Source organism: Streptomyces sp. NPDC088915 (genome assembly GCF_044749825.1).
GTDB lineage: Bacteria > Actinomycetota > Actinomycetes > Streptomycetales > Streptomycetaceae > Streptomyces.
Genome location: NZ_JBIVIR010000011.1, coordinates 167,383 through 223,301 on the forward strand (window position 1 = coordinate 167,383; position 55,919 = coordinate 223,301).

Here is a 55,919-nt window from a genome sequence, read left to right on the forward strand (position 1 = left end):
GTCGCCCCGGGACAGGTCGCCGCCGCCACCGCGGCGCCCGTCCGCCTCCTCCGGGACGCTCCGCCACGGTGAGCCCCCACTTCCGCCGGCCCCGTATCCCGGACAGCCACCGGGCCGGCGGAACCGACCGGCGCGTCCTCCGGACCCGCCCCCCGACCCCGCCCCGGCCGCGACCTGTCCGAGGCTGCCCTGCCTCGCGGCCGGGGCGGCATGTCGGAACCGGTGGGTCGGGGCGGGCGCCGTGGCCTCGCTTCACGTGCGTCCGGGACGACCGAGGCCGGCTTGCGTCCCGTGACGGACGCGGCGCACGCGGGTGGGAGGCCCGACGGCTTCCGCGCACCGGAAGCCGGGACGGTCCCGGCGTCCGGCGGAGGGCCTCAGGCGCGGGCGGCCGCGGCGGCGACGATCCAGTTGCGGAACTCGACGGCGTAGTGCCGCAGGTGGTGGTCCAGGACCTCTTCCGGGCAGGTGACGGGGAAGTAGACCGTCAGGTGCGCCGTGAAGCCGTCGGCGGTGTCGCCGAACTGGATCAGCGCCCGTCCGACGACGGTGCCGTCGGCCAGGAAGAGGTTCGAGGACATCTTGCGCGGGAACTCCGCCTCCGGGAGGAGTTCGTCCGCGTCCTCGGCCCAGTCCAGCGCGTCGGTGCCCCAGCCGCCCATGTAGAAGGAGGCGACGTGGGGGCCGATGTTCTCCACCACGCGCGCGCCGATCTCGTCCGTGCCCATCACGTAGTGCTCGGGGTGCGCCGCGAGAAGCGGCTTCTCGTCGCCGGCGAAGGCCCTGTCCATCCAGGCCAGGAACTCCCCCGAGGTCAGGCCCTGCGCCGCGAGCACGGTGGTGCCCCCCTTGAAGACGCCGCCGGAGGCGAGGGCGTTCTCGCGCAGGAAGGCGTTGCCCTCCTCGATGTCCGCGGCCAGGAGGTCGAGCATTCCCCGGCGGCCCAGCAGCGTACGGAAGCGGTCCACGGCGCGACGGGCGTAGAAGAGCTCGAAGTCGTCGATGCTCCCGGTGCCGGCGGGTCCGGACGCGAGCGTCACGGTGACGGGCCGGGAAGTCTGGTTGTCGGTCATGGTCGGACCTCCGATAGAATGTGAATGTGAATTCGCGTTCACATCATGAGGGTACGCCGATGGGTGCGCCGGTTGTCAAAGGATCCGGTGGAGAACGTCACGGATAGCATGCGAGGCATGAGCGAAGAGCCGGAGCGCCCGGCGGCCCACCGGGAGCCCCGACAGGCCCGTAGTGCCGCGACCCTGGCCCGTGTGCTGCGAGCGGCCGAGGAGATCGTCTCCGACTCCGGCCTGGAGGAGATGACGATCGCCGGTGTCGCACACCGCGCCGGCGTTGCCGTCGGGACGATCTACCGCCGCTTCGAGGACAAAGAACAGCTCGTCGGCGCCCTGACCGAACGAATGCTGGAACGCCGCGAAGAGTACGTGGCCGAGCGGCTGCGCGCGGCCGAGCCCTCGCTCTCCGGCGTCATGAACGCCTACGCGCACGCCCTGCTGCAGTCCTTCGCCGACAACAGCAGCCTCTTCCCCGAGCTGCTGCGCACGCGCGGGGCCGGGTCACTGGACCGCGGAGCCCGCACCATCACCGAACTCCACCGCCTCCTGCTCGAAGCGGCCCGCCCCTACACCGACCGGATCCGCCGCTCCGAGCCCCAGCAGGCACTCGACGCCGTGGCCCGCGCCCTCCTCGGCGCCTGTTTCCACAACTCCGTACGCCCCGATGCCGTCACCGACGAGGCGACCAGACGCAGGTACGCCGATGAACTCGGTGACATGGCGATCGCCTACCTGCTCACCCCCGACCGGCGCCGTGACGCCGAGGCTTCTCTGTGATCAAGCCGGGAGCGGGTGGGTGTCGCTGCTTGCGAGTCGCTCATAGGCACGGCGCACCGCCGGCACCAGGCGGGCGGCGGCCTCCGGGTCGGCGTGCTCGGCCCGGAGCCGCAGGATGTTTCCGCTGCGCCGGTCCGCGGGGACGTCCTCACCGCGAGCCGTGACGAGCGCGTGGAAGTGCGGATGGTTCTCGCCGAAGACCATCAGGTAGGTCGCGGGCGCGCCGGTCGCCTCGGTGATCGCGGCGACCAGGTCGCGCGCGCGGCGGCCGAACGAGGCCAGCTCGTCCTCGTCGAGCCCGGTGATGCGCTCGGCGTGCCGGCGGACCCGCAGGACGAACCAGCCGGGCACGTCGTAACCGGGGACCGTCTCTCCCGACCAGAGGGAGTCACGGAAGACGACGTTGGCGTCTTCGTTCTGTTCCAGGCCGCACATGAAGCAGTCGGCGTCGTCGTGGTGGCTGGAGGTGCTCAAGGATTCCCCTGTGGGTGGATACGGGCGGGCGGCCGGGTGGATTGACCGTTGTCGAAGGAGGGGTGGCGACGCGCCGAAGGGGTGCCGGCCCCGTCCCGGCACCCCTGGCCCGACGTCTCGGCCCCGTCCCGTGCTCAGACGGCTCCGGTGAGGACCAGCATCGGGTCGGGCAGGTCGCTCTTCAGGGCCCAGGACCGGTGGATCAGTTCCTCGACGCCCGCCCCGGAGCGGCGGGCGTCGAGCATGGCCTCGGGGTCGAAGGCGGGACCGACGGCGTCGGCGCTGTACTCCGGCCCGTTCATGTAGCCGGTGGCCTCGTCCGGGTCGGCGAAGTTGTCGATCTGCATCTCGACGAAACCGCCGTCCGGGTCCTGGTAGTACATCGACGTGGTGACGCCGTGGGCGATGCACACCGCAGGGGTGACGCCCCTGCCGCGCAGCAGCTCGTAGCGGGCGAGGAGGTCGTCGAGGTGGTCGAAGGTGTAGGCGACGTGGTGGGCCGCGGCCGTCGTGGGCGACCTGCGCTCCAGGGGGACCGGCGGGGTGAGCAGGGCGACGCGGTGGTGCTCCTCGTCGTAGGTGATGAAGCACAGGCGGTCGTTCTGGAACACCACGTGCCCGTCGAGAACGGCGCAGTACCAGTCCCGCATGCCGGTGGGGTTGCTGGTCTGGAACACGACATGGGCGAACTTCGGTGTGGCGGTCATCCGATCCTCCTCGATCGAATCCGCGGGCGTCGGCCGTGGTGGTCCTCACGGTCGGTGGTTCGGTCCTGTGCCCGCGCTTTCGGTGTTCGACGGTTCATGCGGGTGGCTGTGCACGGCCTCGTGCGTACGGGGCCGCCGGGACGTCAGGTCTGTGCGACGAAGCGCTGGCGCAGTTCGCCGATGCCCTCGATGGTGCTGACCAGCTCGTCCCCGGGGGCGAGCCAGCGCTGTGGGTCACGGCCCAGGCCGACGCCGGCCGGGGTGCCGGTGAACACGAGGTCGCCGGGCAGCAGGGGAATCACCGAGGACAGCCGGGCGAGCAGCTCGGACACGGAGAAGATCAGGTCGCTGGTGCGGCCCTTCTGGACCTCCTCGCCGTTCACGGTGCAGCGCAGTCCCAGGTCGTCGGGGTCGTCGAACGCGTCGGGCGTGACCAGCCAAGGCCCGGTGGGGGCGAAGCCCGGGAAGGACTTGCCGAGGCTGAACTGCGGCGACGGTCCTTCGAGTTGCGTGATGCGCTCGGAGATGTCCTGGCCCACGGTCAGTCCGGCGACGTGGTCCCAGGCGGTCTCCGCGGAGACGCGGTGCGCGCGGACGCCGATGACGACGACGAGTTCGATCTCCCAGTCGGTGTGGCCGCCGGGCGGGAGGACGACCTCGGTGACGGGGCCGGTGATGCTGGTGGCGAACTTGGTGAAGACCGGGGGCATGGTGTCGGGCAGGGCGAACCCGGACTCGGCCGCGTGGTCACGGTAGTTCAGGCCGGCGGCGACGATCTGCCGCGGGGCGGGCGCGGGGGCGCCCAGGAGGGCGGGATCCACGGGAACGCCCTCGGGCGGGCGGGCCTGCGCCGCCCACCGGCGGAACTCCTCCCACCGCTCGTAGACGGCCTGCGGGTCCGCGGCGAAGCGGCCGTCGCTGGCCTCCTCGACGTCGACGGCACGGCCGTCCACGATGAGGGCCAGGCGGCCGGAGAGGTTGGCAATGCGCACGGAGCTGCTCCTGTGTTCCTCGCGTGATGGGCTGTGACCGGCTCGGTGGCTCGGCCGGGGTGGTCTTCTGGTCGTCGGCGAGCCCTGCCGCCGTACACCCGTACAGCTCGTGGCCGAGGGCGGGCAGGGCGACCGGGTGACGGCCGTCGTCGACGGGATCGCACCGACCACCGGGTCCGCCGGCCCCGCGCGACGTCCGCTCGTCTCCCGCCGACTGCGACGCCGATCACACAGTAGGACGCTATATGTGATAACAGCAAGGAGGTGGACCGACGAATTTCCTCTGAACGGGTGGCCGGCCGGGCTCAGGCGTCCCCGCCGCCCCCCGGCGGCCCGGAGCCGGGGCGCGGTCGACGGGGCGGAGTGGTCCCGGGGAAAGCTCCGGGCGCCGGCCCGGATCCGGTGCGCTCCGCCGACGGCTTTCATGGGTGCCTCGATGCGGAACTCGGTCCACACGCGAGGAAAACGGGCCACGGATGCCGTGGAGGCGCCGACGGTGTCGGTGGGCTCACCCGGGGAGGCCGGCGACACCGGCACCGGGGAGGGGGCGGTGACTACCCGGAGCGGCGGAGGAGTTGCGGCCCCGTCGGGGCTCGCCGTGTCGTCCGCGATCAGCGCGCGGCCGACCGGCGCAGCAGCGGGGCGATCCGGTAGTCGACCAACTGGCGCATGACGAGTGCCGTACTGGTGCGCTCCACTCCGGGGATGTCGAGGATCCGGCTGGCCACGCGGTACAGGTCCTCGGCGTCGGTCGCGACCACGTGGACCAGCAGGTCGGTGTCCCCGGTCAGCCCGTGCACCTGAAGGACCTCGGGAATCGCCGCGAGTTCGTGCCCGACCTCGTCCAGCCTGCGCTGCGCGACCCGGGTCGTCACGAACGCGGTCAGCGGATAGCCGAGGGCCGCCGGGTCGACGCGCCGCTCGAAGGAGTCCACGGCACCCGTGCGGTCCAGTGCCGCCAGACGCGCCTGGACGGTGTTGCGGCTCAACCCGCTCGCCTCGGCCAGCGCCACCGTGGTGGCCCGGGGATGGGCCGTCAGCGCCAGGAGCAGGCGCGCGTCGGTGGGGTCGATCCGCTCGGAGCTGGGCACGGTGCGCACCTTCCGGGGCTGGGAGGAGGAGTGATTGGGCATTCTGCGTCATTTCCCTGCGAGTTCTTGTGCACCATCCTGACCTGGTGGTTTCCTCGACGCAACGATCCCGCCCCTGGCACCGCGCCGCCGACCGTGTCCGGTCGTGAGCCGGCCCGACGCGCCACGGAGCACGTCCGGCGCGCCCTCCGTGCCGCCGTGACACGTCCCAAGTCACAGCCGGCCGCACGTCCGCGCGCCGGGTGTGCCGATCGAGGAGACCGTTTCGCCATGACCACCGCACCAGCAGCCCCCCGGCGGCCCGCGGCCGACGACCTCGACGCGCTGCACGAGATCCAGGACCGCGTGCTGTGGCTGTCCAGCGCGATCGTGCACCACGCCAACCGCGTGCGCCCCAACCCGTCGGGACTCAAGGTCGGCGGCCACCAGGCGTCCTGTGCCTCGATGGTGTCCATCATGACGGCCCTGTGGTTCCGCCACCTGCGGCCCGAGGACAGGGTCTCGGTCAAGCCGCACGCCTCGCCGGTCCTGCACGCCGTCAACCACCTGATCGGTGAGCTGGACGCGTCCCACCTGTCCACCCTGCGCGCCTTCGGCGGCCTCCAGAGCTACCCGAGCCGCTCCAAGGACCCCGACCCGGTCGACTACTCCACCGGTTCGGTGGGCATCGGCGCCACGGCGACGATCTGGGGCGCCCTGGCCCGCCGCTACACGGACGGGAGCACCGACGGCGGCTTCACCGGCCGCCAGTACGCGCTGGTGGGAGACGCGGAGCTGGACGAGGGCGCGGTGTGGGAGGCGGTCCTCGACCCGCAGGTCGCCGAACTGGGCGAACTGGTCTGGATCGTCGACCTGAACCGGCAGTCCCTCGACCGCGTCGTGCCGAACATCGCCGCCGGCCGTCTGCACGGCATGTTCGCCGCGGCCGGATGGCAGGTGCTCACCCTCAAGTACGGCACGCTGCTCGAGAAGCTGTTCGCACGTCCCGGCGGGCACGTCCTGCGCGCCCGCATCGACGACATGCCCAACCCCGAGTACCAGCGGCTGCTGCGCTGCCCGGTCGACGAGTTGCGCGATCGGCTGCCCGGCTCCGGTCCCGAAGCCCCGGCGATCGTCCGACTGCTCGCGGAGGTCGACGACGCCACCCTCATGGAGTCGGTCCGCAACCTGGGCGGCCACGACCTGTCCGCCCTCGACGCCGCGCTGTCCGAGGTGGACGACCACAGGCCCACGGTGATCTTCGCGTACACCGTCAAGGGCCACGGCCTGCCCACGCAGGGCCACCCGCAGAACCACTCCTCGCTGCTGACGGAGGACCAGATGCGGCAGCTGGCGGAGGAGGTGGGCGCCGACCTCGACAACCCGTGGGAGGGCTTCGCCCCGGACTCGGCGGCGGCCCGCCTCTGCGCGCGGACCGGGGCGCGGCTGCGCCGGGACGCCGTCGCCGCGGCGGCGCCCCCCGCGGTCCCCACGGACATCGGCCGCACCCCGACGGGCGTCGCCACCACCCAGGCGGCCCTCGGCCGCACGCTGCTCGACCTGACCCGCAGCGCTCCCGAGGCGGCCGGCCGGGTGGTCACGGTCAGCCCCGACGTCAGCTCGTCGACCAACCTGGGCGGCTGGGTCAACAAGGTCGGCGTCTGGTCGCCCGTCGAGCGCGTGAACTGGTTCGCCGACGACGCGGAGACCATCCTGCACTGGCGGGAGCGCCCGACCGGCCAGCACATCGAACTGGGCATCGCCGAGACCAACCTCGTCGGTCTGCTCGGTGAGCTGGGCGCGACCTGGAGCCGGTGGGGGAAGCCGCTGCTGCCCATCGGCGTGGTGTACGACCCCTTCGTCAACCGCGCCCTGGAGCCCTGGTCCTTCGGCATGTACGCCGGCGGCCAGTCGATCCTGGTGGGCACTCCCTCCGGCGTCACCCTGGCGCCCGAGGGCGGCGCGCACCAGTCCGTCACCACCCCCTCCCTCGGCATCGAGCAACCCGGCTGCACGACCTGGGAGCCCGCCTTCGCCCTCGACACCGAGTGGACGCTCCTCGCCGCCCTGTCCCGCCTCGGCAGGCCCGACGGAGGCTCGGCCTACCTGCGGCTCTCCACCCGCCCCGTCGACCAGACCCTGGCCCGGGTCCCGACCGACCCGGCGGCCCGGGAACGCCGTCGCCGCCAGGTCGTGGCCGGTGCCTATCCGCTGCGCCGGCAGGACGGCGCCAAGGTCACCATCGCCGCCATGGGCGCCATGGTGACCGAGGCCCTGGCCGCCGCGGACCGCCTCCGGAACCTCGGCGTCCCGGCCGACGTGATCTGCGTGACCAGCCCCGGGCTGCTCTACAAGGCCCTGGACGCCCGCGCCGGCAACGACGACGCGCCCGACTGGATCCTGGACCAGGTCTTCCCCGCGGAGCGGGCCACGCCCCTGGTCACCGTCCTGGACGGGCACCCGCACACGCTGGCCTTCCTGTCCAACATCCACCGGGTGCCGATCCGCAGGCTGGGCGTCAGCCGTTTCGGCCAGTCCGGCTCCCTGGACGAGGTCTACCGCCACCACCGCATCGACACCGACAGCATCGTCGCCGCCGCACTCGATCTCACCCAGTGAAGCGAAGTGCCGTGCGGGGGTGGGCGTCGAAGCTCCGACGCCCACCCCCGCACGGCACGCGGTCACTTCTTCGAGGAAGCCCACACCAGGTCCTCGGCCTTCGGCACAGAGCCGTGGACCTGTCCCGACGACGCCATGGCCTCGATCCAGGGCGCCAGTGCCTCCGGCGTGACGGACGTGTCCCAGTCGGGCAGCGGAGCCGTCGAGGCCTCCTTGCGCGGCACCTCCAGCGCCGACGACAAGAAGGCCCGCACCTCCTTCTCGTGGGAGGACGCCCAACGGTCGGCGGAGTTCAGGGCCGCGACGAACGAGGAGATCTTCCGTGGATTCCCCTCCGCCCACGTGCGCTTCGCGATCCACACACCGGCGGTCGCGGGGGAGTCGATCGACAGGAACGGATCCCCGAGCGGACGGTGTCCGGCTGCCTCGACCGCACCCATGTACGGCTGAACGGTCGCGATGGCGTCGACCCCGCCGGAGCCGAGTTCACCGAGCATGCTGGAGAAGGGCATCTGGACGAAACGCACGTTCTCCGGGTCCACTCCCGCCCTCTTCAAGGACGTCAGCACCGCCAGGAACAGCGCGCCCGACAAGGAGGGCACCGCCACCTGCTTACCCCGCAGATCGGTCACGGAGCCGACCGCGCCCGCCTCGGCGGCGTAGATCTGGCCCTGCTGGTTCTCGTCGCGGTCGGTGTAGGAGCCGGCGATCACGGTGATGTCGTGCCCCTGCCAGGCAGAGGCGATGACGTCGGCCGGCGTGCCCCAGGCGATGTCGTACTCCCAGCCGAGAGAGGCGGCGAAGGACGCGATGCGCGTGCTCGGGTGCGAGGAGATCTCCACGTCGAGGCCCCGGTCGGCGAAGTCGCCGTTCCTCTCGGCCAGGAGGGGCAGGCTCGGCGGCGCCGCGTCGACGAGTGCCACGCGCACGGTGCCGTCCTCGGCCTGCCCGTCCTCGGGCGACGCCGAGCAGCCCGTGGCCGTGGCCGTGGCCGTGGTCAGCGCGAGGACGGTGAGCAGGGCGGTGACACCTCTCGGCCGGTGCACGGGACGGGTCGGAGCTGGGAAGGTCATGGCGCCATTCCTTGAGTGGGTGTACGGGAAGCGCCCGAAGGCGCTCGTGGATCCTTGCCGTGCTCCACGGCGAAGGCGTACCGGGCCCGGGGCGCACCGCGTCGTGCCGGGACCGGCACCGTTTCCCGACCGGGAAACGGTGCCGGTCGGGAAACGGTGCCGGGCGAGCGGGTCAGGCGGCGGCGGGGACGTACTCCGCGCCACCGACCCAGACGCGCCGGACGGCGCGGGTCGCGGTGATGTCGGCGAGCGGGTCGCCGTCGATCAGGACGAGGTCGGCGCGGTTCCCGACGCGGACGGCGCCGCGGTCACGCAGGCCGAACGCCTGGGCGGGCAGGCTCGTCGCGGCCCGCAGGGCCTCCCGGTTGGTGAGCCCCGCGCGGACCAGGAGCTCCAGCTCGTGGTGCAGGCTGGTGCCGTACGGCGGTTGCACCGGGATCCCCGGAGTGAGGTTCGCGTCCGTGCCCGCCAGGATCCGCGCCCCCGCGCGGCGCAGCGCGGCGACGCTGCCCTCGGCGGCCGCGTAGTCCATGCCGGGGATCCCGAGCTTCCCGAAGCCCTCCATCATGGTCAGGGTGGGCACCGCGACGGTGCCGGACGAGGCGTACCGCGCGGCCACCGACGCCGGCAGGGCGCTGTCCATCGGCACGTGGTGGATCATGTCGACGCCCGCGTCCAGCGCCCTCACCACCATGGCGGTGGTGGTCGCGTGGGCCATGACGAGCCTGCCGGCGGAGTGCGCGGCCGTCGTCACCGCCTTGACGGTCTCCGGCGAGAGCCCCGGCTCATCGATGATGATCTTGATGTAGTCCGAGCCCTCGGCGATCCGGGAGCGGACGAACTGCCCGGCCTGTTCGGGACCGGTCAGTACCGCGTCCGCGGGGAAGGTCGGGATCCGGCTCTGGGGGCTTCCGGGTGCCACCGCCGGCGCGCCCGCGCTGCGGATGTCGGTCAGGCCGGGCAGTCCGCGCAGCGAATCGACGAGCGAGGGCGGGAAGGAGGCCATGTCGAGGGCGGTGGTCACACCGGAACCGGTCAGCGCGTGCAGGGTGTTGACGTCCCGCAGATGGACGTGCGCGTCGGTCAGTCCCGGAAGCAGCACCGCGCCCCCGCAGTCGATCCGACGCGCGCCGAGGGGGCTGATGCCGATCCGTCCGTTGTCGATGACCACGGTGAGCGGGGAGGTCACCCGGTCGCCGTCGAAGATCCTGACGTTCGTCAGTGCGATCTTCTCGAGCCGGACGGTCTGTTCCCGTGCGTGTGCGGAGGCGGGTGCGGCCAGTGCCGACACCCCCGCGACGGCGACGCCGGCCGCCGCGGCCGTCTTGATGAAGTCACGCCGGTTCGTGTGATGGATGCACATCGTTGTGTCTCTCTGCCGAGCGGGTGCGGAAAGTGCGGCGTTCGTGCCCCGGCCTCCGCGGAAGGCCGACGGGGGTCTGTCGTCGGCACGGTGTTCCGGGGAGGTGCGACTGGCGCCGTGGCGTCCCGTTCGTGCGGGCACGGGCGAACAGTTCGGGGCGGCACCTGGCCGGAGGGGCCGGTACCGGGAAGACGGATCGACCGTAGCCGCTATATGTGATAACAACAACCCTCCGGCGTCGAATCGGGATCCCTTCCACTGCCGCCGGGGCACGGGCTCGACTTCGGTCCGACGCGGGCATTGACACACGCCCGCGACCGGCTCCACCATCACCCCCAGTTCCCTGCGGCGTGACCACGACGGGACGGAACTCCCCGGCGCTCCCGTGTCCTTGCCGCAGTACGTCCGTGACGTCCGGCGACGCGACGTCCCGCGTGCCGCACCGTCCCGGCACCACCGGACGACCTTCCGAGCGAAAACCCCTACGGCACCTCCTGCTCGCGGCGCGAACCCACGGTCACCGACGAACGCTCCCGTCCCGGCTCCGGGCGTCGAGGGACGGCCCCGCGATCACCCCCGGTCCTCCGCCACGCCCTCGTCGGCGTCGCCGTGGCCTCCCCACCCGCGCAGTCCCTCCTGAGGAGTACGGACATGAACCCCACCCCCGGCGAACCCCCGACCCGGACCCGCCCCGGCCCCGCGGTGGCCCTCGGGCTCGTCATCCTGTGCATCGAGGGGTACGACCTGTTCATCCTGGGCGCGGTCGGCCCCTCCCTGCTGTCCCACCCCGACTGGGACGTCACCAAGTCGACGCTGGGCCTGCTGGGCAGCCTCACGGCACTCGGCATGCCGCTCGGCTCCGTCGCCGCGGGGTGGGCCGGTGACCTCCACGGCCGCCGCCTGCCCATGGTGGTCAGCCTGGCCTGGCTCTCCCTGAGCATGCTGCTGAGCGCCGGGGCCGGCGACCTCGCCCTCTTCGGCGCGACCCGCTTCCTCACCGGCATGGGCATCGGCGCCCTGATCCCCCTCGTCACCGCGTACGTCAGCGAAGCGGCCGATCCCGCCCGGCACTCCCTCCAGGTGGGCACCGCCACGACGGGACTGGCCGTCGGCGGCATCGTCACCGGCGTCGTCGGCCGCACCCTGCTGCCCGAGGGGGACTTCCGCACGCTCTTCCTCTTCGGAGCGGTTCCCCTGGTGCTGATCCCCGTGGTGTGGCGCCTGGTGCCCGCCGTGGTGCGGGACCACCCGGCGCAGACCCCGCCGGAGGCCGGGACGGAGACCGCCGGGGCCGAGCCGGACGAGTCCGCCAACCGTCTGCGCCGGTTGCTCGCCCCGCAGTACCGCCGTTCCACACTGCTGTTCTGGGCGGCCACGTTCGCCGGACTCGTCATCGTCTACGGCGCCAGCACCTGGCTGCCCACGCTGATGGTCGACAACGGGTACGACCTCGGCTCCTCGCTGGAGTTCTCCATCGCCTTCAACGCGGGCGCCGTCATCGGCACCCTCGGCGCCGCCCTGGTCGCCGACCGCGGGCTGCTGAAGGCCGCCACGGTCGTCAGTTTCCTGCTCGCCGCCGTCGCCATGATCATCCTGAGCACGCCGCAGCCCCGGCCGTTGCTCCTCCTCGTCTCCGCCGTCGCCGGGTTCGGCGCCCTCGGAACCCAGGCGCTCGTCAACATCTACGTCGCCCACGCCCACCCGGCACGGCTGCGCGGCACCGCCCTGGGCTTCAGCCTCGGCGTCGGGCGCGTCGGCGCCATCGTCGGCCCCAGCTACCTGGCCGCCGTCACCGTGCTGATCAGCTCGTCCAAGGCCGGTTTCTACGCCTTCGTGGTCCCGGCGGTCCTGGGCGCGGTCCTGATCGGCCTGCTGCGGCCGGGCCGACGTGCCTCCGCCCCCGTACCGGCCGACGGCCCCTCCGAGGCGGAGGCGCCCCTCGCCCGGTGATGCGGACCCCGCCTCACGCGAGGAGAAGCCCCCGACGGTGCCCGCCCGAAGGTCCGGGTCGGGCGCCGTCGGGGGCGGTCGTGCTCAGGACAGGGCCGAGAAGGCCATCTTCTCGTTGCGGGCGAGGTGCTTCTCGACGGCGGCGCCGACCGTGGCCGGGTCGCGGGTGCGGAACGCCTCCACGAGGTCCATGTGGGCCTTGCCCCGCCGCTCGTGCTCGGCCGGGTCGGGGTCGAGCCGGCCGAAGCCGATGCGGATGTAGCGCTCCGCCGCCCGCCACAGGGTGGTCAGGACCCGGATGTCCCAGACGGTGGCGGCGGGCGCCAGGAGGGCGAGGTGGAAGGCGTGGTGGTCGTCGTAGATGTCGGCCATGCCGTGCTCCCGGGCGCCGAAGTCGGCGGCGTGGGACTCCAGACGGTCCAGCTCCTCGTCCGTCAGCAGGGTGCACGAACGCCGGGCGATCTCCGGTTCCAAGGCGCGCCGCAGGCGGTAGATGCCGTGCAGGTCGTCGAGGTCGAGCGGGGCGACGACGGCGCTGCGGCCGGGCCGCATGATGACCAGACCCTCGCTCTCCAGGCTGCGCAGCGCCTCGCGGATCGGGATGAAGCTGATGCCGAGCATCCCGGCCAGCTCGCGCAGCGAGTACTCCGTACCGGGGGCCAGGTGGCCGGCCAGGATCGCGCGCCGCAGTTCTTCGGTGGCCTGCTCCACCACGGACCGCGACGTGATGGGCTGGACCGCCCCCCGGGGTGTCGCCACGGTGTGTTCCTCGTTTCGGCCGTCCGGTGGTGGACACCAACTATAACTACGTCCCTGCGGGCGGACTGCGTGCATGACAAGGGCGGCGGGGTGGCGCACGCCGAGGACGCCCCGCACCGTGGTGGGCACGGTACGGGGCGCGGGGGAGGCGTGGCGGCGGGGCGGTCAGAGCTTCAGGATGCGCTCGGCGTTGCCGCCGGCGATCTTCCGGCGGTGGGAGGAGGACAGGTTCGCGCCGCGCAGGAAACCGACGGCCTGCTCGCTCTTCTCGAAGGGGTAGTCGATGGCGAACAGCACGTTGTCGATGCCCACCGACCCGATGGCGGCCTGGAGCATGGTGTCGTCCATCACGCCGGAGGTGGTGATGGCGATGTTCTGCCTGAGGTACTCGGAGGGCTTCTTCTTCAGCGGCACCCTGGTGTTGATGTTCTTGATCTGCACGTCGAGGCGGGGAGCGTGGTACGGCAGGAACTCGCCCATGTGGCCCACGATGAGCCTGGCCCCCGGGAAGTCGTCGAAGACGCCGCCGAGGATGACCCGCAGGGCGTGCCCGCCGGTCTCCGCCGCCCAGCTGTAGAGGGGGCCGACCAGTTCGGGACGGTCCTTCAGCAGTCCCCACTCGCCGGCCGGGGCCGGGGTGGGGTGGAGGTAGAGGGCGGCGCCCAGTTCCTCGAGGGCGGCCCACACGGGCCGGAACTGCGGCTCGTCCAGGTAGTGGCCGTTGGTGTGGCCGTTGACCAGGAACCCGGCCATCTTCAGGTCGAGCACGGCCCGTCTGGCCTCGCGCACGGCTGCCCGCGGGTCCTGGAGGGGGAGCGCGGCCAGGCCGCCGAAGCGGGTGGGGTGGGCGTCGACGACGGCGGCCAGGGCGTCGTTGGCGACCTGCGCGTCCCGCACGGCGACGGCCGCGTCGGGCTGCATCTGCACCCCGGGCGGGGTGAGGGAGAGCACCTGCATGGCGACGCCGTTGGCGTCCATGTCGGCGAGCCGGTACTGGGTGACGTCCGGCAGCCGCTTGAACCACTCGGCGGTGACCTCGGGCTTGAAGGGGATCGCGCCGTTCAGGGCCGTGCCCTGGGTGATGAGGCCCGGCAGGATGATGGCTTCCTCGATGGCGATGATCCGCAGCCTGCCGTGCGGGTCGGGCTTGCCGTCGTGGGCCTGGGCGACGCCGGGCGTCATCAGCGTGGACGCGCCGGCGAGCGCGGCCGTACCCGCCGCGGTGTTCAGGATCTGCCGTCTGGTCCAGTGGTCAGCGCTCATGCGTGCTGCCTTCCTTTCGGGAGGAGGGTGTTCCCCGATGGGGTGTGTTCCTGGGGCGGGGAAGCAGGACCGGCCGGTCGCCCGGTGCCGGAGCCGGCGGCATCGGCGGGGCCACCGGTGCCGCCGGCCATCGGTCCCTCTTCTTCCCCCGGGTACGGGGCCGCCCCGGCCGCGAGGCAGGTGCCTCGGACAGGGTGCGGCCGGGGCGGGGTCTGGTGGGCGGCGCGCGTACGCGCCTGCCGACGGGGCCGTGCGGCCCTCGCGTCGACGGAACGAAGGGAGCTTCCCCCACGGGGCGTGCGGAGAGGCTCAGGAAGTGCGGAGCGCCGCCCTCTCGTCCCGGTGGGCGTTGCCGCTCAGGGTGTCGACGAGGGCGAGGGGGTCCTCGGGGGCCTCGTCGCCGAGCCAGGCCACCACCTGGTCCGGGCGGACCAGGACGAGGCGGGCGCCCAGCAGTTCGGCGTGCCCGGCGGCCAGCGGCTCCGGCAGACGGACCACGGTGAGCGGGACGCCCCGCAGGTCCGCGGCCTCCTCGACGGCCGTCACCGGCGCGTCCCGCCCGAGGGCGAGCAGTGTCGGGCCGTCACCGAGCAGGTCGTACAGGGAGCGGCCGTCCTCCAGGAACAGGTGGGGCAGCCGGGCCCCGACCCACGGGGAGACCTCTCGCCCTTCCGGTTCGGCGGTGAGGATCGGCGACGCGGCGATGCGGAGGCCGAGGACCAGGTCGAGCGAGTGGAACTCCGCCTTCTTGGTCTCCTGGATCCGCGCGCCCGCGGCCCGGCGGGCCCGGGCGCCCGCCTCGTCGTCCGCGTCGAGGTCGTCGGCGAGCAACTCGGTGGAGAGCACCCGCATGTTGGCGGTCGCCTCGCGGATGACGCGTTCCTGTACCGGACGGCGCTCGCGCTCGTAACTGTCGAGCACGTCGGGACCGCCCCAGCCGGCGAGTACGGCCGCGAGCTTCCAGCCCAGGTCGACCGCGTCCCCGATGCCCGTGTTGAGCCCGTGGCCGCCGAACGGCGGGTTGAGGTGCGCGGCGTCACCGGCGAGGAAGACCCGGCCGTGGCGCATGCGGTCGACGATCTGCATCCGTGCGGTCCACGGGTCGGTGGACAGCACCTCGGCCTCCACCGGGCGGCCCGCCACGGCGTCGACGATCCGCCGCGCCTCGCGCTCTCCGGTCGCCCGGTCGACGCCGAAGGCGATCGCCCACCAGGTGTCCGCCCGGTCCAGCGGACCGACCAGGGCCGGGGCCGTCGCGTTGACGACCCAGTACTGCACGGCCGGCCCGTGCGCCACGTGCTCCCCCAGGCCGGGACTCCGGAAGACCATGCCGAAGTTCGGGCGCAGGGCCTCGCCGCCCACGTAGCGGGCGCCGATCTCGTCCCGTACGACGCTGCGCGGGCCGTCGCAGCCGATCACGTAGTCGGCGGTGACGACGGTGCGCCCGCCGGCGCCGTCCTCGACGGTCACGGTCACCAGGTCGTCGTCCTGGCGCACGGCGACGACCTTCGAGCCGAGGGCGAGCCGTCCCGGGGCCAGCTCCTCGACCGCCTCGCGCAGCACCTCCTCCAGGACGTACTGCGGCGCCTGCTGGCCGGTCTCCGGGAAGCGACCGCCCTCCGGAACGAGCCCCAGGACGCCGGTGAAGCGGGACAGTTCCCTGCCCGTCAGCGAGGTGCAGAACACCACGTCCTGGGACCAGGAGGCGGGCAGCGGGGCGCGCCCGCGCAGCCGTTCGGCCAGGCCCCAGCGGCGCAGGTGCTCCATCGTGCGCACGTTGAGGGTCTTGCAGCGGGGCCGTGCGCGGGACACGGTGGCGCGCGGCTCGACGACCAGGCAGTCGACGCCGCGCCGGCGCAGTTCGACGGCGGCGGCCAGGCCGACCGGTCCGCCGCCGGCGACGAGGACCTGCACGTGACGCGGGAGGTGCTTTTCGTCTACGGAGGGCATCAGTTCTCGTTCTCCGCCTTCTGCCGCGCGGCCCAGTGCGCGCACTCCTCGGCGAACGCCAGCTGCCGCAGGTGCGTGGCGAAACCGAGCGTGTGGTGATCGATGCAGTGCCCCGTCCCGCGGGCGACGCTCGCGTCCACGAACGGCGCCGCGGTGAAGAGGGCGGCGAACCGGGCGACGTTCTCGGGACCGCTGCTCCACAGGGCGTCGAACTCGGCGAGCGCGTTGTGCACGGGGACGCGGACCTTGGGGGCGAGCGCGGGCAGGTGCTCCTTCGGCCAACGCGGCGCCTGGACCAACTCCCTGACCGGCACGGGCGCGTACGAGTCGCGCGCCTGGCGCAGTCCCTCCGCCCGGAAGGTGTGACCGGGGCCGAACATCACCTTGTCCCGCTCCTCGTGGGGCAGGTCCACGGTCGCGTCCGCCGGGAGGGAGCCGAGGGCCTCGGCCGCCCCGCCGCTCGGGATGACGGCGCCCATGCCGGTCGCCGAGACGCCGATCAGGGGTATGTCCGGCTCGGAGGCGGCGATCATCAGGGCGATCATGCCGCCGATCGAGTGGCCGACGAGGAACACGCCGTCCGCCCCGAGGCGTTCGACGGCCTGCGCCAGGGCGCCGCTGAGCAGCTCCACGTGGCGGGCGAAGGTGTTGGCGTCCGGCTCGAGCGCGGTGCTGCCGCCGTAACCGGGGCGGTCGAAGGCCACCACCGGATAGCCGTGCGCGACGGCGACGTCCAGGAAGGACCCCTCGGGGGCGCCCGCGACGTCGAAGTACCGCGCCGTGTACGTGCCGCCGTGGAGAGCGGCGATCAGGGGTTTGCCGGTGGGCCCGGCGGGCCCCGCGGCGAGCGCCGTGATCTCGTGTCCGTCGACCTCGAAGGTCAGAAGGTCGCGCTGTTCGGCCATCTGTGGCCTCCTGCCAGGAGTGGGTGCCGGCGTTCCGCACGGACGAGGGGCGTCCTGCGGCGAACGACAGCGCGTAGCTCGCGGGTCGAGCCGACCGCCCCGGATCCATGGGTTCGAAGACCGTGTTCCGGGCGCCGTCAGGGCTCTGCGAGCCTAGGCGCTATATGTAATAACAGCAAGGGTTTCGACGCCCCGTCGGCCGCCGGTCCGGCACTTTCCCGGCTCGTGCGGTCCACGGGGACGAAGCCGGGGCGAGTCCACCGCCGGCCGTGACGGTCCGACCGGTGACGGGTGCCCGGCAGGGCGGAGCGGGCCGGACGGACGCGCCCCCTCCTTCTCCTTCGGCGAGGCGCCCGTCAGTGGTGCCGCGGCGCGTAGTCCTGGGTGATCTGCTTGTGCTCCAGGAAGTCCTCCACGGACGCCAGGCCGCCGAGCCGGCCCACGCCGCTGGACTTGAAGCCGCCCTCCTCGAACTCGACCGTGAGGTTCGCCCAGCTGTTGATGGAGATCAGGCCGGCGTCGAGCTGCCGCGCGACCCGCATCGGACGGTCCGCGTCCCGGCTCCAGACGCAGGCGCTCAGGCCGTACTCGGTGTCGTTGGCGAGGGCGATCGCCTCCTCCTCGGTGTCGAAGACCTGGACGGTCTGGACCGGGCCGAAGGTCTCCTCCTGGACGATGGGGAGCGAGGAGTCGGTGACCGCGAGCAGGGTCGGGTGGTAGAAGGCGCCGCCGGCCAGCTCGGGGCGGGTGCTCGGACCGCCGCGGACGATCGGCTTGGCGCCGGCCGCGACGGCCGCCTCCACGGCGGCGTCGACGCGGGCGACCGCCGCCTTGTCGATCAGGGGGCCGATCTGGCTGGCCGGGTCGGAGGCCGGGCCGGGGCGCACGCTCTCCAGGCGCTGGGCCAGGGCGGCGGTGAACTCGTCGGCGATCTCCCGCTGGACCAGGACCCTGCTGCCCGTCATGCAGAACTGTCCGGCGAAGACGGTGCACGACGCGACGGCCGTGGCCAGCGCGGCCTCGACGTCGGCGTCGGCGAAGACCAGGTGCGGGGTCTTGCCGCCCAGTTCGAGACCCACCCGCTTGAAGTGGGCCGCGGCGCCCTGGGCGATGAGCCGGCCGGTGGCGGTGCTGCCGGTGAAGCTGATGACGGGCACCCGCGGTGACTCGACCAGCAGACGGGCGACGTCGGAGCCGGACTCGATCACGACGTTCACCGCGCCGTTCGGCAGTTCGGGCACGGAGGCGAGGATCTCGCTCATGAGCGCGGCCGTGCGGGCCGCCTGCCCCGGCATCTTCACCACGGCGGTGCAGCCCGCGGCGAGGGCCGGGGCCAGTGCGCGGATGCACAGGTAGGCGGGGGAGTTCCACGGCACGACGATGCCGGCGACGCCGACGGGCTGCCGGATCGACATGGCCTGGCGGCCCGGCTGGGTGTCGGTGACCCGGCCGTGCGGCTGGACGGCGAGTCCCGCCGCGAAGCGCAGCGCGCGCAGGATGAAGTGCGCCTCGAATCCCGCCTCGTGGCGGAGCTTGCCGTTCTCCAGACACAGCGTGTCGATCACCTCGTCCATGCGCGCGGCGTACGCGTCGGCGAGGTGGCTGAGGGCGGTGGACCGCACCATCGGGTCGAGGCGCCAGTCGCCCTCCTCGAACGCGCGCCGGGCCGCGTCGACGGCCTGCCGCCCCACCTCCGCGTCGGCGTCCGCGTACGTGCCGATCACTTCGCCCGTGGCCGGGTCGATGCTCTCGGAGGTCCGGGCGGAACCGACCCACTCGCCGTCGATCCAGTGCCGTGCGGTGTTCTCTCGGGTCATGTCGGCGACTCCTTGCTGGGAGGGAGAGGAGGAAAGCAGGGGGGGAGGGGGGTACGGCGCGGGCCGGTCCTCAGAGACCGAGCAGCCGCTCGGCGTTGCCGTGGGCGATCTTCTCCCGGTCGGCCTCGCTGATCGGGGCCGTCCGCAGGAACTCGGTGGCCACCGCCATCTCCTCGAAGGGGTAGTCGGTGCCGAAGAGGATGTGGTCCGCGCCCAGGGCCAGCAGCGAGCACAGCAGCGGCGGGGCCGAGCACACGCCGCTGGTCGTGATGTAGAGGTTGTGCCGGATGTACTCCGAGGGGTTGCCCCGGGCCGGCTCGACGCCCTGGTGGTTGTGGTAGTCCCAGCGGGAGTCCATCCGCCACAGCACGTAGGGCAGGCCCTCGCCCATGTGGCCGAGGAGCATCTTGGCGTCGGGGAAGTCGTCGAAGACGCCGCCGAACACGCACCGCAGGAAGTGGGTGGCCGTCTCCGAACCCCAGCTCCACATCGGGCCGATGAGCTCCGGGTGCCCCTTGATGACGTGCGGGACGTCGACGCCGTTGGCCGGGTGCAGGTAGAGCGGCACGTCCAGGCCGGCGGCGCGCTCCCACACGATCCGCAGCTCCGGGTCGTCGAGGTAGCGGCCCTGGGTGTGCGCGTTCACCAGGGCGCCGCGCATGCCCAGCTCGGAGACGGCGCGCTCCAGCTCGTCGGCGGCGGCCTTCGGGTCCTGCAGCGGCAGGGCGGCGAAACCGGCGAAGCGGTCGGGGTGGTCGGTGATCACGCCGGCGAGCAGGTCGTTCACGGCGGAGGCCTGCGCGACCGCGGTGGCGGCGTCCTCCTCGGCCTGGATGCCGGGGGAGTTGAGGGACAGCACCTGTACGTCCAGACCCGCCGCGTCCATCTCGGCCAGCCGCTCACCGGTGAGGTCCAGGAGCCGCCGGGACGCCTCGCGCCACTTGTCCGGCTGGAGGATCGCGGCCGCCGAGGCCCCGTACTTCTCCAGTTCCGGCGTGACGAAGTGTTCCTCAAGACCGATGGTCCGCATCGCGACCCCTCCGCGTTTCACTTATATGCATTGACTTCCTCGATGGTGAAACGTACGTTCCGTCGGTGTCAACCCTTTGAAACGTCCGAGTAAATGGAGGTGCCCGATGACGGGTACGGATGTCGCCGCGGGGGGTCCGGTCCCGAACGGGGCCGCGCCGGACGTGGTCGTGGTGGGGTACGGCCCGGTGGGCATGGCGGCGGCCGCCCTGCTGGGGCGGGCGGGACACCGGGTCCTCGTCCTGGAGCGCTACGCCGGCCTGTACAACCTGCCGCGGGCGGCCAGCTTCGACGACGAGACCATGCGCACCCTGGCCCGTCTCGGCGTGGCGGAGGAGCTGCTGCCCAAGGTGCGCGTGCAGCCCACCTACGAATGGCGCAACGGCAGCGGCGACCTGCTGATAGAGCAGTCCTTCGCCGAGACCGGACGCAGCGGCTGGGCGGAGTGGAACATGATGTACCAGCCCGACCTCGAAGAGGCGCTGGACGGCGTGTGCCGCTCGATGCCCCGGGTGGAGGTGCGGCACGACAGCACCGTCGTCGCCCTGGAGCAGACCGCGGACCACGTCACGGTCACCTTCGAGGGGCCCGAAGGACCCCGGAGGGTCGAGGCGCGCTACGTCCTGGGCTGCGACGGCGGCAACAGCTTCGTGCGCGCGTCGCTCGGCGTGGAGCTGCACGACTACGGCTTCTCCGAGCCGTGGATGGTGTGCGACTTCCGCTTCCGCCGCCCGACCGAAGTGCCGCGCGCGCTACAGCTCGGCGACCCGCTGGGGCCGACCTCGATCATCTCGCTCGGCCCCGCGCACCACCGGTTCAGCTTCATGCTCGACTCGGTCGACGACTTCGAGACCGAGCGGGACCCGCAGCGGGTCTGGAAGCGGGTCGCCCCCTACCTCACCCCCGACGACGCCGACCTCATCCGGGTCGCCACCTACACCTTCCGGTCCCTCATCGCCCACGAATGGCGCCGCGGCCGCGTCCTGCTCGCGGGCGACGCGGCCCACCAGATGCCCCCCTTCCTCGGCCAGGGCATGTGCTCCGGCTTCCGCGACGCGCAGAACCTCGCGTTCAAGCTGGACCTCGTGCTGCGCGGGGCCGCGCCGGACGACATCCTCGACACGTACCGGACCGAGCGCGAGCCGCACGTGCGCGCGGTGACCGAGAAGGGCATCGAGCTGGGCCACCTCCAGACCCTGCGCGACCCCGAGCGGGCCGCCGAGCGCGACCGGACGCTCCTTGCCCGCCGCGCGGAATCCGCCGCACCCGAGCCCATGCGCTTCCCGGACCTGGCCGAGGGCCTGTTCACCCGGGGCGCGGACGCGGGCCGGGGGCAGCTGTCGGTGCAGGGCGTCGTGGACGACGGCGCCCGCCGCGACCGCCTCGACCAGATCGTGGGCGGCGGGTTCCACCTGCTCGTCGACGAGGACCACCTGGCCGCGCTGGAAGGCGACCGGCTGCTCGACGACCTCGCCGGGGCGGGCGTGCGCGTCGTCGTCCTCGGCGAACGGACCGCGGCGCACCCGGCGGCGGCCTTCGTGCGGGACGTGAACGGCACCTACCGCGCCTGGTTCGCCGAGCTCGGATGCTCGGCCGTCGTGGTCCGGCCCGACTTCTACGTGTACGGCACGGCCGACGGCTCCGACGCGGTGACCGGCCTCGCGGTCGAGCTGCTGCACGCGGTCCACGGCGACGCGACCGCCCCGGGGGCGCGGGCGAACGCCTGATGTCGCCTTTCCGCGACTCCGGGGGCGACCCGGGTCCCCACGGCTCCGGAGCGACCCGGGACGGACGGTTCCGGGCGACGCCGCCGGGCCGGTCACTATGATCGCTTCCGTGAAGACACGCCACCCCTCCGACTCCGGCTCCGAGGCCGGCGAGGCGTCGCCGGCCCGGCAGGGCATCCAGTCCGTCGAACTGGCGATGACCGTCCTGCAAGCCCTCGAAGAGGGGCGGGGCCCGATGAGCCTGACGCAGATAGCCGCCGCCAGCGGCATGCAGCCCAGCAAGGCGCACCGCTACCTCGTCAGCCTCGCCCGCGTCGGCCTCGTCGCCCAGTCGCCCAGCTCCGGGCACTACGACATGGGGCCGGCCATGCGGCGGCTCGGCGTCGAGTCGCTGCGCAGGATGGACGAGGTGGCACTGGTCAGCGAACACCTGCCGGGGCTGCGGGACCGCACTTCGCACGCGGTCAACCTGGCGGTGTGGGGCGACCACGGTCCCGTCGTCGTGCGCTGGGAGTACGGCGCCCACGCCCTGCCGATCACGGTCCGCGTCGGCGCCACCATGCCGCTGCTGAACTCGGCGATGGGAGGGGCGTTCCTCGCGCACCTGCCCGAGCAGCTCACCGAGCCGGTGCTGCGCGGACAGCTGGAGGCGGAGACGCTGGACGCGGCCACCCGGGACCGGGTCGACCGGATCAGGGACGAGGTGCTGCGCGAGGGGCTGGCCACCACCGTCGGCGGCGTCATCCCCGGCGTCACCTCCCTGGCTGCCCCCGTGTTCACGGCCGGCGAGTCCTTCCCCCTGGTCGTCACCCTCGTGATGCCCGCGCGGGGCGTCACGGCACAGGACGTGGCCCGCCTCTCGGCGGAACTGCTGGGCTCGACCCGGGCCATGTCCGAGATGCTGGGGCACTCCACGGACCACCACCGGCCGTAGGGCGTCCACGAGCCCCCACCGGACAAAAGCATCCATCGGCGAGCACGCCCACGATCGTCACGCCCCCCTGCTAAGGATTTCTTATCGACTCAGAAATGAGTAGTGTGATGAGGTCGCCCCTGACGGAAGGTGGAAACCACCCATGAGCAAGCTGGAAATCATCGTGGCGAGCACGCGCCCCGGACGCCTCGGTCCGAGTGTCGCCCGCTGGATCGAGTCGGAGGCCGTGGCACACGGCGGCTTCGACGAGGTCGAGGTCGTGGACCTCGCGGAGGTGAACCTGCCCTTCATGAACGAGCCCCACCACCCGAGGCTCGGCCGCTACACCCACCGGCACACCCGCGACTGGAGCGCCAAGGTCGCGGAGGCGGACGCCTTCGTGTTCGTCATGCCGGAGTACAACTACGGCTACAACGCCGAACTGAAGAACGCGATCGACTACCTCCACGCCGAGTGGCAGTACAAGCCGGTGGGCATGGTCAGCTACGGCGGCGTGTCGGCGGGAACGCGCGCGGCGCAGATGATCAAGCAGGTGGTGACCACCCTGAAGATGACACCCGTCTTCGAGGCCGTCTCCATCCCCTTCGTGCAGCAGTTCGTCGACGACGACCGACGACTGCTGCCCAACGACGTCATGACCGCCTCCGCCCGGGCGATGCTCGACGAACTGGTCCGCTTCACCGGGGCCCTGCGCCCGCTGCGCGCCCCCGCCGCACCGTGACGGCCGACCCGACGCCCGGGAACGGAGACGTCCACCCCGTCTGCGTGCGCTTCCACACGGCGATCGAGATGATCGGCACGCGCTGGACCGGCGCGATCCTGCGGGCGCTGTTCACCGACCAGTGCCGGTACGGGCAGATCAAGGCCGCCGTCCCCGGAGTGAGCGACACCATGCTGGCGCAGCGCCTCCGGGAACTCCGGCACGACGGCCTGATCGAGCGCCACGTCGTACCCGTGACGCCCGTACAGGTGGAATACCGCCTCACGCCCAAGGGGCGGGACCTGGAACCGGTCCTCGACGCGATCATCGCGTGGTCGCACACCTGGATCCCCCTGCCCGGCCCGGACCCGGAGCCCTGAGGCCTTCCCGGACCGTCGACGACGAACGCGACGGCCCCCCGTCCCCGGCGCCCCGTCCCCGCTGGAAGGCGAGGATTCCGGCGCCGGGACATGATGGGTTCACCGACCCGGTGGGAGGCGGTGACGATGAGCGCGAACGCGGACGACGCCGCCGAGGGCGTTCCGTCGTCCCAGGTGGCGGCCGCACTGGTCGACCGCCGGGGCGTCGTGATCGGCTGGTCCCGCGCCGCGGAACGACTCCTGGAGCGGCCGGCGTCGGAGGTCCTGCGCCGCTCCGTCCTCCGGCTGCTGGCCGACCGCGACCCGGCCCCCGCCGGACGGCTGCCGGACCGCGGAACGGCCAGGCTGCGGTGCGGCTCGGGAAAGACCGTCACGGTGCGTTACCACACCGATGGACTGCGGAGCCCGGAACTGTCGCTGATCCTGGCCGTCGCCGCCGACCGGGCGGACGAAGCCGAACGGGACGCGGCCCTCGCGCGGGCCCTGCTCGGACAGGAACGCGTCGGCTTCGTCCTCCGGGACACCGATCTCGCCGTCGTACGGACCAACCTGGCACACGACGCGCACGTCGGGCCGCCGCTCCCCGTGGGCAGCCGGCTCTCCGACGTCATGCACCCGGCCGACGCGACCGAGGCGGAAGCGGGGCTGCGAAGCGTACTGGAGACGGGCGTACCCCTCGCCGGACACGAACAGCGGGTGAGGTCCACACGGCCGCCCTACGGAGAGTGGTCCTTCTCCGTCTCCGCGGTGCGGACCCGGGACGCGCACGGACGGCCCACGGGCGTCGCGGTCCTGTTCACCGACGCCACGAGGCACTGGCGGGCCGAGCGGCGGCGTGAGCTGCGCCACCGCGCGTCGGCGGGGATCGGGAGCACGCTCGACATCGGCAGGACGGCTCAGGAGGTCGTCGACGCGCTGGTTCCGGACTTCGCCGACATCGCGTGGGTCGATCTGGCGGACGCCGCTCTCGCCGGAGAGGAACCGCCGAAGACCTTCGGAGGCGGCGATCTCCACCTGCGCAGGACGGCGGTGCGCTCGGCGAAGGGGCCGTGGCCCTCCGGACTGCTCCCGCCCGGCGCACCGGTCCCGCCCTTCCCGGATCTGGCCATGGTGCGCGAGCTTCAGGAGGGGCGCACGATCGTGACCGACCGCGAGAGCCTGGGACGGGGCCTGGGGGACCCGGACCACCTGCGGCTCGCGGCCCCCGAGGACGGGCACTCGATGATCGCGGCCCCGCTGTTCGCGCGCGGCCTGGTGCTGGGTCTTGTGGCCGCCTGGCGCACCGACCGACCCGAGCCCTTCGAGGAGGAGGACGCGATCCTGCTCACCGAGATCGCGGCCCACTCGGCCCTCGGAGTGGACAACGCACGCCGCTACACCCGCGAGCACCGCGCTGCCGTGACCCTCCAGAGGCGCCTGCTGCCCCGGGCCGTCACCTCCACCCGCGTCATGGAGACCACGGGTGTCTACGTGCCCGCGTCGGGCGGCGCCGAGGTCGGCGGGGACTGGTTCGACGCGATCGCACTCCCCTCGCTGCGCACCGCCCTCGTCGTCGGAGACGTGACCGGCCGCGGTCTGCACGCCACCGCGACCATGGGACGAATCCGCACGGCCGTACAGACGCTGGCGGACCTGGAACTACCGCCCGACGAACTGCTCACCCACCTGGACGACCTGGTGTCCCGGCTGGCCGGCGAGGCCGATCCCGCACAGCGTGACGTGGTCGGCGCGACCTGCCTGGTGGCCGTGCACGATCCGGTCGCCGGACGCTGCACGATGGCCTCCGCGGGACACCCCCCGCCCCTGCTGGCCCTGTCCGACGGCCGGGTCGCTCCGGTGACCGTGCGGCCGGGACCCCTCCTCGGCGTGGGCGGCCTTCCGTTCGAGGCGACGACCGTCGACGTACCCCCGGGCAGCGTCCTCGTCCTCTACACCGACGGCCTGCTCCAGCGCCACGGCGTCGACGTCGACGACTCCGTCCGTGAAGTGACCGACCTGCTGACGCGGCTCCGGCCCACCGACGGCGACCTCGCCGTGATCGCACAGGCGCTCATGACCGGCTTCGGAACGGGCCCCCCACGCGACGACGCCGCCGTCCTGGTCGCGCGCACCGCCCCACTGGGGGAGGACTCCGTCGCCGACTGGGAGTTCCCGGCGGATCCCCGTGCGGTCGCCTCGGCGAGAGAAGCGGCGATGGGCAAGCTGGCTGAATGGGAGCTTGAGGGGAACTCCTTCGTGACCGAGCTGGTCGTCAGCGAACTCGTCACCAACGCCGTGCGGTACGCGGGCGGCCCCGTGGGCCTGCGCCTGATCCGCGGCGAGACCCTCTTCTGCGAGGTCACCGACCCCAGCAACACCCAGCCCCGCATGCGCCGCGCCCGCATCAGCGACGAAGGAGGGCGGGGACTGTTCCTGGTGGCCCAGCTCAGCCGTCGGTGGGGCAGCAGATACGGACGGACGGGAAAGACCATCTGGGTCGAGCAGGAGCTGTCCGTGTGAGGTGCCCGGCCCACGAGGGCCCTACAGACCTTCGAGGGGGGCGATACGGCCACCGTCCTGCGGGGCCGGCGGGAGACCGCCCGGGCCGTCGCCCGTACGGCCGGTCCGTAGCCCGCGTCCGGGAAGTCGCTGCTGGGCGCCACGACCGACAGCGCCGCCACCACCAGGACGTGCTGACGGGTCACGTGGAAGAGGTCCTCCCTGTACGGCATGGCCACGGACCGCGGTCCGATCGCGTACGGAAGCCCTGGTCGCGAGCCTCTTCCTCCGATTCGGCCCATCTCCCTCGGCATCTTGGTGTCCGACGCCCCTGTCAGTACAGTGGAGAACGCCCTTGACCTGCAAAAAGCGGGCAGGGAGCCGTCTTCGAGGAGTTCACAGTGCTGCGTACCATGCACAAGTCCAAGATCCACCGCGCCACCGTCACCCAGGCCGACCTGCACTACGTCGGTTCGGTCACCGTCGACGCGGAGTTGATGGAGGCGGCCGATCTGCTTCCCGGTGAGCTGGTGCACATCGTCGACATCGACAACGGCGCCCGTCTGGAGACGTACGTCATCGAGGGGGAGCGGGGCTCCGGCGTGATCGGCATCAACGGTGCCGCCGCGCACCTCGTGCACCCCGGTGACCTCGTGATCCTCATCAGTTACGCGCAGGTCGAGGACGCGGAGGCGCGGAGTTTCGTGCCGCGCGTCGTGCACGTCGACGCGGACAACCGCATCGTGGAGCTGGGGGCCGACGCGTCCGCGCCCGTCCCCGGCAGTGACACGGTGCGCGCTCCGCACGCCGTGCCCGCCCACGGCTGAGCACGGGCCCGTCGGCCCGGGGAAGGGCGACACGCGCATGGCCGACCCGCTGATCCGCGACGACCGGGCGAACGGACGTCTGGAGGCTTTCGAGGAGGACGCCCCCGTCGGCGTCGTCGTCTACTTCGTCCTCGACGCCGAGCCCCACGCCCTGGTGGCGGTGCACACCGTCGTCGAGGAGGAGCACGAGGGGAAGGGCGTCGCCGGGGCGCTCGTGCGCGAGCTCTACGCGAGCGCCGCCCGCGAGGGCGTGCCCGTCGTACCGCTCTGCTCGTACGCCGCGAAGTGGGCCGAACGCCACCCGGACGAGGCGCCCGCCCCACCGGACGAGGTGGTCCGCGCGGCGAAGGAGCAGCTCAGGGCCACCCCGAGTCTGTGGTGACCCCCTCCGGCACCCCGGCCCCGCCGCACACCTCGCCGGTCCATGTTCCCCGCCTCGGACGCGCGGCGGCGAGCGGGGGAGTGGTGGGCCGGGGCTGACCCGAAGGGCCGGTCCGGCGGGCGCCGGTCGCTTCCCCGCGCCACCCTGGGAAGCGACCGGTCCGACGACCGACCCGACGAGCGAGAGGTCCGTGATGACCCACCCCGCCCCCGACCCGCTGCCCCCGTCGCCCATCCCGCCCCCCGTACCCGCGCCCAACCCCGTACCCCCGCCGAGCCCGGTCCCGTCCCCTCCGGACCCCGGTCCCGGCCCCGCCCCGCAGCCCGGCGGACCCGTGCCGGAACCCGAGCCCCAGCCCCAGCCGGGCCCCGCCGGCGGAGGCCCGGCGCCCGCGCGGAGGTGACAGAAGGAGGGCGGGATTGTGTGAAGTGCTTGTCACGGAGCGTGCGCCACCCCTAACTTGGCGGCTGTCGCAGTGTTCCAAGGGGGGCCCATGGCCGTACGCGGACGTCACCGCCGCCACCAGCCGAGCCGCGTCAACCGCGCCTCGCTCACCATCACGGCGGGAGGCGCCGGCATGGCGCTGCCGCTGATCGGCGCGGGCACGGTGCAAGCGGCCTCGCTGAACGTCTGGGAGAAGGTCGCGGCCTGCGAATCCTCCTCCAACTGGCACGTCAACACGGGGAACGGCTACTTCGGCGGCCTCCAGTTCACCCAGTCCACCTGGGAGGAGTACGGCGGCACGCACTACGCGCCGCGCGCCGACCTCGCCTCCCGGGACCAGCAGATCCTGATCGCCGAGCGCGTCCTCAAGGGACAGGGCCCCGGCGCCTGGCCGTCCTGCGGCCCCCGCGCCGGTCTCGCCCGGGGCGGCGAGGCGCCCGAGGTCTCCGTCCGGGCCGCCACGGCGAAGCCGTCCGGCGGGAACCAGGTGCGCACGGCCTCCCTGCCCGGACAGCGCGCCTTATCGGAACGTCCGGCCCGGAGCGCGAGCCCGACCACCGTGCCCACCGTGCGCGAGATGTACACGGTGACGTCCGGCGACTCCCTGTCGAAGATCGCCCGTGACGAGAACGTCCGGGGCGGCTGGCAGCGGCTGTACGAGACGAACCGGCCCGTCGTCGGCGACGACCCCGACCTCATCATCCCCGGCCAGCGCCTCACCCTGCGCATCACCGCGCCGCCGAAGAAGCCCCCGCAGCCGGGCAGGGCCGAGCAGCCGGGCAGGGCCGGGAAGACGGACACGGCCGGGAAGCCCGGGAAGACGCCCGCTCCCGCCAAGACCGCCCCACCGGCGGCGACGTCCCCCAAGACGGCATCCCGGCCCGCCGTCAAGCCGACGGCCAAGCCCACTCCCCGGCCCGCCGCCAAACCCGCCGCCAAGCCGGTCGTCAAACCCGTCGCCAAGCCGGCCGCCAAGCCCGCTTCCCGGCCCGTCGCCGCCACACCGCGTCCGGCCGCCAAGCCGGAGGTCCGCTACTCGGCCCCCGTCTCCGCGGGCATCGGCACCCGCTACGGCCAGCCCGGCTCCTCCTGGTCCAGCGGCTACCACACGGGCGTCGACTTCCCCGTCCCCACCGGCACCTCGGTCAAGGCCGCGGCCGACGGCCGGGTCGTCTCGGCGGGCTGGGGAGGCGCGTACGGCTACCAGGTCGTCCTCCGCCACGACGACGGCCGCTACAGCCAGTACGCGCACCTCTCCGCCCTCTCCGTCCGCGAGGGCCAGCGGGTGGGCGCCGGACAGCGCATCGCCCGCTCAGGGTCGACCGGCAACAGCTCGGGACCGCATCTCCACTTCGAGATCCGCACCGGCCCCGGTTACGGCTCCGACATCGACCCCCTGGCCTATCTCAGGGCGCGCGGCGTCTCCGTCTGATCCCCTCGGCCCCTTCTCCGCCCCCGCGCGGCGGGGAGGGGGCGGGGCCCCCGGCGCGGGCGCCATCCGGTCGAGCGTGAGCTCCACCAGGCCGCCCGCGGCGACCGCGCCGCAGATCAGCGCGGCCACGGCGCCCGCCGCGCCGTAGCGGAAGCCCTCGCCGAACAGGGTCACGCCCACCGCGGCGGCGACCACCGGGTTGACCACCGTGAGGGTGGCGAGCGGGGCGGCGAGCCCCGCGCCCCGGTAGGAGGCCTGGGACAGGAGCAGCCCGGCCACGGCGAACGCCGAGAGCACCAGGAGCGCCGTCCACTCGGCCAGCGGCGCCTCCGGCGTCCACTCCCCGGCCACCGCCTTGGTGAACACCGACGCGGCGCCGAAGGAGACGCCCGCCGCCGTCGCCAGGAGGACGCTGCGCAGCGGCGACCGGCCCACCAGGTGCGCGCCCGCGAAGAGCAGGCCCACCGCGCTGGAGGCGGCGCCCGTGAGCAACCACCGGTCCGCGTCGCCCGGGGACCGGGCGTCGGCGCCGGTCGTGAGGCTCAGCAGCCCCGCGAGGCCCGCCGTGGCCATGAGGGCGCCGTGCCAGGCGCGCCGCCCGGCCCCGCGGCCGACGAAGACGGCCGCCATGGGCAGCGCGAACACGATCGTGAGCGCGCCCAGCGGCTGGACCAGGCTGAGCGGCCCGTACGCGAGGGCGGCGACGTGCAGGGCCGCCCCGACGCCGTTGAGCAGCACCGCCCCCCACCAGGCCGGACGGCGCAGCGGTGCGTAGCGCGGGCCCGCGGCGGAGGCCGCGACCCGCTCCTGGACGATCGCCGCGGCCGCGTAGGCCACCGCGGAGACCAGGGCCAGGACGACGGACAGCACGAGGGGACTCATGCCTTCCACGATCCTCCTCCCGGGCCGTTCGCGTCGTCGTACCGGAGGACCTCTTCGCCCGTACCCCTCCCGCAGTACGGGACCCCGGCGTACATCCCGGGGTGTACGCCCCCGCGGGCCGGAACCGGTCCGAAGCGGTCTTCCCGCCCCGCCGGGGGCGTTACCGTGGGCGCCGGGCCGTGACCGGGCCCGGGGCGGACGACGGTGCGAAGCGGGAGCGTGGGGGCGGATGGATCTCGTCGAGAGCGGATCGGTGGGCGGGTTCTTCGCCCTGCGGACCACCCCGCCGGAGACCGGCGGCGCCCATCTGCCGCTCGCCCGGATCTACGCGGGGGAGGGCGGCCCCCTCACCGCGCGCGTGGACCGGGTCGCCGCCCGGCTCGCCGCCCCCGAGCGGCGCGTCGGGGCCTCCGTCGCCCACCTGGGGCTCGCGGCCCGGCTCTGGTCCACCGCCCTCGGCCCCGCCGCCCTGTACGGCCGCTTCCCCGACCCCGACCCCGCCGAGCTGCACTGGGACGGGGCCCTGACCTCCCCCGACGACCTGTGGTGGGCCGGCTCCGCGACCCGCCCCGCCACCGCCGCCGACCTCCGCGCGGCCGTCCAGGAGGCCCACCTCGTCCCGCTCCACGCGGCCCTGCGCCGCGACGGCCGGATATCGCCCCGGCTGCTCTGGGGCAACGCGGGCTCCGCCCTCGCCGGAGCCCTGCGCGAACTGACCCGCTGGGCCCGCGCCCACGGCAGGCCCGACGCGGCCGACCGGGCCGCCACCCTGGTCGCCGAGCTCCTCGGCCACCCCGACCTCGCCGGCACGGTCCGCGGCCCCCGGCTGCGCCGCGCGAGCTGCTGCCTCTACTACCGCTGTCCCGGCGGCGGACTGTGCGGCGACTGTGTCTTCGACCACGCCCCCCGAACGGGTTTGGAGGCGCGGCCCCCCGCTCCGTAAACTCGCCCTTTCGAAAGCCCGACGACGGCGAGAGCCCGAGAGCGGCGACACTCCGAGAGCGGCGACGCACGAGCGAACGAGGAACCCGAAGGCCATGACGGTGACCGAAGAAACCCAGGACCACGGGCCGGGCATCGACCCCGAGCGCCTGGCCGTCTGCCTCGGCGTCCTCGACGAGCTCGACGAGCTGGAGATAGACCACCCGGACGCGATCCGCGTCCGGCGCGCCACCGCGGGCATCTACCGGACCGTGAAGCAGCGCCGCCGCCAGGAGCGCCGGGCCTCCAAGACCGCCAACGACAAGGCGGTCACCGAGGCCACGGCCACCGGCTCCGCGCAGCGCATCGACGACGAGACCGAGGGCCTGCTGCCCACCTCCGTCACCGGGGAGGGCCGGATCGCGGGCATCCTCCAGCGCCCCCGCTCCTGCTACGTCTGCAAGACGCGGTTCGTCGAGGTCGACTACTTCTACCACCAGCTCTGCCAGCGGTGCGCCGCCGAGAACCGGGCCAAGCGGGAGGCCCGCGCCGACCTCACCGGCAAGCGCGCGCTGCTCACCGGCGGCCGTGCCAAGATCGGCATGTACATCGCGCTGCGGCTGCTGCGCGACGGCGCCCACACCACCGTCACCACCCGCTTCCCCAAGGACGCCATCCGCCGCTTCAAGGCGATGGAGGACTCCGCGGACTGGCTGCACCGCCTGGAGGTCGTCGGCATCGACCTGCGCGACCCCGCCCAGGCCGTGGCCCTCGCCGACCAGGTGACCGAGGCCGGTCCGCTGGACATCCTCATCAACAACGCGACCCAGACCGTGCGCCGGCTGCCCTCCGCGTACGCCGCCCTGGTCGAGGGCGAGAGCGCCCCGCTGCCCGCCGGCGAGCTGCCCTCCCACCACGTCATCGGCGCCTTCAACTCGGGCGCGGTGGACGGCATCGCCGCGCTGCCGCTCGGCACGAGCGGCCTGGAGGCCCAGAAGGTCGCGGACCTCGCCCTGGTCGCGGGCAACGCCAGCATCGCCCGGCACCTCGACGGCACCGCCATCGACGCGGGCGGCCTCGTGCCCGACGTCGTCGAGACCAACACCTGGGTGCAGAGCATCGACCAGATCTCCCCGGTGGAGCTCCTGGAGACGCAGCTGTGCAACTACACGGCGCCGTTCATCCTGATCAGCAAGTTGCGGCCGGTGATGGCCGAGGCCGCGCGCAAGGCGGCCAGCGGGCGCGCCTACGTCGTGAACGTCTCCGCGATGGAGGGCGTCTTCGGCCGCGGCTACAAGGGCGCCGGGCACCCGAACACCAACGCGGCGAAGGCCGCGATGAACATGGTGACGCGGACCAGCGCCCAGGAGATGTTCCAGACCGACGGCATCCTCATGACCTCCGTCGACACCGGCTGGATCACCGACGAGCGTCCGCACTTCGACAAGCTGCGCCTCGCGGAGGAGGGCTTCCACGCCCCGCTCGACCTGGTCGACGGCGCGGCCCGGGTCTACGACCCGGTCGTGCGCGGCGAGGCGGGCGAGGACCTGTACGGCGTGTTCCTCAAGGACTACGCCCCCGGCAACTGGTAGCCCGGCACCCCGTCGGCGGACAGCCCGGCGCCCCCGTTCCGGCAAGAGCGCCCCACCGGCCAGGTGGGGCGCTCTTTCGGCTTGTTTCACCCGAACGCGTCACACTTCCGAGCCCGGTAGAGCGCATGCGCGCTCATTTGGTTACTCTGATGTCCACGGTCGGCCACCGAGGAGACACACCTTCCTCACGTCCGGCCCGGGACTGGCCCGCCACCAAGGCCGCGATCCCGCCCGACGAACGGCGCCACCGCGACCGCACGGCACTTGTCCTACAGGTAGCGCGACACTAAGGAGTGCGCGGTGACACCCGAACTGACCAAGCAGGAATCGCGACCGACCGAATCCACCGAGCGGCCGCGCCGCAAGGGCGAGCTGGGGAGCCTGGAGGTCTGGGCCCGCTCGGCCCCGATCCGGCTCGCGGGCTACGAGGAGGACCTCGCCGAGCCCCACATCCTGCCGGGCATCGACTGAGCCGACGCCCCGAAGTGATCCCCCCGGTGCCCCGGCCGAACTCCCGGCCGGGGCACCGGCACGTCCCGGCGTCTCAGGGGCCGCCCGCGGGCTTCCGCAGCCGGGTCGGCGGCAGGTACTCCCGCAGCGGCGTCCGGTGCCACCACGCCCCGGTCGCGCGCAGCTCGCGCCAGGTCGTGTAGCGGTAGCGGTACAGCCGGGCGCGGACGTGGACCGGCGGCGCGTCCGGGAACGGGTTGTGGGCGAGCAGCCGCAGGGTGTCCCGGTCGCCGTCGAGCAGTCGCTCCACGAAGGGCCCGAACCACGCGCGCGCGTACCCCGGGGAGAGCGCCGCGAACCACATCAGCCAGTCGAGCCGCAGGTGGTACGGGGCGAACTGCCGCGGCAGCCGGCGCGGGTCGCCCGGCTTGCCCCTGAAGCCGTACTCCCGCCAGACGGTCCCCTCGTGCGGCGCCGGGTCGTCGGTGCCCTCGACCACGATCTCGTCCCGGACCCGGCCGACCGTGCCGAACGCGCCGTAGCTGTTGACCAGGTGGAACGGGTCGTACGAGCGGTTCATCGCCTGGTTCCGGGAGAGCAGGTTGCGCACCGGGCGGTAGCTGCGGACCAGGACGAGGGCGGTCACCGCGACGACCAGGACGACGTACCAGAGCGGCGGGTCCGGCCGGAGGTGGTCACCGGTGAGCGGCGAGGCGTCCACGGCGGAGAGGGCGAGCACGATGGTGATCCAGTTCAGCCAGGCGAAGTTGCCCGACAGCACCAGCCAGAGCTGGGTGACCACCATCAGGCCGGCCGCCACCGTGGCCACCGGCTGCGGGGCGAAGAGGAGGAACGGCACGACGAGCTGGACGACGTGGTTGGCCGCCGCCTCCGCCTTGTGCAGCGGGCGGGGGAGGTGGTGGAAGAACCAGCTCAGCGGGCCGGGCATCGGCTGGGTCTCGTGGTGGTGGCAGAGGCAGGTCAGGTCCCGCCAGCAGCGGTCGCCGCGGATCTTGATGAGCCCGGCCCCGAACTCGACCCGGAAGAGCAGCCAGCGCAGCAGCAGGAGCACCGGGAGGGGCGGGGCCGTGTCGTCGTTGCCGAGGAAGACCGCCAGGAACCCGGTCTCCAGGAGCAGCGACTCCCAGCCGAAGGCGTACCAGGTCTGGCCCACGTTCACGATCGACAGGTAGAGCGCCCAGAGCACCAGCCACAGGAGCATCGACACCGGCAGCGGCACGGCGTCCCCGGCGCCCGCCACCAGGGCGAGCGCCAGGGCGGCGCCGGTCCAGGAGACCGCCGCGAACAGGCGGTCGGAGTAGCGCCAGTGGAAGAGCGAGGGCGTGTGGCGCGGCCGGGTCCGGCGCACGTACTCCGGCACCGGGAGCATGCCGCGCTCCCCGATCAGCGCCCGGAACTGGAGGGCGGCCGACAGGAACGCCACGCAGTAGAGCGCGGCCAGGCCGCGCTGGAAGACGATCCGGCTCAGCCAGAGGTCGGGTGCCGTGAACCACTCCATCGCCTCCAGTATCGGGCCGGGGTCACGTCCTGACGAGACGCCGCAGGGTCCGGGCGAGTCGGCGGGCGTACGCGCGCTGGAGGAGCGGGACCAGGGGACCGGCCAGCCGGGTGTACCAGACGGCCGGGCGGCTGAAGGCGGTCACTGTGAACCGGACGGCGCCGTCCGGTTCGAGCGTCACGAGGAAGGACTCCTCGCCGCACTCCGGATGGCCGACGAGGGTGCCGTACGCGAAACCGGTGCGGTCCTTCTCGTACGCCGTCCAGATCACCGCGCAGGGGACGGCGAGCCGGAAGCGGCCGACGCCCGCCGACACCTCCACGCGGACGCCGGGCCCCGCGCGGTCGGCGTCGGCCACGAGGCCCGCGCCGGAGCGGCGGTGCATCCGCCAGGTGGTGACGGCGGTGCCCGCCGTCGCGAAGGCGGTCCGGCCGTGGCCGACGACCGCGCCGTACCGCAGGTGGTGGTAGCCCTCGGGGAGCGCTTCGGGGGTGCGGGTGGCGCCGACCTCGCGATAGGTCGGGCCCGGGCGGTGGCGGTCGGGCCGGGAGAGGTCCTTCAGGAGGCGGGTCATGCCGGGGTCTCCGTTCGCGGGTGGGCGGGGGTGGTGGCGACGCCGTGGATCTCATTGCCGGCCCGCAGGCGGCGGCGGGCGAGCAGGGCGCAGACGGCGAAGCCGAGGGCGTTGCCCAGGCCGTGGGTCGCGGCCATCCAGGTCAGGTCGAGGTGCGGGAAGCCGGTGGCCTCGCCGAGCGCCCAGTCCAGGGCGAGCAGCATGGTGACGACGAGGACCAGGGCGGAGACGGCGAGCAGGGCGCGGGTGGGCCCGTCGGCCGCGAGGTCGCGGCGCTCGCGCAGGGTCAGGACGGCGACCGCGGCCATGCCGGCGGTCAGGACGACGGCGCCGGCCAGTTCGGCCCGGTCGTCGACGAAGTAGCCGATCAGGACGAGCAGGGTGCCGGCGGGGACGCTGAGCGCGGCGAAGCGGGCGGTGGGACCGTCCCCGGAGGCGCGGCAGACGAGACCGGCGACCAGGGCGGCGGCGAAGCCCGCGAAGTGGAAGTGCGGGACGGTGAGCGCGAGGAGGTCCAGGTCGAAGCCGAGGAGCGGGTACGAGGCCCGTTCCGCGACCAGCGCGAGGCCCGCGACCGAGGGCGCGGCCAGGGCGGTGAGGACGGCGACCTCCCGCGGCCGGAGCGAACGGGTCAGCACCAGCCGGGCCGGTGCCTGGCACGCGAGCGCCAGGGTGGCGAGGGCGTAGACGGCGGCGAGGCCGGCCGAGAGGCCGGAGCGGGGCAGCCAGAGGGAGAGGGCGCCGGGGACGGCGAGCAACGGCCAGACGCGCCGGAGCCGGTCCAGGCCGGGGGGCACGGGGCCGTCGAGGAGCGCGAGTCCCGTCGGGACCACCCAGAACATCCCGATCATCACGACCGGGGCCACCAGGACCGACAGCGCGGTCATGCCACCACCCCCATTTGAACGCGTTCAAGCGACGTGTCGAGCGTAGGGCTTTTCTTGAACGTGTTCAAGTGGCTCTCTCCGATGGGATGACCCGGTCGGTCCCCCTCCGCTTGCGGGTGCCCGCGCACTGCGACAGACATGAGGGACTGGCCGGAACCGGGCCCCGGGCCCGGGGGAGAGAAAGTCGGGAGTACCAGGTGCGCTCACCCCTTCGCCGGACGCGGCGAACCCCCACCGCTCCCCACGGGGGCGCGACCGCTCCCCGCGACGGCGCGACCGCTTCCCGCAGCGGCGTGACCGCTCCCCGCGACGGCGCGCGCCTCGCCGGGGCCGCGTTCGCCTCCGCCCTGCTGCTCGCCGGATGCTCCTCCGGCGGGACCGGCGCCGGGAGCGCGGGGCGGCCCGTCGCGGCCCCCGCCCAGGACGTCCTCCTCCGGGCGGCCGCCGTCCCGGGACCCGACCCCTTCACCGCCTCCACCGTCCGCAACACCGTCCGCCCCTCCGACCCGCCCGGGGCCCCCGAGGGGCGGCGGGCCCGCGAACTCGACGGCGCCACGCCCGGCCTCTACGGCGGGACCCGCGCCGTCGGCAGCTGCGACGTCGAACGGCAGGTCTCCCTGCTCACCGGGGACGCGAAGAAGGCACGGGCCTTCGCCGAGGCCTCCGGCATCCCGGAGGCCGGCGTCGCCGCCTGGCTGCGCGGCCTCACCCCGGTCGTCCTGCGCGTGGACGCCCGCGTCACCGGTCACGGCTACCGCGGCGGCCGGGCCGAGGCCCACCAGGCCGTCCTGCAGAGCGGCACGGCCGTCCTCGTCGACCAGTACGGCTCCCCGCGCGTCCGCTGCGCCGGCGGCAACCCGCTCCGCGCCCCCGGGGCGGACCGGGGCGGCGTCTACGTGGGCGTCCCCTGGGACGCCTTCGACCCCGACCACGTGGTCGTCGTCCGCCCGACCGGCGCCGTCGTCACCAGCCTCGTCATCGTGAACGCCACCGACCGCACCTGGATCGAGCGCCGGACGGGCAGCGACGGCGAGGCGGACCGGAAGCCCGCCGTGGAGCCGTCCTGCGACCCGGACGCGTGCACCCTGGACGGTTCCGGCACGCCCGACCCGGACGGCTCCGGCCCGGCCACCCCCGCCCCCAGCACCCCCGACCGCCCCGCCCCGCCGGAGGACGTGCCGCCGACCCCCGACGCCCCGACGGAGCCCGCCCCCGAGGCCCCCGACCCGTCCACGGCACCGGCCCCCGACCCGTACACCGACCCCGACACCGAGCCCCTCCCCGACCCGTTCGAGGAGCCGCCCGTCCCGCCGGACGGGGAGCTGCCGCCCGAGGAGCTCTTCCCGTCCGGGACGGTGCCGGACGGGCCCGGCACCTTCGAGGCGTTCGAGGGGTGAATCCGAGGGGTGGAGCGGATCTTCGTGGTGCGTACGGGCGGTGCTGCGCCTAGCGTGGCCCCATGAGCGCGGGCAACGGGGGCGGGGAGGCGAACGGCCCGGTCCGCCGTGCGCCGGAGGGGTCGCCGGAAGGGATCCCGATCCTCGCCGCGTACGGCTCCGCCTTCCGGATGGGCGGCTTCGACTGGGACCTGCTCACCGGGACGATGGAGATGGACGACGCCGCCCTCGCCGTCTTCGACATGACCCGCGAGGAGTACGACGGACGCCCCGAGTCCCTGAACTCACGGGTCCTGCCGGACGAGGCCAGCCGCCTCGACGCCCTGGTGGCGCAGGCGCTCAAGGACGGCAGCGACCAGTACGGCGCGTACTTCCGCATCCACCGCCGCGACGGCGTCCACCAGTGGACCCACACCCAGGGGATGGTCCACCGCGACGCCACCGGCCGCCCCGTGCGCATCGTCGGCGTCCTGCGCGACGCCACCCACGAACTCACCGAGTCCGCCGCCCGGCTCGGCCTCGACGAGGGGCGCCGCAGGCGCGCCGGCGTCGTCGAGGGCACCACGGCCGCCCTCGCCCACGCCCGTACGGTGAAGGACGTCATCGACCTCCTCAACGACTCGCACGCCCTCGAACACTTCGGCGCCGCCAGCCTCGTCATGGGCCTCCTGGAGGCCGGCCGCATCCACCTGGTCGCCGAGGGCCCCGAGGGCGCCTTCGTGCCCGGCACCCGCTTCACCCGGGTGGACGAGCCGTACCCGATGAGCGAGGTGATCCGCACCCTGCGCCCCCGGTTCATCGACTCGCCGCGCGACTTCTCCGAGTCCTACCCGGTGCTCTGGCCGCACATCAGCGGCCTCGGCGTCACGGCCGCCGCCTACCTCCCGCTCATCGCCCAGGCCCGCCCGATCGGCGCGCTCGGACTGCTCTACAGCGACCGGAACGGCTTCAGCGAGGACGAGCGGACCCTCCTCGTCGCCCTCGGCAGCAGCATCGCCCAGAGCCTCCAGCGGGCCATGCTGTACGAGCAGGAGCACGACCTCGCCGAGGGGCTCCAGCAGGCCATGCTCCCGCGCCGCATCCCGGAGGTGCCCGGCGCCCAGACCGCCGTCCGCTACCGCTCGGCCCGGCTCGGCCGGGACATCGGCGGCGACTGGTACGACGTCATCGCGCTGCCCGGCGGACGGGTCGGCGCCGTCATCGGCGACGTCCAGGGCCACGACACCCACGCCGCGGCCGTCATGGGCCAGCTCCGGATCGTGCTGCGCGCCTACGCCGCCGAGGGGCACACCCCGGCCACGGTGATGGCGCGGGCCTCCGTCTTCCTGCACGAACTGGACACCGAACGCTTCGCCACCTGCACGTACGCCGAGGTCGACCTCCGCACCGGGGTCGTCCAGCTGGTCCGCGCCGGGCACGTCGACCCGCTGATCAGGGAGTCCGACGGCCGGTGCCGCAGGCTGCCGGTCGAGGGCGGCCTCCCGCTCGGGCTCTCCGCGGAGTTCGGCCGCCTCGACTACCCGGTCACCACCCTCGAACTGGACCCCGGGCAGACCCTGCTGCTCTACACCGACGGCCTGGTGGAGAAGCCGGGCGCCGACCTCGACGAGGGCCTCCAGTGGCTCTCCTCCCTCGTCCGGCGCGGCCCCGCCGACCTCCAGGAGCTCGCCGACCACCTGTGCGACGTGGTCGCCGAGCGGGGCGGCGAGGACGACGTCGCGATCCTGCTGCTGCGCCGCCACGGCACGTACGCCGCCCCCGGTGCCGGCCGGTTCCAGCAGCACGTGGCCCAGAGCGACCCGGAGGCGCTCAGCTCGGCCCGCCACATGATCAGGGCCGCCGTCCGGGCCTGGGGCGCGGGGGAGCGCGCGGACGAGATCGAGCTGGTCGCCGACGAGCTGATGACCAACGCCCTGATGCACACCGACGGCGGGGCGATCGTGACCCTGCGGGTCCTCCCCGGGCCCACGCGGCGGCTGCGGGTGGAGGTCGAGGACCGGTCCAGCGCCCTGCCCCGGCGCCGCGAGGCCGGGGAGGCGGGCGTCTCCGGCCGGGGACTGCTCCTGGTGGACCAGCTCTCCGACGCGTGGGGAGTGGAGTCGCGGGGCGGCGGCAAGTGCGTGTGGTGCGAGTTCGTGGTGGAGAGCGTCGTTCCCGAGACCTGAGAAGGCCTTCCGGAGGTGTCTTCCGGAGGCATGCGACCGAAAGTCTTTACGGAGCGTTAACTGACCGTACTTGACCGTAACTGTCGGTGCGCGATTGACTGCGGTCTTCCACCCCTCCGCGCAGGACGTGAGGACACCCGTGACCACCGAGCTCCTGGCCCCGCTGGACCTGGCCTTCTGGCACCTGGAATCCACCGCCCACCCCCTGCACCTCGGTGCCCTCGCCCACTTCGGCCCCGCGTCCGCGCCCCCCGGCGGCGAACCGGCCGACGTCCTGGAGCTGCTCGCCCGCCGCGCCGCCGCCGTCCCCCGGCTCCGGATGCGCGTCCGCGACGTCCTGATCCCCGTCGGCGGCGCCGCCTGGAGCGCCGACCCCGACTTCGACGTCCGCCGCCACGTCCGCGAGATCACCCTCCCCGGCGCCGACTTCCCCGCCGAGACCGCCCGGCTCGCCGCCGAACTCATGGAACGCCCCGTCGAACGGGGCCTGCCGCCCTGGGAGATGTACCTGCTCAGCGGCGCCCCCGACGGCTCCTTCGCCGTCCTCGTCAAACTGCACCACGCCCTCGCCGACGGCATGCGGGCCGTCGCCATCGGCGCCGGGATCTTCGACGAGATCGCCGCCGGACACCGCCCCGCGCGCCGCCCCCGACCCGTGCCCCCGCGCTCCCCGCTCTCCGGGCTTCCCGGCCTCCCCGGCCCCGGACGCCTCCTCGGCATCGCCCGGGACCGCCTCGGCGACCTCGGCCGGGCCGTCGAGGTCGGCGCCTCCGTCGTCCGTGCCAGCCGCCTCGACGGACGCCCCACCGCCGCCCTCGCCGCCCACTCCAGCGGCACCCGCCGGATCGCCACCGCGACCCTCTCCCTCGACCGGGTCCACCGCGTCCGCCGCGCCACCGGCGGCACCGCCAACGACGTCCTCCTGGCCGTCGTCGCCGGAGCCCTGCGCCGCTGGTTCGACGAGCGCGGCCTGCCGCTGCCCGGCGCCGACCCCCGGGCCCTCGTCCCCGTCTCGCGCCGCCGCCCCGGGGCCCCGCCCGGCCCCGGCAACAGCCTCTCCGGCTACCTCCTCGACCTGCCCGTCACCGAACCCGACCCGGCCGCCCGCCTCGCCGCCGTCCGGCGCGCCATGGACCGCAACAAGGCGGCGGGCCCCTTCCGGGGCGCCGGAGCCGTCGCCCTCCTCGCCGACCAGCTCCCCCCGCTCGCCCACCGCTTCGGCGCCCCCTTCGCCTCCGGCGCCGCCCGCCTCCTCTTCGACCTCCTGGTCACCCAGGTGCCGCTGCCCCGCTCCGCGCTCTCCCTCGGCGGCGCCCCGCTGCGCGCCCTCTTCCCCATGGCCCCGCTCGCCCGGGGCCAGTCCCTCGCCGTCGCCATGTCCCCGTACGGCGGCCGGGTCCACATCGGCCTCGTCGCCGACGGCGCGGCCGTCCCCGACCTCGACGCCCTCGCCGCCGCCCTCGCCGCCGAACTCGACCTCCTCGACCCGCCGGAGAACGACGCCACCGGGGCGTGACGGACCCGGCCGGACACCGCCTAGACTCCGCCGCATGCTGCGCGCACTGGCCGTCGACGACGAGGAGCCCGCCCTCGGGGAACTGCTCTACCTGCTGCGCGCCGACCCGCGCGTCCGCACCGCCGAGGGCGCGGGCGACGCGACCGCGGCGCTGCGCAGGATCGGCCGCGCCCTGGAGTCCGGGCCCGACGGGGAGGACGCCGTCGACGTCGTCTTCCTCGACATCCACATGCCCGGCCTCACCGGCCTCGACGTCGCCCGGCTGCTCGCCGGCTTCGCCCGCCCCCCGCTCGTCGTCTTCGTCACCGCGCACGAGGGCTTCGCCCTCCAGGCCTTCGACCTGAAGGCCGTCGACTACGTCCTCAAGCCGGTGCGCCGCGAGCGCCTCGCCGAAGCCGTCCGCCGCGTCCACGAGCTGGTCCACGCCACCGTCGCGCCCGCCCCCGCCGCGCCCGAGCAGATCCCCGTCGAACTCGGCGGCGTCACCCGCTTCGTCCCCGTCGACGACATCGCCTACGTCGAGGCCCACGGCGACTACGCCCGCCTCCATACCGACCGGGGCAGCCACCTCGTCCGCATCCCGCTCTCCGCCCTGGAGGAGCGCTGGGCGGACCGGGGCTTCGTCCGCATCCACCGCAGCCACCTCGTCTCCCTCGCCCGGATCGACGAACTGCGGCTCGACGGCGGCGCCACCTCCGTACGGATCGGCGACACCGACCTCGCCGTCAGCCGCCGCCACGCCCGCCCGCTGCGGGACCTCCTGATGCGCCGGGCCGGCGGCTGACCCGCGCCCCCTCGCACCCGCCCCTTACCCCCGCACCCGCCCGTACCCCCGTCGCCGCAGGTCTACCGCCGTCCGACCCCGCTGCGTAGACTCCACGCGTCCCGGGCCGCGCCGCCCGCACCACCCGAAGCCGAGAGATGCCGGAGCGGACGCCGATGTCCGAGCACCACCCGCCGCGCAGGCCCCGGCGCGAGACCGTCACCCACGCCTCCGCCCACGGCGCCGGGACCGTCCCCGCCCCCGCCGGGCGGCGCCCCGCCCACCCCCCGGCCCGCTCCGAGATCGACGAGCAGACCACCCTCGGGCACACCTACGTCCGCTCCCTGATGCGCAGCCAGCTCCGCGCCGCCCTCACCGCCCTCGGCGCGCTCGCCCTGCTCGTCGGCTCCCTCCCGCTCCTCCTCGCGCTGCCCGCCCCCGAGGCCCTGGTCTGGCTCGCCCTCGGCGTCGGCGTGTACCCGGTCGTCTGGGCCATCGCCCACCGGTACGTCCGCCGCGCCGAGCGCAACGAACGCGACTTCACCGGCCTCGTCGAACGATGAGCCCCTCCGCGCGGACCCCCGCATGAACCGGACCCACGCGGTCGTCGCCGTCACCGCCGTCGTCCTCGCCACCGTCCTCATCGGCGCCCTCGGCCTGCGGATCTCCCGCACCACCTCCGACTTCTACGTCGCCTCGCGGACCGTCCGGCCGGGCCTCAACGCCGCCGCCATCAGCGGCGAGTACCTCTCCGCCGCCTCCTTCCTCGGCATCGCCGGACTCGTCCTCGTCCAGGGCCCCGCCATGCTCTGGTACCCGGTCGGCTACACCGCCGGGTACCTCGTCCTGCTCGTCCTCGTCGCCGCCCCGCTGCGCCGCTCCGGCGCGTACACCCTCTCCGACTTCGCCGAGGCCCGTCTCGAATCCCGGCGGGCCCGGCGGCTCGCCAGCCTCTTCGTCGTCGGCATCGGCTGGCTGTACCTGCTGCCCCAGCTCCAGGGCGCCGGGCTCACCCTGGAGATCCTCACCGGCGCCCCCGACTGGGTCGGCGGCCTGCTCGTCGCCCTCGTCGTCACCGGCACCGTCGCGGCGGGCGGCATGCGCAGCATCACCTTCGTCCAGGCCTTCCAGTACTGGCTGAAGCTGACCGCCCTGCTCGTCCCCGCCCTCTTCCTGCTCGCCGCCTGGTACGGGGACGGGGCGCCCCGCGCCCGCTTCGACGCCCCCGCCGTGCTGCGCGGCCCCACCGTCGTCCGGGTCGCCGACACCGTACGGATCGGGCTCGACGCCCCGCTGACCGTCACCGTCACCGGCCGCGTCGACTCCGTCCCGTACACCGGACGGACCCTCACCCTCGGCCCCGGCACCCACCACGTCCTCGGCGGCACCACGCTCGCCTTCGCGCCGGGCGCGGAGCTCCCCGAGCGGCTGGCCGGCGGCACCGACCCCCTCGGCTGGTCGCAGCCGCTGGCCGGCGGGCGCGACGGACACCAGCTCTACGCCACGTACGGACTGATCCTCGCGACCTTCCTCGGCACCATGGGCCTGCCGCACGTCGCCGTCCGCTTCTACACCAGCCCGCACGGCCGCGCCGCCCGCCGCACCACCCTCGTGGTCCTCGGGCTCGTCGGCGCCTTCTACCTCCTGCCGCCGCTCTACGGCTTCCTCGGCCGGATCTACGCCCCCGAACTCGCCCTCACCGGCTCCGCCGACGCCGCCGTCCTCGTCCTGCCCGACCGGATCCTCGGCGGGCTCCCCGGCGACCTGCTCGGGGCGCTCCTCGCGGGCGGCGCCTTCGCCGCCTTCCTCTCCACCGCCTCCGGGCTCACCATGTCGGTCGCCGGGGTCCTCACCCAGGACGTGCTGCCCTCCGGGGGCGTCCGCCACTTCCGGCTCGCGACCCTGCTCGCCACCGCCGTCCCGCTCGGCGTCGGGGTGGTCGCCTCCAAAGTGCCGGTCGCCGACGCCGTCGGCCTCGCCTTCGCGGTCTCCGCCTCCTCCTTCTGCCCGCTGCTCGTCCTCGGCATCTGGTGGCGGCGGCTCACCCCGCCCGGCGCGATGGCCGGGCTCCTGCTCGGCGGCGGCTCCGCCCTCGCCGCCGTCATGGCCACCCGGGCCGGACTCGCGCCCGGCGGCTGGCCGCACACCCTGATGGCCTGGCCCGCCGTCTGGTCGGTCCCGCTCGGCTTCCTCACCATGGTCCTGGTCTCCCTCGCCACCCCCCGCCGGATCCCGCCCGGCACCCCGGCGCTCCTCGCCCGGCTCCACCTCCCGGAGGAGATATCCGGGGCCGCCCCCGCCCAGGAGAGCCGGCCGGACCCCCGCCCCGGGAGCCGCCAGGACCCCCGCCCCGGGAGCCGCCGGGGGGCTCGCCCCGACTCCCGCCCGGAGGTCCGTCGATGAGCGGCATCGCCCTCGCCGCCGCGGCCGCCGCCGGGGCCGTGCTGCTCGCCGCGGGCTTCGTCCTCGGCCGGTTCGCCGCCCGGCGCGGGGGCCGGGACGCCGACCCCGACCTCGGCACGCCCGTCGAGCGGGCCACCTTCCACACCCTGCACACCGCCTCGCTCGCCGCGCCCCCGCTGCGCGCCGGACTCACCGAGGAGACCGCCCGCAGGGCCGCCCGCACGCTCCGCTCGCTGCTCGGCACCGAGGCGCTCTGCCTCACCGACCGGGGCGCGGTCCTGGCCTGGGACGGGCCCGGCGAGGACCACCACCGCGCGCACGTCCCCGCCCAGGCCGCCGCGACCCTGGACACCGGCCGCAGCCGCTCCGCCGACTCCGGCTGCGCCGATCCGGCGTGCCCGCTGCGCTGGGCGGTGATCGCCCCGCTCACCGGCGAGGACGGGGTCCTCGGCGCGCTCGTCGCCTACGGCTCGCGGGAGTCGGCCGTCCTGGTGCGGGCCGCGACCGAGGTGGCCCGCTGGGTCTCCGTCCAGCTGGAGCTGGCCGAGCTCGACCGCTCGCGCACCCGGATCGTGGAGGCCGAGATCAAGGCCCTGCGCGCCCAGATCTCCCCGCACTTCATCTTCAACTCCCTCGCCGCCATCGCCTCGTTCGTCCGCACCGACCCCGAGCGGGCTCGGGAACTCCTCCTGGAGTTCGCGGACTTCACCCGCTACTCCTTCCGCAGGCACGGCGAGTTCGCCCAGCTCGCCGACGAACTGCGCTCCATCGAGCAGTACTTGGCGCTCGCCGGGGCGCGCTTCGGCGACCGGCTGAAGGTGACCCTCCGGATCGCGCCCGAGGTGCTGCCGGTGGCCCTGCCGTTCCTCTGCCTCCAGCCGCTGGTGGAGAACGCGGTCAAGCACGGCCTCCAGGACCGGGAGAAGGGCTGCCGGGTCGTCATCGCCGCCCGGGACGCGGGCGCCGAGGCCGTGGTGACCGTCGAGGACGACGGCATCGGCATGGACCCGGAGCTGCTGCGCGCCGTCCTGCGCGGGGAGCACCCGGCGGGCTCCGGCATCGGCCTCTCCAACGTGGACGAGCGGCTGCGCCAGGTGTACGGGACGGAGTACGGCCTCGTCATCGAGACGGGCGTCGGCGCCGGGATGAAGGTGACGGTGCGGATCCCCAAGTACCGCCCGGGGGTGCACCCTTCCCTTCCGTGAGCCCCTTCCGTGAGCCCCGTCCGTGAGCCCCGTCCGTGAGCCCCGTCCGGACGTCCCGGTCAGCGCAGGTGGAGCGAGAGGTGCGCGAGCGGCAGGCCCAGCTTCCAGGCGGGCAGCCAGATCTGCTCGGCCTCGTCGACCGGGCACCCCGGATCGAGGTCCGTGCGGCCGTCGAGGTCGGCGGCGAGGATCCAGGTGTCCCGCAGCTGCCGCCACGCGGTGTGCGCGAGCGCCAGGTCGGGCCCCCCGCCGCCGGCCGTCCGCCGCTCGGCGAGCCGCTCCTCGACCCAGGGCGGCCAGGGACGGTCGTACGCCGTGTGCCGCAGCCACTCGTCGATCCGGCCGGCGGGCGGCCGGTCCGGGTCCTCCGCGAGGTGGACGGTGAGGGCCAGGGCCCGGAGGCCCGCCCGGTACTCCAGTGAGCCGGGCGCCACGAGCGCGGCGGCCCGCAGCACCTCGTCGGCCAGGTACTCGGCGCACAGCCAGGCCATCGGGACGGCGAGGCCGCCGCCGCTCGTGCCGCCGGCGCCGTTCGTGCTCTCGGGCAGCAACGCTCCCACCTTCTCCCGGACATGACCGCGCGTGAGGGGCCGTGTGAGGGGCCCGGACTACGGGGCCCGGGGGAGAGCCTCCTCCGTACGGGGCGTCCGCGGGTCCCGCTTTGCTCAACTCGCCCGAGTGGTTTCGGATACGTTCTCCGGCCGGATCGGTACGGGTGGGATTCCGGTCGCCGGGCGTGACGCGGGGGACGGCGGAGGTGACGGCGCCGTCCTCAACGCCCCGTCGCCATCGCCGGGTTCCGGCGCGGCCGGTAGCCGGGCAGCGACCGGCCGAGCTGCCGGAGGGCGTAGTGGGAGCGGGACTTGACGGTCCCGGCGGGGATGCCGAGCTCCACGGCGGCCTCGTTGACGGTGAGGCCGTGGAAGTAGAGCCGGACGAGCACCGCCCGGTGCTCGGGGCTCAGCTCCCGGACGGCCGCCCGCACGTCGAGCGCGGCCTCGGCGGAGGCGGTGGCGTCGGCGGGGTCGGGCGTCACGGCGAGGACGCCGTCGCCGACCTCGGCGGGCCGGGCCAGGCGCGAGCGGCGCGCGTCGATGGCGAGGCGGCGGGCCACGGTGAAGAGCCAGGGGCGCATGGAGTCGTAGGGGCCGTCGAAGGCCTCGGGGTGCTGCCAGGCCCGTACGAGGGTCTCCTGGACGAGGTCCTCGGCCCGCTGCCGGTCCCCGTGGGTGAGGCCGAGCAGGAAGGAGAGCAGCGCGGGGCCGTGGTCCCGCTGCAACTCCTCCAGGGTCCGTTCGTCGGTCGTCGCCGTCGTCATGCTGCCCACCTCTCCCGCGGCTCGTCGTCGGCCCGTATACGAACGCATCCGGACGGCGGGGGACAGGGAACGGACACCGATCTGCGACGAACGGTCGCACCGAGCGGCGAATGGTACGGCGAACGGTCGGGCGGAGTCCTTTCGTCCGTTTCAGCGGGGTTCATGACCCGGTCCGGCCCCGCCCCTTGACTGCGGCTTTCCCACACGATCAATTCATCAGAACAGATGTTCATCACATGAATCAGGTGAAGTGCCGCACATGACCTCACGCACCAGGCCCGCGGGGACGGCGGCGCTCGCCGCCGTCCTGCTCGCGGCGGCGACCGGCTGCACCGGCGGAAGCGACGGAAGCGGCGGCGGACCGGCCGCGGGCACCGCCGCCCCGAAGACCAGCGCACCGGGGGCCGCCGGACGGCCCACCGCCCCCTCCGCCGCCCCCGGCGCGGCCTCCGCGCCCGCCGGGTTCACCCTCGTGGCCTCCGGGGACGTCCTCCCGCACGACTCCATCATTCGCAGGGCGGCCGAGGACTCCGCCGGCGACGGCTACGACTTCCGCCCCATGCTCTCCGGCGTGAAGTCCGTCGTCTCCGGCGCCGACCTCGCCATCTGCCACATGGAGACCGTGTACGGGAAGAAGGGCGGCCCCTACACCGGCTACCCCGCCTTCAAGTCGCCGCCCGAGGTCGCCGCCGGACTGAGGGCGACCGGGTACGACTCCTGCTCCACCGCCTCCAACCACACCCTCGACGACGGGGCCGAGGGCCTCGCCCGGACCCTCGACGCGCTCGACGCGGCGGGCATCCGCCACGCCGGATCCGCCCGCACGGCCGAGGAGGCGGCCCGGCCCGCCCTGATGAAGGCGGGCGGCGCCACCGTCGCCCAGCTCGCCTACACCTACGACACCAACGGCTACCCGCTCCCGAAGGGGCGGCCCTGGGCGGTCGGGCTGCTCGACGAGAAGAAGGTGATCGCCGACGCGCGTGCGGCCCGCGCGGCCGGCGCCGACGTGGTCGTGGTCAGCGTCCACTGGGGCACCGAGTGGCAGACCGAGCCGGACGAGCGGCAGCTCTCCCTCGGCCGGGCCCTGACCGCCTCGCGGACCGGCGGTCGCCCTGACGTCGACCTGATCATCGGCACCCACGCCCACGTCCCGCAGGCCTACGAGAAGGTCAACGGCACCTGGGTGATCTACGGGATGGGCGACCAGATCGCCGGCGACATGGTCGACCACCGGGGCGCCTTTGACCCGCGCGGCAACCAGGGCAGCATCGGCCGCTTCACCTTCACCCCGCCCCGGACCCCCGGCGGGCGCTGGGAGGTCACCCGGGCCGAGTTCGTCCCCCAGTGGTTCGACACCGGACGCGGCCGGGTGGTCAACCTCGGCGCCGACGACGGCGGGGACCCGCGCCGGGCCGGGATCCGCGACACGATCCGGCGGGTGGTGCTCAGCCGGGGCGCCGGCAAGGACGGCCTCGTGATGGGCAAGTAGGACGGGGCAAGAAGGACGGGGCAAGAAGGACGGGGAGGGGAGCGCCGGTCAGGGGACCACGGTGACCGGCCAGCGGCCCGCCTTCACCAGACGGACGGCCACCGAGCCGACGAACCGGTGGCCCGCCGACTCCGAGGCGCCCACCACCACGGCGTCGGCCGTCAGCTCCTCCGCCGCCTGGACCAGGCCCGCGTAGGCGTCACCCCGGAAGGTGCGGAACTCCCACCGCACCTGCCACAGGTCCTTCACCCGCTCGGCCGACGCGCGGATCTCCTCGGCGAGCGCCTCGGCGATCTCCTCCGTCACGCCCGCCACCGGCGCGCCGAGCGCGGCGCCCGCCGGGAGCAGCGGCTGCACGTACACGAGCGCCAGCAGGGCGTTCTGCCGCCGGGCGAGCCCCGCCGCGTAGGCCGCGGCGCGCAGGGAGGAGGCGGAGCCGTCCACCCCGGCCATGATCACTTTCGGGCCGTCGGTGCCGCGTTCGAACCGGTGGGCCTGCTGTTCGGTCACCCTTCGAGACTATCCGCTCAACGGGTGCTTTCGGACGGGCGGCCGGTGTCGCTGAACTGCGCGGACCCTCATCCGTATGAATCATTGGTCATGAAAAAGGATCAGATGCCCAGCGGGCGTCGAGCGGTGCTGCGCCTCGCCGCCGCGCTCGGCGCCACCGCCACCGTCGGAGTCCTCGCCGCGGACCGGCTCGCCGCGCCCGACCGGACCGCCGGTGCCGCCCCCGCACCCCGGCACACCCCGGGAACCGGGTCCGGGCCGGGGGCCGCGGGTCCGGCCGCCGGCCCGGGGGCGAAGGCCGCCCGGCCGAACCCGAACGCGTACCGCCTCCAGCCGATGACCGCCTACGCGCCCCCGGCGTACCGGCGCGCGCTGCCGCCCGTGCGGCAGCGGCCCTTCCTCAGCGTGTCCGGGGCCGGCCGCTCGATGGTGCTGACCTTCGACGACGGGCCCGACCCCCGCTACACCCCCGGCATCCTCGACACCCTGCGCCGCCACGACTGCCGGGCGATGTTCTTCGTCTGCGGCGAGATGGCCGTGGAGAACCAGGACCTGCTGCGGCGGATGGCCGACGAGGGGCACGTCGTCGGCAACCACTCCTGGTCCCACCCCCTGATCCCCAAGCTGCGGCCCTCCCGCATCCGCGACGAGCTGGGCTCCACCAGCGAGGTCGTCGAACGGGCCCTCGGCAAGGCCCCGCTCTGGTACCGCGCCCCCTACGGGGCCTGGAACCGGCACTCCTTCGAGATCGGCGCCGAGCTCGGCATGGAGCCGCTCGCCTGGACCGTCGACACCCTGGACTGGACGGAGCCCGGCGCCGACTCCATCGTCCGCCGCGTGCTCGACGGCGCGGCCCCCGGCGTCGTCGTCCTCAACCACGACGCGGGCGGCGACCGCTCCCAGAGCGTGGCCGCGCTCCGCCGCTACCTGCCCGAACTCCTCGACGCCGGTTACCACATCACCGTTCCCCGGCGCTGAGCCGCCGTACGCGGAGGAGGGCCCGGCACTCCAGGTGCCGGGCCCTCCTCCACGCGTGGCGCGAGGTCAGCGGGAGCCGACCATCCGGGCGTAGACGACGACGTTCCCGTCGTAGCCCCGCGCGCGCGTGTACCCGCCGCCGCAGGTGATGACCCGCAGCTCCGGCTGGCCCGTGTCCGCGTAGACCTGCACGCCGGGGAAGTCGTCCTTCGCGTACACCTCGACGCCGTAGATCTCGAAGACCGCGACCCGGCCGTCGTACCGCTCGACCTCGATGTGCTGGCCCTTCTCCAGGGAGCCGAGACCGTAGAAGACCGCCGGGCCCTGGGTGTTGTCGACGTGGCCGACGACGACCGAAGTGCCCCGCTGGCCGGGGGAGATGCCGTTCTGGTACCAGCCGGCGAGATTGGCGTCCTGGGGCGGGGGCGCCGCCACCCAGCCGTCCGCGTCCAGGCCCACGTCCATGATCGGGGCCGCGACCCGGATCGCCGGGATCTTGATCCGGGAGGCCGGGGCGAAGGGCAGCGGCTCCAGGCCGGTGGCCGCCGAGGGAGCCGCCGGGGCGGTCGGGGGCGCCACCGGACGGGCGGCCGCGGCGGGTTGCGGCGGCCCGGAGGCGGCGTCCACGCCGTTGCGCATCATCGCGAGTCCGGACAGCATGGCGAGGGCCAGGACGCCCCAGGGTTGGAGTCTCCTGCGCTCGGAGACGCGGAAGTCCTTCGCGGGCATGGTTCTCCCTTCGTGGCGTCGACAGAACGGTAAGGGCGGTCCGGAGGCCCGTCGCGCCGGACGGTCCGAACGGGTGGGCGCCGCCCCCGGACGGGCGCCGGAGCGGGCCCCGGGAGACGGCGGGCGGACGGCCGGCGGACGGGGGACGGGCCGCCGGGCGGGCGACGGACGGGCCGACAGGCGGGTGACACCGGGCTGACCCATCCGAGTAATCGTCAGATAAGCACTCCGGAAGCCGCTGACCTGTGCATACGGCACGTCCGACGCCCTTCGCCCCGGCGTGTCGCCTCACCGGAGTGGACCAGTGCCGACATGCGTAGTCCGTCACGAATGGTGATGGTTCGTCATGGAAGGCGTACTCGTCGAAACTCCCGGAGCACCGCTTTGGGGCGTCTTCCACTGGAGGTTCAACCATGCGTGCTGCACGCACTCTGGCGGTGACCGCCACCGCGATCGCGGCGGTCGGGCTCGCGGCCCCCCTCGCCGCCGCCACCCACGGTCCGGGCACCGTCCTCAGCGGCGGTAACAGCGGGGGGAACGGGGGTGGCAACGGCGGCAACAACGGCGGGAACGGCGGCAACAACGGCGGCGGGAACGGCGGTCCGGCCGACGTCACCGTCAACCCCTACGACGTCCACCCCGGCTCGACGCTCACGATCACCGCGCGTGGCTGCAACCGCGGCGGCACGGTCACGTCCAACGCCTTCCCGGAGACCACCCTCTCGGGCAACAACAACGGCGTCTCCACCGCCGTCGCCCGCGTCTACAACCACGCCACCCCGGGCAACTACAACCTGGCCGTCCGCTGCAACGGCAGCAACTCCGTGGCCACGCAGTCGTTCCGGGTCCTCTCGGGCCGCGGTGCCCAGGGCGGCCTCGGCGGCTCGCTGGCCCCCAGCTCCGCCGAGATGGCCGTCGGCGGCAGCCTCGTCGCCGCGGCCGCGCTCGGCGGGGGTCTCTTCATCGCCCGCCGTCGCCGTGTGACCGGCGCGGGGGTCTGATCGGCCGAACCTCCCGGTCGGCCCGCCGTGCCCGTCGCCCCCGGGTCCTCTCCAGGACCCGGGGGCGACGGGCGTTCTCGGACGCCCGCGCGCCCCTGCGGTCCGCCGCACCTCAGTGGCGCCGGGACTCGGCGGCGCGGCGGCGCACCACGTAGAAGACGCCGCCCGCGGCGGCCAGGACGAGCGCACCGCCCGCGGCCAGTTCGACGGGACCGACCCCGTCGTCGACCGACCCGCCGAGACCGCCCTGCACACCCCGAGGGGTGGTGAGGATCGTGGAGCGGATCGTCGGGGTGGCGGTGGCCGTGGCACCGCCGGCGATCGTGAGGTCGACGGTGTCCCGGACGCCGCCCGTGCAGTTGAACGCGACCGTGTAGACGCTGCCGGGTCGCACGTCCAGGTCCACGGTGGCGGTCGCCGTCGAGCCCGGGGCGATGACGGCGGTGTCGAAGACACCGGCCGCCGCCGTCGCGGTGCTGGCGCAGCCAGGGGCGCTCAGCGTCACCCGCCCGCCGGGGGAGACGACCGAGGGCGAAACGACGAAATCGCCCGGTGCCTTGGCGCCCCGCGCCCGCGGCTGGGGTGCCGGGGCACCTTCCGTCGCGACGGCGAAGGGGGCGGCCAGGGCGAAGGCGGCCACCCCCAACAGGGCGGTGGATGCGGCACGTATCGCGCGCATGGTGAATCCTCCGGGTCCCGAGGGGCAGCCGCGGAAGGGGGTTCCCGCGAAGGGCCTGCCTGCACCTCGATGTCCGAAACGCTAGGAGCGCTTCACCACGCCCGCGATCCCAGAGGTGCGAACGGGTCACGCGGGTCCCCCGTGCGGCCCACCCGGGTGGCGCTCCTCACCGGGTGAGCCGCGGGAACAGGTCCGTGAACGGCGTGGCGGTGGCCGACATGCCCCGGCCGAACGGCGCGTCGAAGTCCCAGATGAGGAACAGCAGGAAGGCGATGAGCACGCTGAAGAGGCCGGCGAGCAGCAGCTCCCGCCCGGTCCTGCGGATCTGGAGCGTGAAGATCAGGCCGACCGTCACCAGGGCGCCGACGATCAGACCGAACCACACCACCCCGGGCATGGTCTCGCCCGCGTTCTGCCCGCGCGCGTTCCGGGCGTCGTCGACGGCGGCCACCTGGTCCACCAGCGGCTGGTACGCCTGCCCCTCGAAGTCGTTCGCCGGCCGGTAGTCGGTGACGCTCCGCCGCACCTTCTCCAGGAGCACGGTGCCCTCGTCGCTCAGCTCCCCGGTCTCGGACATGTGCCGCCACTCGTCGTCGACCACGTAGGAGACGTACGCGTCGACGTCGGCGCGGATGCGGGCGCGGACCTCCTGCGGGTACACCTCGGCGCGGGCCGAGATCTCGTGCAGCGCCTGGGCCTCCTGCCGCACGGTCTCCTGGGCGGCCCCCCGCGCCTCCCAGACGCCGGCGATGGCCAGGCCGAGGACGATGGCGTAGATCACGCCGATCATCATCGTCATGTACTCGATGACGTCCGGGGTCTCGCTGGGGTCGTCGTCCGCGGGGATCCGGCGGTGGTTGATGACCACGATGGTGAGCACGACGGCGCAGGCCGCCGCCATCGCGAGGGACAGGACGAGCCATTCGGACACGGATTCCTCCGGTGGGGTCAGTGGGGCCGGTCGTGATCAGTGGGACCGGCCGAAGGGATGGAGCCGGCCGGGGTCAGCGGGAGCGGGAGCGCAGGATCGCGGTCGCGAGGACCGCCGGGGCGATGATCACCAGCGTCGTGGTGAGCACGGACGTGCGGCTCTTCGGCTGGGGCCGGGTGACCGGGCGGTAGTGGGGGAGCGCGACGGGAGCGGGGGACGGGGGTGGCGCGGAGGTCGGGGGCGGGGGAGCGGCGGCGGACGTCGGCGCGGGCTCCGGCGCCCTGGTGACGGGCGGCGCGGGACGCGGCACCGGCGGGGTGGCCCGGGGCGGCTCCGGTACGGGCGGGATCGGCGTCCGTACGGGAGGCGGGGGCGGCGTCGTGCGTACGGGGGGAGGTGGCGGCTTCGGGGCGGGCGGGGGAGGCGGCTCCGGGGTGGGCCGGGGCGGCACGGTCGGCGCCGGGGTCGGGGTCGGGGTCGGCGTCGGCGTCGGGGTTGGAGTGGGGGGCGGGGTGGGGGTGGGGCTGGGCGTCGGGGACGGGCACGAGGGCGGCGGCGTGGGCGTCGGGCTCGGCTCGTGCGGGTGCGGGTGCGGGTGCGGGTGATGGTGGTCGTGGTCGTGGTCGTGGCACCCGCCCGTCCCGGCGGACGTCACCGCGGTGTGCGCACCGCCGGGACCGGTCACGGCGTGGGCGCAGGCGTCGGCGGAGACGGGCGCGGGGGTGGCGACCAGCCACACCAGGGCCAGGGCCGCCAGCGGTCGCGCGAGGAGTGATCCGTACAGAGACACGCCGTCGAGCTTGATCCCGGGTGGCGTGCGCCGGGGCGGAAACCCGGCGGATTCGCCGGATGGAGGGGATCTCCGGAGGCGCGGACTTGACGTTCTATCGGACAGTAGGCGGATTCGGCGCAATGCCCGGGTATCGCCGCGCACTTCGATTCCCGACGGGAACCGTTCAGGCCGCCACAAGAAGAACTGTCCGGTTGTCGCCCTGTCGCACAGGACGGTCGACGGGGCATCCTGCACCGGCGACAGGGCCCCGATCGCGGCAACACCCCAGCCAGGAAAGGGGCCCGGCCCCCCTCCCGGGCACGTGCGGAACCGCGGACGGAACCGACGCACGCTCATATGCACGTGAATATGCACGGTCCGGAGGCGTGAAGTCGGCGCTCTGGACGCACGTGCCAATGGCGTGTGACCAAGAACGGACCGCGAATTTCCGTTTCCACTCGCCCTCCCGGCGGGCGATCAGTAGCCTCACCTCGAACACCGGCCGCGAACACATGGCCGTATCCCACGGCGACTTGTTGGAGACATTGATGGAGCGTCCCGCCTGGGCTCCGCCGGGTATCGACATTTCGGTGCCGAGCGTGTCCCGAATGTATGACTTCTACCTGGGCGGCTCGCACAACTTCGAAGTCGACCGGGAAGCGGCCCGCAAGGCCATGGAGTTCATGCCCGGCCTGCCCAAGATCATGCAGGCGAACCGGGCGTTCATGCGGCGCGCCGTCCGCCACGCCGTTGACAACGACGTCACCCAGTTCCTGGACATCGGCTCCGGCATACCCACCTTCGGCAACGTGCACGAGGTCGCCCGCGCCGCCGACCCGGCCGCGCGGGTCGTCTACGTCGACCACGACCCGGTCGCCGTCGCGCACAGCCGCGCCGTCCTGGAGGGCGTCGAGGGCACCGCCGTCGTCTCCGCCGACCTGCGCAAGCCGGCCGACGTCCTGCACAGCCCCGAGGTGACCCGACTCCTCGACCTGGAACGGCCGGTGGCCCTCCTCCTCGTCGCCGTCCTCCACTTCCTGGAGGACCACGACCGCCCGTACGAGGCCGTCGCCGAGCTGATCGACGCCCTCGCGCCCGGCAGCTTCCTGATCCTCACCCACGCCTCGTACGAGGGCATCCCGTCCATGGAGGAGCAGGCCGGCGGCACCGTCGGGGTCTACCGGAACATCCGCAACCCCCTGGTGATGCGCTCGGGCGCGGAGGTCACCCGCTTCTTCGAGGGCACCGAGCTGCTCGAACCCGGTCTCGTCCCGCTGCCCGTCTGGCGTCCGGAGAGTCCGGTCGAGGAGGAGGATCCCCACACCTTCTCCGGCCTCGCAGGGGTGGGGCGCAAGGCGTGAAGGTCCCGTCCCAGCCGGCCGGTTCCGGCGCCGAGGCCGACGGCCCGGAGGACAGACTCAGGCGGTTCGTCACCATCTGGAGCCGCGCGATCTTCCCGGTGACCGCCACGTCGCTCACCCGGGCCGAGTTCGAGGTGCACCTGCTGCCGCTGGCCCGCACCCTGTGCGACGCCCTGCACGCCCGGCCCTTCGACACGGCCCCGGCCCAGCGCGCCGGCGCGGCCCTGGTCGCCGCCCACTGCACCGACCCGGACGCGCTCGGCCGCAGCCTCGGCGTCGTCGACTCGTACCTGGTGCTCTACTGCGGTACGGAGTCGGACCTGCCGACCGAGGAGCTCCGGGCCCGCTGCGCCCGGCTCCAGCACGCCATGGCCGCCGGCTACGCCCAGGCCCTGCGCGAGCGGACCCTCGCCGAGCAGGAGGCCATCGCCCGCTCCGCGCTCGCCGCCCGCACCGCCGCCGAGATCGCCCTGCACGCCACCGAGAGCCGCTTCCGCGCGGTCTTCGACGGAGCGGCCATCGGCATCGGCATCGCCGACCTCGACGGCAACCTCCTGGAGGTCAACGAGACCCTCACCCGCATGTTCGGCGGGATGGAGGGCCGGCTGCGCAGCCGCAAGGTCAGCGAGTGGGTCCACCCGGAGGACGGGCCGCACGTCTGGAAGCTGTACGAGGAGCTGGTCCGCGGCGAGCGGGAGCACTACCGGGTCGAGAAGCCCTACTACCGCGGTGACGGAACGGTTCTGTGGACCAAC

Annotated in this window: 51 protein-coding genes (2 of these 51 only partly in view); 27 read left to right on the forward strand and 24 right to left on the reverse strand. The window is 73.9% G+C overall.

Annotated features, from left to right (window positions below):
- A protein-coding gene (locus ACIP5O_RS21410) for a CoA transferase subunit B (RefSeq protein WP_401295534.1) crosses the window boundary here: on the forward strand, positions 1-72 show its end. Its footprint begins 579 nt before the window's first position; 72 of the gene's 651 nt are visible here — the last part of the coding sequence; its start codon lies beyond the left edge, outside the window; the stop codon is at positions 70-72.
- A gap of 305 nt (positions 73-377) precedes the next feature.
- On the opposite strand, the gene ACIP5O_RS21415 is transcribed toward ACIP5O_RS21410, so the two are convergent.
- Positions 378-1,073 (reverse strand): hypothetical protein, encoded by a 696-nt coding sequence (locus tag ACIP5O_RS21415; protein WP_401295536.1) that lies wholly within the window; start codon positions 1,071-1,073, stop codon positions 378-380.
- Between the two features lie 117 nt (positions 1,074-1,190).
- Here ACIP5O_RS21415 and ACIP5O_RS21420 point away from each other — a divergent pair, with 117 nt between their 5' ends.
- Positions 1,191-1,847, forward strand: a complete 657-nt coding sequence (locus tag ACIP5O_RS21420) for a TetR/AcrR family transcriptional regulator (protein ID WP_401295538.1) — start codon at positions 1,191-1,193, stop codon at positions 1,845-1,847.
- On the opposite strand, the gene ACIP5O_RS21425 is transcribed toward ACIP5O_RS21420, so the two are convergent.
- The 4 genes from ACIP5O_RS21425 to ACIP5O_RS21440 all read right to left on the reverse strand — a co-directional run bounded on the left by ACIP5O_RS21425 (position 1,848) and on the right by ACIP5O_RS21440 (position 5,153).
- Positions 1,848-2,321, reverse strand: a complete 474-nt coding sequence (locus ACIP5O_RS21425; RefSeq protein ID WP_401295540.1) for a hypothetical protein — start codon at positions 2,319-2,321, stop codon at positions 1,848-1,850.
- 134 nt (positions 2,322-2,455) lie between these two features.
- On the reverse strand, positions 2,456-3,028 hold the full coding sequence (locus tag ACIP5O_RS21430; RefSeq protein ID WP_401295542.1) for a VOC family protein: 573 nt from the start codon (positions 3,026-3,028) through the stop codon (positions 2,456-2,458).
- Between the two features lie 143 nt (positions 3,029-3,171).
- Positions 3,172-4,020, reverse strand: a complete 849-nt coding sequence (locus tag ACIP5O_RS21435; protein WP_401295544.1) for a fumarylacetoacetate hydrolase family protein — start codon at positions 4,018-4,020, stop codon at positions 3,172-3,174.
- A 611-nt stretch (positions 4,021-4,631) separates the two neighbouring features.
- A complete protein-coding gene (locus tag ACIP5O_RS21440; protein WP_401295546.1) occupies positions 4,632-5,153 on the reverse strand; it encodes an Lrp/AsnC family transcriptional regulator in 522 nt (173 codons plus the stop codon).
- Positions 5,154-5,381: 228 nt separating this feature from the next.
- Between ACIP5O_RS21440 and ACIP5O_RS21445 the strand changes: the two genes are divergently transcribed.
- Positions 5,382-7,709 carry a transketolase-like TK C-terminal-containing protein gene (locus ACIP5O_RS21445; RefSeq protein WP_401295548.1) on the forward strand — a complete coding sequence of 776 codons (2,328 nt, stop codon included), beginning with the start codon at positions 5,382-5,384 and terminating at the stop codon, positions 7,707-7,709.
- 62 nt (positions 7,710-7,771) lie between these two features.
- Here ACIP5O_RS21445 and ACIP5O_RS21450 read toward each other — a convergent pair whose 3' ends face one another.
- Complete coding sequence (locus ACIP5O_RS21450; protein ID WP_401295550.1) at positions 7,772-8,782, reverse strand: ABC transporter substrate-binding protein; 1,011 nt, start codon at positions 8,780-8,782, stop codon at positions 7,772-7,774.
- 172 nt (positions 8,783-8,954) lie between these two features.
- The gene (locus tag ACIP5O_RS21455) at positions 8,955-10,145 is read right to left on the reverse strand and encodes an amidohydrolase family protein (protein WP_401295552.1); all 1,191 of its coding nucleotides are present in this window, start codon (positions 10,143-10,145) and stop codon (positions 8,955-8,957) included.
- Between the two features lie 651 nt (positions 10,146-10,796).
- Between ACIP5O_RS21455 and ACIP5O_RS21460 the strand changes: the two genes are divergently transcribed.
- Positions 10,797-12,095, forward strand: coding sequence for an MFS transporter (locus tag ACIP5O_RS21460; protein ID WP_401295554.1), 1,299 nt, complete (start codon positions 10,797-10,799; stop codon positions 12,093-12,095).
- Between the two features lie 84 nt (positions 12,096-12,179).
- Here the strand turns inward: ACIP5O_RS21460 and ACIP5O_RS21465 are convergent, their stop codons facing one another.
- The 6 genes from ACIP5O_RS21465 to ACIP5O_RS21490 form a co-directional block, all read right to left on the reverse strand.
- Entirely contained in the window at positions 12,180-12,854 is a 675-nt protein-coding gene (locus tag ACIP5O_RS21465) for a GntR family transcriptional regulator (protein WP_401295556.1), read from the reverse strand.
- Positions 12,855-13,019: 165 nt separating this feature from the next.
- Positions 13,020-14,117: an amidohydrolase family protein gene (locus ACIP5O_RS21470; protein ID WP_401295558.1), complete on the reverse strand. Its 1,098-nt coding sequence runs from the start codon at positions 14,115-14,117 to the stop codon at positions 13,020-13,022.
- A gap of 309 nt (positions 14,118-14,426) precedes the next feature.
- Positions 14,427-16,067 carry an FAD-dependent monooxygenase gene (locus tag ACIP5O_RS21475; RefSeq protein WP_401295560.1) on the reverse strand — a complete coding sequence of 547 codons (1,641 nt, stop codon included), beginning with the start codon at positions 16,065-16,067 and terminating at the stop codon, positions 14,427-14,429.
- Entirely contained in the window at positions 16,067-16,972 is a 906-nt protein-coding gene (locus tag ACIP5O_RS21480; RefSeq protein WP_401295562.1) for an alpha/beta hydrolase, read from the reverse strand. Before ACIP5O_RS21480 ends, ACIP5O_RS21475 begins: the two co-directional genes overlap by 1 nt.
- A gap of 356 nt (positions 16,973-17,328) precedes the next feature.
- Positions 17,329-18,789: an aldehyde dehydrogenase family protein gene (locus tag ACIP5O_RS21485; protein ID WP_401295564.1), complete on the reverse strand. Its 1,461-nt coding sequence runs from the start codon at positions 18,787-18,789 to the stop codon at positions 17,329-17,331.
- A gap of 70 nt (positions 18,790-18,859) precedes the next feature.
- Complete coding sequence (locus tag ACIP5O_RS21490) at positions 18,860-19,819, reverse strand: amidohydrolase family protein (protein ID WP_401295566.1); 960 nt, start codon at positions 19,817-19,819, stop codon at positions 18,860-18,862.
- A gap of 106 nt (positions 19,820-19,925) precedes the next feature.
- Here ACIP5O_RS21490 and ACIP5O_RS21495 point away from each other — a divergent pair, with 106 nt between their 5' ends.
- From ACIP5O_RS21495 to ACIP5O_RS21530, 8 genes are all read left to right on the forward strand, one after another.
- A complete protein-coding gene (locus ACIP5O_RS21495; RefSeq protein ID WP_401295568.1) occupies positions 19,926-21,545 on the forward strand; it encodes a bifunctional 3-(3-hydroxy-phenyl)propionate/3-hydroxycinnamic acid hydroxylase in 1,620 nt (539 codons plus the stop codon).
- A gap of 109 nt (positions 21,546-21,654) precedes the next feature.
- Entirely contained in the window at positions 21,655-22,479 is an 825-nt protein-coding gene (locus ACIP5O_RS21500) for an IclR family transcriptional regulator (protein ID WP_401295570.1), read from the forward strand.
- A 142-nt stretch (positions 22,480-22,621) separates the two neighbouring features.
- Entirely contained in the window at positions 22,622-23,200 is a 579-nt protein-coding gene (locus tag ACIP5O_RS21505) for an NADPH-dependent FMN reductase (protein ID WP_401295572.1), read from the forward strand.
- A 44-nt stretch (positions 23,201-23,244) separates the two neighbouring features.
- A complete protein-coding gene (locus ACIP5O_RS21510) occupies positions 23,245-23,559 on the forward strand; it encodes a winged helix-turn-helix transcriptional regulator (RefSeq protein WP_401295574.1) in 315 nt (104 codons plus the stop codon).
- Positions 23,560-23,685: 126 nt separating this feature from the next.
- The gene (locus ACIP5O_RS21515; RefSeq protein ID WP_401295576.1) at positions 23,686-26,058 is read left to right on the forward strand and encodes a SpoIIE family protein phosphatase; all 2,373 of its coding nucleotides are present in this window, start codon (positions 23,686-23,688) and stop codon (positions 26,056-26,058) included.
- Positions 26,059-26,438: 380 nt separating this feature from the next.
- Positions 26,439-26,864: an aspartate 1-decarboxylase gene (gene panD, locus ACIP5O_RS21520; protein ID WP_401295578.1), complete on the forward strand. Its 426-nt coding sequence runs from the start codon at positions 26,439-26,441 to the stop codon at positions 26,862-26,864.
- Positions 26,865-26,901: 37 nt separating this feature from the next.
- Positions 26,902-27,246 carry a GNAT family N-acetyltransferase gene (locus ACIP5O_RS21525; protein WP_401295580.1) on the forward strand — a complete coding sequence of 115 codons (345 nt, stop codon included), beginning with the start codon at positions 26,902-26,904 and terminating at the stop codon, positions 27,244-27,246.
- Positions 27,247-27,739: 493 nt separating this feature from the next.
- Entirely contained in the window at positions 27,740-29,122 is a 1,383-nt protein-coding gene (locus ACIP5O_RS21530; RefSeq protein WP_401295582.1) for a peptidoglycan DD-metalloendopeptidase family protein, read from the forward strand.
- On the opposite strand, the gene ACIP5O_RS21535 is transcribed toward ACIP5O_RS21530, so the two are convergent.
- Entirely contained in the window at positions 29,003-30,004 is a 1,002-nt protein-coding gene (locus tag ACIP5O_RS21535) for a DMT family transporter (protein WP_401295584.1), read from the reverse strand. The two genes, ACIP5O_RS21530 and ACIP5O_RS21535, sit on opposite strands and share 120 nt — an antisense overlap.
- Before the next feature lie 229 nt (positions 30,005-30,233).
- Here ACIP5O_RS21535 and ACIP5O_RS21540 point away from each other — a divergent pair, with 229 nt between their 5' ends.
- From ACIP5O_RS21540 to ACIP5O_RS21550, 3 genes are all read left to right on the forward strand, one after another.
- Positions 30,234-30,947 carry a (2Fe-2S)-binding protein gene (locus tag ACIP5O_RS21540; protein WP_401295586.1) on the forward strand — a complete coding sequence of 238 codons (714 nt, stop codon included), beginning with the start codon at positions 30,234-30,236 and terminating at the stop codon, positions 30,945-30,947.
- Positions 30,948-31,041: 94 nt separating this feature from the next.
- Positions 31,042-32,517 (forward strand): SDR family NAD(P)-dependent oxidoreductase, encoded by a 1,476-nt coding sequence (locus tag ACIP5O_RS21545; RefSeq protein WP_401295588.1) that lies wholly within the window; start codon positions 31,042-31,044, stop codon positions 32,515-32,517.
- A 300-nt stretch (positions 32,518-32,817) separates the two neighbouring features.
- Complete coding sequence (locus ACIP5O_RS21550) at positions 32,818-32,988, forward strand: hypothetical protein (RefSeq protein WP_401295590.1); 171 nt, start codon at positions 32,818-32,820, stop codon at positions 32,986-32,988.
- Between the two features lie 73 nt (positions 32,989-33,061).
- Here the strand turns inward: ACIP5O_RS21550 and ACIP5O_RS21555 are convergent, their stop codons facing one another.
- Genes ACIP5O_RS21555 through ACIP5O_RS21565 form a run of 3 tightly spaced genes read right to left on the reverse strand, consistent with a single transcriptional unit; the run spans position 33,062 to position 35,947 of the window.
- Positions 33,062-34,486 (reverse strand): lipase maturation factor family protein, encoded by a 1,425-nt coding sequence (locus tag ACIP5O_RS21555; protein ID WP_401295592.1) that lies wholly within the window; start codon positions 34,484-34,486, stop codon positions 33,062-33,064.
- Between the two features lie 22 nt (positions 34,487-34,508).
- Positions 34,509-35,060, reverse strand: coding sequence for a DUF1990 family protein (locus ACIP5O_RS21560; RefSeq protein WP_401295594.1), 552 nt, complete (start codon positions 35,058-35,060; stop codon positions 34,509-34,511).
- The gene (locus tag ACIP5O_RS21565) at positions 35,057-35,947 is read right to left on the reverse strand and encodes a YndJ family protein (protein WP_401295596.1); all 891 of its coding nucleotides are present in this window, start codon (positions 35,945-35,947) and stop codon (positions 35,057-35,059) included. Before ACIP5O_RS21565 ends, ACIP5O_RS21560 begins: the two co-directional genes overlap by 4 nt.
- A gap of 293 nt (positions 35,948-36,240) precedes the next feature.
- Here ACIP5O_RS21565 and ACIP5O_RS21570 point away from each other — a divergent pair, with 293 nt between their 5' ends.
- The 7 genes from ACIP5O_RS21570 to ACIP5O_RS21600 all read left to right on the forward strand — a co-directional run bounded on the left by ACIP5O_RS21570 (position 36,241) and on the right by ACIP5O_RS21600 (position 45,396).
- Entirely contained in the window at positions 36,241-37,344 is a 1,104-nt protein-coding gene (locus ACIP5O_RS21570; protein WP_401295598.1) for a DUF6777 domain-containing protein, read from the forward strand.
- A 62-nt stretch (positions 37,345-37,406) separates the two neighbouring features.
- Positions 37,407-39,509, forward strand: coding sequence for a SpoIIE family protein phosphatase (locus ACIP5O_RS21575; protein WP_401295600.1), 2,103 nt, complete (start codon positions 37,407-37,409; stop codon positions 39,507-39,509).
- A gap of 139 nt (positions 39,510-39,648) precedes the next feature.
- Positions 39,649-41,025: a wax ester/triacylglycerol synthase family O-acyltransferase gene (locus ACIP5O_RS21580; RefSeq protein WP_401295601.1), complete on the forward strand. Its 1,377-nt coding sequence runs from the start codon at positions 39,649-39,651 to the stop codon at positions 41,023-41,025.
- Between the two features lie 34 nt (positions 41,026-41,059).
- Positions 41,060-41,809 carry a LytR/AlgR family response regulator transcription factor gene (locus ACIP5O_RS21585; protein WP_401295603.1) on the forward strand — a complete coding sequence of 250 codons (750 nt, stop codon included), beginning with the start codon at positions 41,060-41,062 and terminating at the stop codon, positions 41,807-41,809.
- A gap of 155 nt (positions 41,810-41,964) precedes the next feature.
- A complete protein-coding gene (locus tag ACIP5O_RS21590; RefSeq protein WP_356546736.1) occupies positions 41,965-42,351 on the forward strand; it encodes a hypothetical protein in 387 nt (128 codons plus the stop codon).
- Positions 42,352-42,373: 22 nt separating this feature from the next.
- On the forward strand, positions 42,374-44,191 hold the full coding sequence (locus ACIP5O_RS21595; RefSeq protein WP_401295606.1) for a cation acetate symporter: 1,818 nt from the start codon (positions 42,374-42,376) through the stop codon (positions 44,189-44,191).
- Positions 44,188-45,396 (forward strand): histidine kinase, encoded by a 1,209-nt coding sequence (locus tag ACIP5O_RS21600; RefSeq protein WP_401295608.1) that lies wholly within the window; start codon positions 44,188-44,190, stop codon positions 45,394-45,396. The genes ACIP5O_RS21595 and ACIP5O_RS21600 overlap by 4 nt, the downstream gene beginning before the upstream one ends.
- A gap of 59 nt (positions 45,397-45,455) precedes the next feature.
- Here ACIP5O_RS21600 and ACIP5O_RS21605 read toward each other — a convergent pair whose 3' ends face one another.
- Positions 45,456-45,947 carry a hypothetical protein gene (locus tag ACIP5O_RS21605; protein ID WP_401295610.1) on the reverse strand — a complete coding sequence of 164 codons (492 nt, stop codon included), beginning with the start codon at positions 45,945-45,947 and terminating at the stop codon, positions 45,456-45,458.
- 221 nt (positions 45,948-46,168) lie between these two features.
- Positions 46,169-46,714, reverse strand: coding sequence for a sigma-70 family RNA polymerase sigma factor (locus ACIP5O_RS21610; RefSeq protein WP_401295612.1), 546 nt, complete (start codon positions 46,712-46,714; stop codon positions 46,169-46,171).
- 259 nt (positions 46,715-46,973) lie between these two features.
- On the opposite strand from ACIP5O_RS21610, the gene ACIP5O_RS21615 reads away from it, so the two are divergent.
- The gene (locus tag ACIP5O_RS21615) at positions 46,974-48,203 is read left to right on the forward strand and encodes a CapA family protein (RefSeq protein WP_401295614.1); all 1,230 of its coding nucleotides are present in this window, start codon (positions 46,974-46,976) and stop codon (positions 48,201-48,203) included.
- Between the two features lie 48 nt (positions 48,204-48,251).
- On the opposite strand, the gene ACIP5O_RS21620 is transcribed toward ACIP5O_RS21615, so the two are convergent.
- Positions 48,252-48,713 carry a universal stress protein gene (locus ACIP5O_RS21620; RefSeq protein WP_356546724.1) on the reverse strand — a complete coding sequence of 154 codons (462 nt, stop codon included), beginning with the start codon at positions 48,711-48,713 and terminating at the stop codon, positions 48,252-48,254.
- A 105-nt stretch (positions 48,714-48,818) separates the two neighbouring features.
- On the opposite strand from ACIP5O_RS21620, the gene ACIP5O_RS21625 reads away from it, so the two are divergent.
- A complete protein-coding gene (locus ACIP5O_RS21625) occupies positions 48,819-49,691 on the forward strand; it encodes a polysaccharide deacetylase family protein (protein ID WP_401295616.1) in 873 nt (290 codons plus the stop codon).
- Between the two features lie 66 nt (positions 49,692-49,757).
- Here the strand turns inward: ACIP5O_RS21625 and ACIP5O_RS21630 are convergent, their stop codons facing one another.
- Positions 49,758-50,420: a class F sortase gene (locus tag ACIP5O_RS21630; protein ID WP_401295618.1), complete on the reverse strand. Its 663-nt coding sequence runs from the start codon at positions 50,418-50,420 to the stop codon at positions 49,758-49,760.
- A 413-nt stretch (positions 50,421-50,833) separates the two neighbouring features.
- Between ACIP5O_RS21630 and ACIP5O_RS21635 the strand changes: the two genes are divergently transcribed.
- Positions 50,834-51,421 carry a hypothetical protein gene (locus ACIP5O_RS21635; RefSeq protein WP_401295620.1) on the forward strand — a complete coding sequence of 196 codons (588 nt, stop codon included), beginning with the start codon at positions 50,834-50,836 and terminating at the stop codon, positions 51,419-51,421.
- Between the two features lie 112 nt (positions 51,422-51,533).
- Here the strand turns inward: ACIP5O_RS21635 and ACIP5O_RS21640 are convergent, their stop codons facing one another.
- The 3 genes from ACIP5O_RS21640 to ACIP5O_RS21650 form a co-directional block, all read right to left on the reverse strand.
- Entirely contained in the window at positions 51,534-52,100 is a 567-nt protein-coding gene (locus tag ACIP5O_RS21640) for a hypothetical protein (protein WP_401295622.1), read from the reverse strand.
- A gap of 166 nt (positions 52,101-52,266) precedes the next feature.
- Positions 52,267-53,031: a hypothetical protein gene (locus ACIP5O_RS21645; protein WP_401295624.1), complete on the reverse strand. Its 765-nt coding sequence runs from the start codon at positions 53,029-53,031 to the stop codon at positions 52,267-52,269.
- 73 nt (positions 53,032-53,104) lie between these two features.
- Positions 53,105-53,821, reverse strand: a complete 717-nt coding sequence (locus ACIP5O_RS21650; protein WP_401295626.1) for a hypothetical protein — start codon at positions 53,819-53,821, stop codon at positions 53,105-53,107.
- Positions 53,822-54,351: 530 nt separating this feature from the next.
- On the opposite strand from ACIP5O_RS21650, the gene ACIP5O_RS21655 reads away from it, so the two are divergent.
- Both ACIP5O_RS21655 and ACIP5O_RS21660 read left to right on the forward strand, forming a co-directional pair.
- A complete protein-coding gene (locus ACIP5O_RS21655; RefSeq protein ID WP_401295628.1) occupies positions 54,352-55,164 on the forward strand; it encodes an SAM-dependent methyltransferase in 813 nt (270 codons plus the stop codon).
- On the forward strand, positions 55,161-55,919 hold the 5' portion of the coding sequence (locus ACIP5O_RS21660; RefSeq protein ID WP_401295630.1) for a putative bifunctional diguanylate cyclase/phosphodiesterase. It continues 1,407 nt past the right edge of the window; only the first 759 of its 2,166 coding nucleotides appear in the window; the start codon lies at positions 55,161-55,163; its stop codon lies off the right edge, out of view. The genes ACIP5O_RS21655 and ACIP5O_RS21660 overlap by 4 nt, the downstream gene beginning before the upstream one ends.

What these genes read in the sequence shown, in the direction of transcription:
- ACIP5O_RS21455 (WP_401295552.1), bottom strand. Translation starts at nt 10,145, where the DNA reads ATGTGCATCCATCACACGAACCGGCGTGACTTCATCAAGACGGCCGCG.
- ACIP5O_RS21495 (WP_401295568.1), top strand. Translation starts at nt 19,926, where the DNA reads ATGACGGGTACGGATGTCGCCGCGGGGGGTCCGGTCCCGAACGGGGCC.
- ACIP5O_RS21415 (WP_401295536.1), bottom strand. Translation starts at nt 1,073, where the DNA reads ATGACCGACAACCAGACTTCCCGGCCCGTCACCGTGACGCTCGCGTCC.
- ACIP5O_RS21485 (WP_401295564.1), bottom strand. Translation starts at nt 18,789, where the DNA reads ATGACCCGAGAGAACACCGCACGGCACTGGATCGACGGCGAGTGGGTC.
- ACIP5O_RS21630 (WP_401295618.1), bottom strand. Translation starts at nt 50,420, where the DNA reads ATGCCCGCGAAGGACTTCCGCGTCTCCGAGCGCAGGAGACTCCAACCC.
- ACIP5O_RS21565 (WP_401295596.1), bottom strand. Translation starts at nt 35,947, where the DNA reads ATGACCGCGCTGTCGGTCCTGGTGGCCCCGGTCGTGATGATCGGGATG.
- ACIP5O_RS21585 (WP_401295603.1), top strand. Translation starts at nt 41,060, where the DNA reads ATGCTGCGCGCACTGGCCGTCGACGACGAGGAGCCCGCCCTCGGGGAA.
- ACIP5O_RS21480 (WP_401295562.1), bottom strand. Translation starts at nt 16,972, where the DNA reads ATGGCCGAACAGCGCGACCTTCTGACCTTCGAGGTCGACGGACACGAG.
- ACIP5O_RS21555 (WP_401295592.1), bottom strand. Translation starts at nt 34,486, where the DNA reads ATGGAGTGGTTCACGGCACCCGACCTCTGGCTGAGCCGGATCGTCTTC.
- ACIP5O_RS21505 (WP_401295572.1), top strand. Translation starts at nt 22,622, where the DNA reads ATGAGCAAGCTGGAAATCATCGTGGCGAGCACGCGCCCCGGACGCCTC.
- ACIP5O_RS21440 (WP_401295546.1), bottom strand. Translation starts at nt 5,153, where the DNA reads ATGCCCAATCACTCCTCCTCCCAGCCCCGGAAGGTGCGCACCGTGCCC.
- ACIP5O_RS21610 (WP_401295612.1), bottom strand. Translation starts at nt 46,714, where the DNA reads ATGACGACGGCGACGACCGACGAACGGACCCTGGAGGAGTTGCAGCGG.
- ACIP5O_RS21590 (WP_356546736.1), top strand. Translation starts at nt 41,965, where the DNA reads ATGTCCGAGCACCACCCGCCGCGCAGGCCCCGGCGCGAGACCGTCACC.
- ACIP5O_RS21535 (WP_401295584.1), bottom strand. Translation starts at nt 30,004, where the DNA reads ATGAGTCCCCTCGTGCTGTCCGTCGTCCTGGCCCTGGTCTCCGCGGTG.
- ACIP5O_RS21460 (WP_401295554.1), top strand. Translation starts at nt 10,797, where the DNA reads ATGAACCCCACCCCCGGCGAACCCCCGACCCGGACCCGCCCCGGCCCC.
- ACIP5O_RS21420 (WP_401295538.1), top strand. Translation starts at nt 1,191, where the DNA reads ATGAGCGAAGAGCCGGAGCGCCCGGCGGCCCACCGGGAGCCCCGACAG.
- ACIP5O_RS21540 (WP_401295586.1), top strand. Translation starts at nt 30,234, where the DNA reads ATGGATCTCGTCGAGAGCGGATCGGTGGGCGGGTTCTTCGCCCTGCGG.
- ACIP5O_RS21515 (WP_401295576.1), top strand. Translation starts at nt 23,686, where the DNA reads ATGAGCGCGAACGCGGACGACGCCGCCGAGGGCGTTCCGTCGTCCCAG.
- ACIP5O_RS21470 (WP_401295558.1), bottom strand. Translation starts at nt 14,117, where the DNA reads ATGAGCGCTGACCACTGGACCAGACGGCAGATCCTGAACACCGCGGCG.
- ACIP5O_RS21640 (WP_401295622.1), bottom strand. Translation starts at nt 52,100, where the DNA reads ATGCGCGCGATACGTGCCGCATCCACCGCCCTGTTGGGGGTGGCCGCC.
- ACIP5O_RS21545 (WP_401295588.1), top strand. Translation starts at nt 31,042, where the DNA reads ATGACGGTGACCGAAGAAACCCAGGACCACGGGCCGGGCATCGACCCC.
- ACIP5O_RS21655 (WP_401295628.1), top strand. Translation starts at nt 54,352, where the DNA reads ATGGAGCGTCCCGCCTGGGCTCCGCCGGGTATCGACATTTCGGTGCCG.
- ACIP5O_RS21595 (WP_401295606.1), top strand. Translation starts at nt 42,374, where the DNA reads ATGAACCGGACCCACGCGGTCGTCGCCGTCACCGCCGTCGTCCTCGCC.
- ACIP5O_RS21560 (WP_401295594.1), bottom strand. Translation starts at nt 35,060, where the DNA reads ATGACCCGCCTCCTGAAGGACCTCTCCCGGCCCGACCGCCACCGCCCG.
- ACIP5O_RS21445 (WP_401295548.1), top strand. Translation starts at nt 5,382, where the DNA reads ATGACCACCGCACCAGCAGCCCCCCGGCGGCCCGCGGCCGACGACCTC.
- ACIP5O_RS21600 (WP_401295608.1), top strand. Translation starts at nt 44,188, where the DNA reads ATGAGCGGCATCGCCCTCGCCGCCGCGGCCGCCGCCGGGGCCGTGCTG.
- ACIP5O_RS21525 (WP_401295580.1), top strand. Translation starts at nt 26,902, where the DNA reads ATGGCCGACCCGCTGATCCGCGACGACCGGGCGAACGGACGTCTGGAG.
- ACIP5O_RS21475 (WP_401295560.1), bottom strand. Translation starts at nt 16,067, where the DNA reads ATGCCCTCCGTAGACGAAAAGCACCTCCCGCGTCACGTGCAGGTCCTC.
- ACIP5O_RS21450 (WP_401295550.1), bottom strand. Translation starts at nt 8,782, where the DNA reads ATGACCTTCCCAGCTCCGACCCGTCCCGTGCACCGGCCGAGAGGTGTC.
- ACIP5O_RS21490 (WP_401295566.1), bottom strand. Translation starts at nt 19,819, where the DNA reads ATGCGGACCATCGGTCTTGAGGAACACTTCGTCACGCCGGAACTGGAG.
- ACIP5O_RS21530 (WP_401295582.1), top strand. Translation starts at nt 27,740, where the DNA reads ATGGCCGTACGCGGACGTCACCGCCGCCACCAGCCGAGCCGCGTCAAC.
- ACIP5O_RS21615 (WP_401295614.1), top strand. Translation starts at nt 46,974, where the DNA reads ATGACCTCACGCACCAGGCCCGCGGGGACGGCGGCGCTCGCCGCCGTC.
- ACIP5O_RS21625 (WP_401295616.1), top strand. Translation starts at nt 48,819, where the DNA reads ATGCCCAGCGGGCGTCGAGCGGTGCTGCGCCTCGCCGCCGCGCTCGGC.
- ACIP5O_RS21575 (WP_401295600.1), top strand. Translation starts at nt 37,407, where the DNA reads ATGAGCGCGGGCAACGGGGGCGGGGAGGCGAACGGCCCGGTCCGCCGT.
- ACIP5O_RS21635 (WP_401295620.1), top strand. Translation starts at nt 50,834, where the DNA reads ATGCGTGCTGCACGCACTCTGGCGGTGACCGCCACCGCGATCGCGGCG.
- ACIP5O_RS21430 (WP_401295542.1), bottom strand. Translation starts at nt 3,028, where the DNA reads ATGACCGCCACACCGAAGTTCGCCCATGTCGTGTTCCAGACCAGCAAC.